At 56.1% G+C, this 57,671-nt stretch carries 44 protein-coding genes; 18 read left to right on the forward strand and 26 right to left on the reverse strand.

Annotated features, from left to right (window positions below; translation table 11 throughout):
• The 7 genes from OSO_RS0137570 to OSO_RS0137630 form a co-directional block, all read left to right on the forward strand.
• On the forward strand, positions 1–346 hold a 346-nt coding region (locus OSO_RS0137570; protein WP_010586330.1), incomplete at its 5' end, for an integrase core domain-containing protein.
• Positions 347–455: 109 nt separating this feature from the next.
• A complete protein-coding gene (locus tag OSO_RS0137575) occupies positions 456–947 on the forward strand; it encodes a hypothetical protein (RefSeq protein WP_010587895.1) in 492 nt (163 codons plus the stop codon).
• Complete coding sequence (locus OSO_RS0137580; RefSeq protein ID WP_010587896.1) at positions 944–1,411, forward strand: hypothetical protein; 468 nt, start codon at positions 944–946, stop codon at positions 1,409–1,411. The genes OSO_RS0137575 and OSO_RS0137580 overlap by 4 nt, the downstream gene beginning before the upstream one ends.
• Before the next feature lie 1,296 nt (positions 1,412–2,707).
• Positions 2,708–3,865, forward strand: a complete 1,158-nt coding sequence (locus OSO_RS0137590) for a DUF1559 domain-containing protein (protein WP_010587898.1) — start codon at positions 2,708–2,710, stop codon at positions 3,863–3,865.
• Positions 3,866–4,701: 836 nt separating this feature from the next.
• Positions 4,702–4,992 carry a hypothetical protein gene (locus OSO_RS51215; RefSeq protein ID WP_010587900.1) on the forward strand — a complete coding sequence of 97 codons (291 nt, stop codon included), beginning with the start codon at positions 4,702–4,704 and terminating at the stop codon, positions 4,990–4,992.
• An 831-nt stretch (positions 4,993–5,823) separates the two neighbouring features.
• Positions 5,824–6,435 carry a hypothetical protein gene (locus OSO_RS0137620; protein WP_010587902.1) on the forward strand — a complete coding sequence of 204 codons (612 nt, stop codon included), beginning with the start codon at positions 5,824–5,826 and terminating at the stop codon, positions 6,433–6,435.
• A 530-nt stretch (positions 6,436–6,965) separates the two neighbouring features.
• Positions 6,966–7,469 carry a hypothetical protein gene (locus OSO_RS0137630; protein ID WP_010587904.1) on the forward strand — a complete coding sequence of 168 codons (504 nt, stop codon included), beginning with the start codon at positions 6,966–6,968 and terminating at the stop codon, positions 7,467–7,469.
• A 163-nt stretch (positions 7,470–7,632) separates the two neighbouring features.
• On the opposite strand, the gene OSO_RS0137635 is transcribed toward OSO_RS0137630, so the two are convergent.
• From OSO_RS0137635 to OSO_RS0137730, 11 genes are all read right to left on the reverse strand, one after another.
• Positions 7,633–7,902: a hypothetical protein gene (locus tag OSO_RS0137635; protein ID WP_010587905.1), complete on the reverse strand. Its 270-nt coding sequence runs from the start codon at positions 7,900–7,902 to the stop codon at positions 7,633–7,635.
• 434 nt (positions 7,903–8,336) lie between these two features.
• Complete coding sequence (locus tag OSO_RS46705) at positions 8,337–9,731, reverse strand: hypothetical protein (RefSeq protein ID WP_010587907.1); 1,395 nt, start codon at positions 9,729–9,731, stop codon at positions 8,337–8,339.
• A gap of 417 nt (positions 9,732–10,148) precedes the next feature.
• Positions 10,149–10,274, reverse strand: a complete 126-nt coding sequence (locus OSO_RS52355; RefSeq protein ID WP_261340402.1) for a hypothetical protein — start codon at positions 10,272–10,274, stop codon at positions 10,149–10,151.
• A gap of 8 nt (positions 10,275–10,282) precedes the next feature.
• A complete protein-coding gene (locus OSO_RS0137660) occupies positions 10,283–10,582 on the reverse strand; it encodes a hypothetical protein (protein ID WP_010587908.1) in 300 nt (99 codons plus the stop codon).
• A gap of 734 nt (positions 10,583–11,316) precedes the next feature.
• Positions 11,317–13,395 carry an EF-hand domain-containing protein gene (locus OSO_RS46710; protein WP_010587911.1) on the reverse strand — a complete coding sequence of 693 codons (2,079 nt, stop codon included), beginning with the start codon at positions 13,393–13,395 and terminating at the stop codon, positions 11,317–11,319.
• A gap of 525 nt (positions 13,396–13,920) precedes the next feature.
• Entirely contained in the window at positions 13,921–14,130 is a 210-nt protein-coding gene (locus OSO_RS51220) for a hypothetical protein (RefSeq protein WP_010587913.1), read from the reverse strand.
• 300 nt (positions 14,131–14,430) lie between these two features.
• A complete protein-coding gene (locus OSO_RS0137700) occupies positions 14,431–15,420 on the reverse strand; it encodes an alpha/beta hydrolase (RefSeq protein WP_086013411.1) in 990 nt (329 codons plus the stop codon).
• Positions 15,421–15,548: 128 nt separating this feature from the next.
• Positions 15,549–16,889, reverse strand: a complete 1,341-nt coding sequence (locus OSO_RS0137705; protein ID WP_029247882.1) for a DUF1501 domain-containing protein — start codon at positions 16,887–16,889, stop codon at positions 15,549–15,551.
• Between the two features lie 329 nt (positions 16,890–17,218).
• Entirely contained in the window at positions 17,219–19,360 is a 2,142-nt protein-coding gene (locus tag OSO_RS0137710; RefSeq protein ID WP_010587917.1) for a flagellar hook-basal body complex protein, read from the reverse strand.
• A gap of 209 nt (positions 19,361–19,569) precedes the next feature.
• The gene (locus tag OSO_RS0137715; RefSeq protein WP_010587918.1) at positions 19,570–19,938 is read right to left on the reverse strand and encodes a flagellar hook assembly protein FlgD; all 369 of its coding nucleotides are present in this window, start codon (positions 19,936–19,938) and stop codon (positions 19,570–19,572) included.
• 402 nt (positions 19,939–20,340) lie between these two features.
• Positions 20,341–21,735: a flagellar hook-length control protein FliK gene (locus OSO_RS0137730; RefSeq protein WP_010587920.1), complete on the reverse strand. Its 1,395-nt coding sequence runs from the start codon at positions 21,733–21,735 to the stop codon at positions 20,341–20,343.
• Positions 21,736–21,993: 258 nt separating this feature from the next.
• Here OSO_RS0137730 and OSO_RS50275 point away from each other — a divergent pair, with 258 nt between their 5' ends.
• From OSO_RS50275 to OSO_RS0137765, 5 genes are all read left to right on the forward strand, one after another.
• Positions 21,994–22,698, forward strand: a complete 705-nt coding sequence (locus OSO_RS50275; RefSeq protein WP_010587921.1) for a FliH/SctL family protein — start codon at positions 21,994–21,996, stop codon at positions 22,696–22,698.
• Positions 22,679–23,995, forward strand: a complete 1,317-nt coding sequence (locus OSO_RS0137750; RefSeq protein WP_029247885.1) for a FliI/YscN family ATPase — start codon at positions 22,679–22,681, stop codon at positions 23,993–23,995. The genes OSO_RS50275 and OSO_RS0137750 overlap by 20 nt, the downstream gene beginning before the upstream one ends.
• Before the next feature lie 85 nt (positions 23,996–24,080).
• Positions 24,081–24,545, forward strand: coding sequence for a flagellar export protein FliJ (locus OSO_RS0137755; protein WP_157606039.1), 465 nt, complete (start codon positions 24,081–24,083; stop codon positions 24,543–24,545).
• Positions 24,545–25,570, forward strand: coding sequence for a hypothetical protein (locus tag OSO_RS0137760; protein WP_010587924.1), 1,026 nt, complete (start codon positions 24,545–24,547; stop codon positions 25,568–25,570). Before OSO_RS0137755 ends, OSO_RS0137760 begins: the two co-directional genes overlap by 1 nt.
• Positions 25,571–25,733: 163 nt before the next feature.
• The gene (locus OSO_RS0137765; protein ID WP_157606042.1) at positions 25,734–26,420 is read left to right on the forward strand and encodes a PilZ domain-containing protein; all 687 of its coding nucleotides are present in this window, start codon (positions 25,734–25,736) and stop codon (positions 26,418–26,420) included.
• 29 nt (positions 26,421–26,449) lie between these two features.
• On the opposite strand, the gene OSO_RS0137770 is transcribed toward OSO_RS0137765, so the two are convergent.
• The 9 genes from OSO_RS0137770 to OSO_RS0137825 all read right to left on the reverse strand — a co-directional run bounded on the left by OSO_RS0137770 (position 26,450) and on the right by OSO_RS0137825 (position 38,068).
• The gene (locus OSO_RS0137770; protein WP_029247886.1) at positions 26,450–26,923 is read right to left on the reverse strand and encodes an Mpo1 family 2-hydroxy fatty acid dioxygenase; all 474 of its coding nucleotides are present in this window, start codon (positions 26,921–26,923) and stop codon (positions 26,450–26,452) included.
• Positions 26,924–26,969: 46 nt separating this feature from the next.
• On the reverse strand, positions 26,970–29,267 hold the full coding sequence (locus OSO_RS0137775) for a parallel beta-helix domain-containing protein (RefSeq protein ID WP_010587927.1): 2,298 nt from the start codon (positions 29,265–29,267) through the stop codon (positions 26,970–26,972).
• Between the two features lie 445 nt (positions 29,268–29,712).
• Positions 29,713–31,380, reverse strand: a complete 1,668-nt coding sequence (locus tag OSO_RS46715) for an aldehyde dehydrogenase family protein (protein ID WP_010587928.1) — start codon at positions 31,378–31,380, stop codon at positions 29,713–29,715.
• A gap of 379 nt (positions 31,381–31,759) precedes the next feature.
• A complete protein-coding gene (locus OSO_RS0137795; protein WP_010587929.1) occupies positions 31,760–32,845 on the reverse strand; it encodes a DUF1559 family PulG-like putative transporter in 1,086 nt (361 codons plus the stop codon).
• Positions 32,846–33,349: 504 nt separating this feature from the next.
• Complete coding sequence (locus OSO_RS0137800; RefSeq protein ID WP_010587930.1) at positions 33,350–34,084, reverse strand: 23S rRNA (guanosine(2251)-2'-O)-methyltransferase RlmB; 735 nt, start codon at positions 34,082–34,084, stop codon at positions 33,350–33,352.
• Positions 34,085–34,281: 197 nt separating this feature from the next.
• Positions 34,282–35,817 (reverse strand): Asp-tRNA(Asn)/Glu-tRNA(Gln) amidotransferase subunit GatB, encoded by a 1,536-nt coding sequence (gene gatB / locus OSO_RS0137810; RefSeq protein ID WP_010587932.1) that lies wholly within the window; start codon positions 35,815–35,817, stop codon positions 34,282–34,284.
• A 134-nt stretch (positions 35,818–35,951) separates the two neighbouring features.
• The gene (locus OSO_RS0137815) at positions 35,952–36,839 is read right to left on the reverse strand and encodes an EboA domain-containing protein (RefSeq protein ID WP_010587933.1); all 888 of its coding nucleotides are present in this window, start codon (positions 36,837–36,839) and stop codon (positions 35,952–35,954) included.
• 27 nt (positions 36,840–36,866) lie between these two features.
• Positions 36,867–37,115 (reverse strand): hypothetical protein, encoded by a 249-nt coding sequence (locus tag OSO_RS0137820; protein WP_010587934.1) that lies wholly within the window; start codon positions 37,113–37,115, stop codon positions 36,867–36,869.
• 35 nt (positions 37,116–37,150) lie between these two features.
• A complete protein-coding gene (locus OSO_RS0137825; RefSeq protein ID WP_010587935.1) occupies positions 37,151–38,068 on the reverse strand; it encodes a sugar phosphate isomerase/epimerase family protein in 918 nt (305 codons plus the stop codon).
• 600 nt (positions 38,069–38,668) lie between these two features.
• Here OSO_RS0137825 and OSO_RS0137835 point away from each other — a divergent pair.
• The 3 genes from OSO_RS0137835 (at position 38,669) to OSO_RS46720 (ending at position 41,196) form a co-directional block, all read left to right on the forward strand.
• A complete protein-coding gene (locus OSO_RS0137835) occupies positions 38,669–38,887 on the forward strand; it encodes a hypothetical protein (RefSeq protein WP_050986300.1) in 219 nt (72 codons plus the stop codon).
• A gap of 272 nt (positions 38,888–39,159) precedes the next feature.
• A complete protein-coding gene (locus OSO_RS0137840; RefSeq protein ID WP_010587938.1) occupies positions 39,160–39,849 on the forward strand; it encodes a TIGR00266 family protein in 690 nt (229 codons plus the stop codon).
• 15 nt (positions 39,850–39,864) lie between these two features.
• Positions 39,865–41,196 (forward strand): M48 family metalloprotease, encoded by a 1,332-nt coding sequence (locus OSO_RS46720; RefSeq protein WP_010587939.1) that lies wholly within the window; start codon positions 39,865–39,867, stop codon positions 41,194–41,196.
• Here the strand turns inward: OSO_RS46720 and OSO_RS0137850 are convergent.
• Complete coding sequence (locus OSO_RS0137850; RefSeq protein ID WP_010587940.1) at positions 41,185–42,294, reverse strand: Gfo/Idh/MocA family protein; 1,110 nt, start codon at positions 42,292–42,294, stop codon at positions 41,185–41,187. The genes OSO_RS46720 and OSO_RS0137850 overlap by 12 nt on opposite strands.
• Before the next feature lie 62 nt (positions 42,295–42,356).
• Positions 42,357–43,850: an anthranilate synthase component I gene (gene trpE, locus OSO_RS0137855; protein WP_010587941.1), complete on the reverse strand. Its 1,494-nt coding sequence runs from the start codon at positions 43,848–43,850 to the stop codon at positions 42,357–42,359.
• Between the two features lie 631 nt (positions 43,851–44,481).
• Here trpE and OSO_RS0137870 point away from each other — a divergent pair.
• Complete coding sequence (locus OSO_RS0137870) at positions 44,482–47,001, forward strand: fused MFS/spermidine synthase (RefSeq protein WP_010587944.1); 2,520 nt, start codon at positions 44,482–44,484, stop codon at positions 46,999–47,001.
• An 18-nt stretch (positions 47,002–47,019) separates the two neighbouring features.
• Here OSO_RS0137870 and OSO_RS0137875 read toward each other — a convergent pair whose 3' ends face one another.
• Positions 47,020–48,327: a Gfo/Idh/MocA family protein gene (locus OSO_RS0137875; RefSeq protein ID WP_040593608.1), complete on the reverse strand. Its 1,308-nt coding sequence runs from the start codon at positions 48,325–48,327 to the stop codon at positions 47,020–47,022.
• Positions 48,328–48,665: 338 nt separating this feature from the next.
• Between OSO_RS0137875 and OSO_RS0137880 the strand changes: the two genes are divergently transcribed.
• Positions 48,666–49,106 carry a YkgJ family cysteine cluster protein gene (locus OSO_RS0137880; protein ID WP_029247888.1) on the forward strand — a complete coding sequence of 147 codons (441 nt, stop codon included), beginning with the start codon at positions 48,666–48,668 and terminating at the stop codon, positions 49,104–49,106.
• Between the two features lie 176 nt (positions 49,107–49,282).
• The gene (gene hisS / locus OSO_RS0137890) at positions 49,283–50,590 is read left to right on the forward strand and encodes a histidine--tRNA ligase (protein ID WP_029247889.1); all 1,308 of its coding nucleotides are present in this window, start codon (positions 49,283–49,285) and stop codon (positions 50,588–50,590) included.
• A 140-nt stretch (positions 50,591–50,730) separates the two neighbouring features.
• On the opposite strand, the gene OSO_RS0137895 is transcribed toward hisS, so the two are convergent.
• The 3 genes from OSO_RS0137895 to pilM form a co-directional block, all read right to left on the reverse strand.
• The gene (locus tag OSO_RS0137895) at positions 50,731–52,950 is read right to left on the reverse strand and encodes a hypothetical protein (RefSeq protein WP_010587949.1); all 2,220 of its coding nucleotides are present in this window, start codon (positions 52,948–52,950) and stop codon (positions 50,731–50,733) included.
• Positions 52,951–53,133: 183 nt separating this feature from the next.
• Positions 53,134–54,915 (reverse strand): hypothetical protein, encoded by a 1,782-nt coding sequence (locus tag OSO_RS0137900; protein WP_010587950.1) that lies wholly within the window; start codon positions 54,913–54,915, stop codon positions 53,134–53,136.
• A gap of 137 nt (positions 54,916–55,052) precedes the next feature.
• Complete coding sequence (gene pilM / locus OSO_RS0137905) at positions 55,053–57,290, reverse strand: type IV pilus assembly protein PilM (protein ID WP_040593880.1); 2,238 nt, start codon at positions 57,288–57,290, stop codon at positions 55,053–55,055.
• Positions 57,291–57,671 lie beyond the last annotated feature (381 nt).

Genomic DNA, 57,671 nt, shown 5'->3' on the forward strand with positions numbered 1-57,671 from the left:
TATGGAAGCTCTCGACGAAGCGTTGAAGTATGGTCGTCCCGAGATCTTCAACACGGACCAAGGATCGCAATTTACGAGTCACGAATTTACCAAGCGACTCGAACAGGAGTCGATCGCCATCAGCATGGATGGGAAAGGGCGAGCGATTGACAACGTGATGATCGAACGACTTTGGCGAACCGTGAAATACGAGAACATCTACCTCAAGGAATACGTGACAGGAGCCGATTGTCATGAAGGATTGAAGGCGTACTTCCAGTACTATCGCCACGAGCGACCTCACCAGGGTTTGGCCAACCGCACTCCCTGGCAAGCCTATCAAATCCCTCGCTCCAGACCCCGGTGAAGACCATCTAAGAATTGGCTCCCGGTGGTCCGAAAAACGGGGTCCACTTCATGCTTCTCTGGAATCCAGGCACGCGGCAGCCGACGCAAGCCACGGAAGGTCCGCTTCAATGAGCTACTTCAAGCCCTGGCGCAGGAAGCTTGGCGTCGTCACGCTGCTAATGGCTTGCATGGTCATGGCGGGATGGATCACCAGCCTCAACGTCAATGGCGAGTATTGTTTTGGCACCGGCGAAGCGAGACTTTACCATTCTGTCGGACTTCGCCGAGGCGGGTTGATCTGGCAGCGGTACTCTTGTAGTGACAATCAAACGTTGGGTTACATTCCTGGGTGGTCAAGAAGCGAGCTGATTTCGCTCGATGTCAGTCCTTGGTCGGACTTTATTATCCCAATCGTTGTCGCTTGGGAGTGGAAAGGTTTAGGTTTCGATATCGGAGAGTGGCATGAACAATCAAACGATGACTCCCGATGCGTGTTTTGGATGATGCCGTTCTGGTCCCTCGTCCTCCCGCTAACAGGACTGTCCGCATGGCTGATCATCTCAAAACCGATTTCGACAATGCCGTCACAGACGACAACTGCAGAAGCTGACCAAAAATGACCTACTTCACGCCGCTGAGACGAAAGATTGGCGTGGTGACAACGCTGATGGCGTGTGTGTTTACAGCCGGCTGGGTCAGAAGCCTGTTGATATACGATCTCGCGCTACTTGCTTTGGGTGACGTCACATTTTGCATTGAAACGGGGTGGGGTGAAATTGATTTTGGTCGAGTGACAACGCCAGGAAATAAGTCGCACTCCTATTGGAAGTCAGCTTTGCTTGATGCAAAGAACTGGCGGTACCAGGATGAGCACGGCAATCCACGACTCTGCGATCACTTGTCTGAGGACGTGGATGAAGTTGAATGGCGTTGGGATTGGGCTGGGTTTCATTTCGGAGCCGGGCGAGATGCCAATAGCCAGACCGAAGACTATATCCTTCCTTTTTGGTCCATCGTTGCGCCGCTATCCGTGCTCTCAGCGTGGTTGTTGTTCAGTGAGCCGCGGCATTCGGTGAGTGCGTAACCGTTCACAGGCCGGGGACTGGCTCATTTTCCCGCGACAAAAGGATGGGTTTCTCTGGTCTTTGCACTGCGGATTCCAATGAGCCGGGAAATTGTGCCTGTCCCCCTCTCTTCGGACTGTGAACGGTTCACGGTGAGTGCCACCGCCGACGGAATCGAGTACTGCCGGGGACTGAGAGAGTTGAAACCATCGAACCACAGGTGAATCGAATCAATTTCGGGCCTGACCAGACGATTCGATCTGTGCGAGCATCTCCAATTCAATCGTCCGTATTTGAGCCGAGCTCAACGCCTCTGCTTTGGAAAGGGCGATTCGAAAATTCCCAAGGAGAGCGGAATTCGCCAAATCCTCACAGGCGCAAACCAGTGTGCAGGCGACAGCGGCCTCAATCGACATCTCGTTGTCCCGTTGAGCGATGTCGAGATATGCAGAGTGCGCCGCGTTGAACGCATCATGTCGCATTTGATGATCGACTGGCGGTCCCAGCGATTGTTCGAAGCGTTTCAGTGCTTTTATCAGACGCTTGTCATGTATGAGGTGCGCCAGGCGGCGGCAACACGAGACTCCCATCTGCCAAAATTGTCGAGAGGGAAACGAATCTATGTTTTCGAGGCTTAACTTCATCGGTGTCTCGCGACGTTCAGAGGTCTCATCCGAGTCGAATAGGGCGATCAAATCGCTGATGGTCCTGTCGTTCCTTGAAACGGCTCCAGCAACCGTCCACAGGCAGGGAACTGGCTCATTTTCCCGCGATAAAGGGAAGGCTTACCTTAGCAGACTGTTGAAGTAAGGGGGACAGGCACCTTGGCCGTCACGATCTCATGGCGCTTTTTCATCTGGTCGGAGCCAGTCCCCCTTACTTCAACAGGCTGTTAGTCGATGCACTGTGGATTCCATTTGAATCGGGAAAATGTGCCTGTTCCCCTCTCTTCGGGCTGTGAACGGTTGATATGGCTGCGTGAGAGGCCGTCGATCTGACGAATGCCTTCGAGTTTCGGCAATGTAGGAGCAACTGTTTCAGCGTGCGGCCGAATCGATCAATCGAGTGGTCAGGTCAATCCGAACAATCTTACAAGCCGCATGCGAAGCGATCTTGCTTAGTCGAGCATTGCCGATCCCTTCCGAAAGCGATTTCGAATCGTATCGAACAGCAAGACGGTCGGCATGTCAACTTCACGAAATGCCGACTGTATTTGCCAGTTTTCCTGTCATTGAATCGCATAGGTGTTACACTGCGACGGCATCCCATTCCATGCATATTCGCACGAAATTGAGTGACCTCTCGGGGGCGTCGTGATGACCTTGAAGAAGGGTTTTTCGCTCATTGAGTTGCTCGTCGTGATGGCGATCATCGCGGTTTTGATTGCCCTTTTGTTGCCCGCCATTCAACAGGCGCGTGAGGCCGCGCGTCGCACGCAGTGTAAGAATAATCTGAAGCAGATTGGCTTGGCGGTCTTCAACTACGAATCGAACTTCAATCAGTTTCCGCCCGCGGTCATTTACACGTATCAGGTCGGGGATGGATGGGACTACAACAGTCTTCTCGGTGGTGTTCGGCAGCCCTATGGTGTTGGACAGCAGAGCCTCGCAGCGGCACCTTTTACCGCGAGGCTTCTCCCCTATCTCGATCAGACGAATGTCTACAATGCCTTGAATTTCTCGGTGCCGATGGGTTTTAGCACGGAAACGGGAGGGTCAATCGACGCGAGCGGGCTCAATCCTGGCGGCGGCCGCGGATTCCCGAACTACAGCGAATCACAGAGTTATTCCGTATTGTCGACGACGATCATCAGCGCGTTCATGTGCCCTTCGTCTCCGCGCCCAAACGGAACGATGTGTACCGAGCGAGACGTCTTTAATTGGGGAGCTCACGGTATACGGTATTATTCCGTTGGCAGTGCCTGTGACTATCTTTCTTCAGGTGGACTCGCTGGCGGAAATGGGGGATTGAACGACCTCTACGTCAAAGCACATCCCTCGGTGAGTGCCGACCAAACCCGAGGAGTTTTAAATCGTTACGACCCCAGCCCGAAACTACAGAAAATCACCGACGGTGCGTCGAACACATTGATGATTGTGGAAGTTGCCGGTCAGCCGGATATTTGGGCGAAAGGGAGACTCTGGAAAGCGGGGGCGTCGGGCCAAGTTTTGAGCCCGTTTTTCAGCGGCGAAATGGTCTCGGCGGCTCCCGTCGGTGGAGCTTGGTCCGATTGGAATGTGGGACGAAATGAATTCTGCGGTTCTGATTTGATCGGCACGCCAAATTTCAGTGCAGGTCCGTGCGCGATCAACTGCTCGAACTTCAACGAATCGGGGCTGTATGCGTTCCACTCTGGTGGTGCTCACGCATTGACGGCTGATGGAGCGGTTCGATTCTTGTCGGAAAATATGTCAAATATCACGTTCGGTGAATTGGTGACGCAAAACACCGGATTTCCAGTAAGTGATTTTTAAGCTGATGCCTCGAATGCTCCCAATCACTGAACGATCCCGGCGTGTCGCGTTTGAAGTTGCGTTTTTGCATTCATCCGCATGAAAAATTCGCCACCACAGTTGCGAGTTTCGATCGGTTGAGCGTGAGCTCGTTCTTCCGCCCCAGAGCGGGCGGAAGGGAAGAAGCCCAGGGCTGTGATCGTTTCGATCGCTGCCCTGGGGCAATGAACTCCACAAGATTTGCCGCCCTGTCAGGGCGGCAGGACACGATCGATTGCCGAATTTGCACTCCCCCTTTGCCCTGACTGGGCAACGCCGTGAAGGATTTTTGCGTGTTCACAATTGGCGAGCAAGAATCGTTCACGATGTTGCCTGACAGGACAAAACTTTGCGATGTCCATTTCCAGGGGAAGGATCGAAACGATTGCACCCCTGGGGTTGGTCACTCCACCACGTTGTGGTGGTCAGAGGCACGGAGATCGCGCGTACAACCTCTTCCCATGTGAGGAGTTTTTCGAAGGGATCAACTTCAAAACTTGTCGCCGAGGGGCAGGGGGGCAAGTGTTGCCGCTGGCGGAGGCGACTCATGTGCCGGAAATGTCGGTCGTTGGACACGGAAATGTGGAAACACCCCGCCCGTCGAACCCGTGTGGCCTTGGCTTCTCATTGATGGGACAAATCATCGAACTCTCGGCTCAAACGCTCGAATTCCCGTCAAATTGCTCACAGGCGTAAAAGTCCCGCTCTGGTTCCAGACGAATGGAAGGTTTGGATGAGATTCCGTCCTGAGAATGGCCGCAAGGGCCGAATTTGAACAATGGGACAATCAAGATTCTCTCAGGCAAAGGAATGCTTCGATGTTTCGAGAACTCCCTACGAAACTCATCTTGGCGGTTGCCCTCACATTTTCCGGTGTTTCGAGTGCCACGGCAGGTGTGTGGCCCTTCGACGTGAACAGCCGATACATTTCGGGTTGTCGGTCTGGCAACTGCGGCGGTGGAGACTACTACGTCGGTGGATGGTTCCACGGCTGTTGCCATCGAAAGTGTCAGACGGGCCATAGGGCTTACGTGACTCCATCACCGTCCATGCCCGCTTCGGTCAATCTTCCCGCACCTGCTCCGGCGTCGATGCCAACACCGCGATAACCATTCCAACGGAATCGGATTTACGCAGCCCTTTTGGAAGGACGTTTCAGCGCGAAGTCGTCCCGTCCCTCGAAGCGATTCACGCCGCTTGCGTTGAGGGGATCGGAATTCGATCCTGAGAGGCGGTCCATCAGCAACCGGCTACCACAAGCCCAGCAGGCAACGTTCGATGCGTGTGCGTGCGGATGGATGATGTTGGGCGCTCTGAATGGCCCTCACGGAATCTCGGCATGGCTGGGGGACATCGGGTCAGGAACGAATCAGGCGGGGTCTCGGTGATTGGGTCGCTGGTCCAGTCTGGAGTCTTCTCAATGTCCCGACTGTAAGCCAACGGCTGGTCCCACTCGAAAGCCTGGCTTCCAGTCGACGCTTGCCCCTCACGGCTCTTATCGCCAAACTACAGACGTTACGTCACAAGTCGCGGATAAGCCAGGTCATCCGAGAGTTCTACAGGGGTTGGAAACACAAGTTGGGCGTCGCCACGCTGGTGATGGCCTGCTTCGTCGCGCCCGCCTGGCTCCGAGGGCTCAGTACTTTCGATCGAGTCTGCTTTGGTGGCCGAAATTCGTATATCACTTTTCGTTTCAGCAATCCAAGATTCGGGGACGAACTTGGTGTTTTGATGACGCACCGCCACCTTAGTGGTGCCAAATCTTGGACCGGATGGACTTCAAACACTAGGCAAGATGCACCAAGCACTAGGCCAAATGAACTGGGAACGAACGGGGATGCGACTGAAGCCGACGTACCAAAAACTCATGCCGAAAGGCGAGCACACGATTTCTGGCGGCTACAGTGGCATGGATTCCTGATCGGAGGAACCGATTACTGTTGGCAAGTCGCAGCTTCCTACAAGTCGATCGTCCTCCCGCCAACGGCGCTGTCCGCATGGCGAATGCTCAGCAAGCCAAGGCGGTCAGCCAAGGTGCCAGAATGAGCTACTTCAATCCGTGGCGAAGAAAATTTGGGATCGTCACGCTGCTGCTGGCGTGCGCGTTTACGGCGGGGTGGGTCAGAAGCCTCGCGACGATTGATTCATATTATCATGTAAATCGTGGAAACGGATACAGACTAGAGTCCGTTGATGGAAGAATCGAACTGCGGATTTCTGACCTTGCGAAGGTTGGAAACGCCCGCGGAGTCGAGTCGAGACCGATCGGAAAACGTCGCGAGACAGATGATTTCATCGCAACAAGGATTAAATTAATCAAAACGCGATTAAAGGTATTGCAGCACGCTCAAGAGAGCCTTACACAAAGCGAATTCGAAGAGTTGCAAAACGCGGCTGAGAAGGAACTGCGTGAGTTGCAAGCGACTCTTCCATGGTGCGCAGTCCCCTACTGGTCGCTCGTCCTCCCGCTAACGGCCCTATCCGCTTGGCTGCTGCTCTCGAAACCGCTGCCGGCAACGACAACCGAATCATCGGTCACAATCGCGAACTGAGGCCAGGCGCATGGGCGAGTTCTTCAAGCCGAGGCGACGAAAGATCGGAGTGGTGGCGCTGGCGATGTCCTGTGTGTTTGCAACGGGGTGGATTAGAAGTTATCGCGTGCAAGACACGTTCGTCATTGGATTCGGTACCGGCGCTTCCGTGGAGCTTCTGTCGGCCTGCAAGAGCTTGATCTTTGTGAGTGCAGTTCACCAGACTCCAAGCAACCCCCCGAAGGCAAGCTTTCTTTGGATGACGCACGAGCCGGCTCCCGACGAATGGTACTTTCCGATTGACGCGAATTTGGTGACCTCTTCAAAGTCTGCCGAATTCAAGTTGCATCAAGCCATTCTTCCTGTCCTTGGGACTGTCCATTACTTCAGGGCCTTTCAACTTCCATACTGGTCCATCGTCCTGCCTCTGATTTTGCTCTCAGCCCACCTTCTGCTCAGCAAGGCGCGGGCGGGAGCAGCAAGGCGTCCAAGTCTCGCTAATTCGGACAAGCACAAAGCGCACCCTGTACCTACTTTGAAGGGCGTGTCCCATGACCTATCAATTCAATGATCATTCGCCGCTTTGGAAACATCTTCAATCGTCCAAATTATTCCGCAAAACAGGGCTGCCATTGGAAAATTCAAAGTTCCATGTTGTCGTTAGCTGGGAGCAGGCCTTTGAAATGGTTGAGCACGAGGTACAGCTTTGGTGTTCCGTTGAAGCTCGCAACATGCTTTATGCCCCGTTGTCAGAAGAGCACGTCGAACGGTTTAATCTGTGGAACGAGGTCGCACGTTCGTATGTTGAACCGGTTTCGCGGTTCGTCGCTCATTCGATGAAGACCCCGGGGATTCCACCATTTCCGAGTCCAGCAAAAGACTGGATGAATGGGATCTTGATTGGCGCTTTCATGGAAGAAGAATACGAAGATTGCATTAACGTCACTCTATATCGCGACTTGGTCGATGTTCTCATCGACGGCCATTTTCCCTGTGGTTGGTATTGCCGAGCAGCTGCAGATTTTCCGCTTGCATCGCCGATAATTGTTTATTAATCACCCGTGCGATTCAGCAGGCCAAACGTGACTTGGTTTAGCGCATTCGCAAATTGCGGCTCATTGAGTTACGAATGATGGCGTAACTTTTTCTTGCGTTCGGATCTTCCACGGAATCCGATGCCTTCGCCAATGCTGCGGCCTGGCCCGCAGCATCAATGACTCAAACGACGATCAGCAGATCGGCCAGGATCGAAGCAATCTTCTCGGCATCGTCATCCGACTCGCTTTCGATTCTTGCAAGCGGGACGTCGCCGCTGAGAATTGTGATCGCATGATCCGCGCCTTTCGAAATTCGCGGAGTTGGGGCTTCGGATACGGTGAGAAATGCCTTCCCGTTCAGAAGAAGCATGATCACACCGTCGTCGCCAATCGCTTCCAGGTTCCCTCCTCGGATCGCTGCTAAGATCTTGTCTGCTGAAATGATCTGCATCTGTTCCAGCCCCCGGGATAGCTGCGATTCGATACTCCTCAAGGACACATTCGTCGAAACAGATCCGCCCGGCAAGCAAGTCTGTGTCCAAATGTGCGTTCGAATTAATCTGAAATGGTCTCCTCACGAATTGAGGAAACTCTTTGATCTGATTCGTAGGTTCGACGACATCGACTGGACGCCCCGGAATAACGTCGCCCGGCGAACTCAACTGATTTGCGTTCGCGAGTCGCCTGAGGGTGATCTTTTCTCACGCCCTCGACCGGCGATCAGACTCGACCTGCATTTATCGCGCGAAGATCGACTGGGATCGTGCTTGGGATCACAAGTTCGTTGATGGCGTTCGGCTGGGGCTGGAAATACGAACGAGGCCCTGCCTGTTGTGGCTGGGCCTCGTTGAAATTCCGAACGACAATGTCCGTGCAGGAAATGCGTTACCGTGGCTTAATTTGATTGGATTCGATCGGTTCGGACCGGAGAATTTCGAACTCTTCGGTCACGTCATCGCCGACGGGATTCAATTGTTCGTTCCGGTACCGGCCGGCGATGGTCCGATGCGCCTCATCCTTCCAGTGATAGAAGTTTTGCAGGCTGATCGCAAGTTGCAGGCTGAAATCCATTGATGAGGTTGGCTTGTCCGCGTCGAACCGTTCTGCGCAGTTGATGTTTTGAAACCATCGCATCCATGCTTTCGACCCGACAGGTGGAACTTGAGTGGCTGCCTGAAACAGTGGGCTGCTTGGTGACTTCGTCGGCGATTGAGCAGTCTGATGGCAGCTCATGCAAGAACTCAAGTAGTTATCGGCCGGGCCATTCAGACGGCCATTCCAACCCAGATGGGTGGGAGGCAATTCATTGTCATCGGGATTGATGATCGTTTGTTTCAGATGAGGGTTTCGTCGCGTGATCACCGGGATCGGATTTGTGTAATCGCCCCAGGTTCCATCGTTGACGTCCGGGTCATTTCCCCACTGAATTCCGACGGGTATCAAATTCTTCCACTTGTTCTTGTTGTTCATCTTGCCGTTGTATTGATAGTTGCCGAAGACCCAACCGTGGGGAGCCCGTTCGTCTCGTACCATCAAATCCATCTGGATCAATGACACCTCTTTGAAAACGCGGTTCGTCGCGAGATAGTTCTCGGTGACATACGCGTTCCATTTCAGTGGATTCGACAGCGAAGGAACCTCTTCCGAAGGCACGTCGGTGAACAGGACCTTCATGACCACTGTCCCAACGGGAAATCGCACATTCTTCGCATTGGGAACGTTCTTGTCGGCCCAGACCTTGCCGATCTGATAGCCGCCGAAGGAGTTGTAGATCGCGACGGCGTACATCTGACCGCCCTGGTAGGTTTGGCTGAGTGCCAGTTGCTGCGGTTGGACAGGGGCCTCTTTGGTCAGTCCATGCACGCCTTCGCGGCCACTCGGCCCATAGTGCTGCCAGGGGACATGAAACCACTTTGGTTGATCAAGCAATGCGGCATCGAAATCATCCGCCACATCACCACCAAGCACATTGTCGCGGAAGCAGTAGTCTTGAGCCGCCAGCAAGTATTCACGCCAATTTTTCTGAAAATCAATCTTCAGAAACTCGGGCCGCTCAGACACGTCCGGTTCGGCTTTCGGATACTTCTGGCTCAGCGTAAACAGCCGACCTTTGTACTGTGATGGCGAAGGCAGGAAGCCAAAATCGGGGTAATGCTGGTCGACGTACGCTTTCTCAGGATCTGCCGCTTGCGAAGCTCCACAACGTATCAGCGTCACTGCCGAAAGCATGATGGCCAGCAGAGCGAAGGTGTGAATGCAACGATTTCGACAATCGATCATCGGATGGGTTCCATAACGCGGAGAGAAATTCACTTCGAAGGGACTCTGTGTTTCCATGTTTTTGGGGGCTGCAACAAGGCGGATTGCGGCACCGATTCGTCCTGAACTTTGGGGCTGGACATGGGGGCTCGCAAGGCCGCGATTGTAGCGTCATCCTTGGTTGGTCGCCCGTTGTTGAATGATCTCCCGGTGACTTTTTGGTCTTCACGGCTGGCGACACGTGACCAGAAGTTCAGTCGTAGAGGCGCAGCGAGAGCCATGAATTGCGACGTCGCCTATTGCCTTCAAGAAATGGCGATCCGTGCAAGCGATTTGTGAGTCGCGTGAGCTCGCGAAAGAGGGCAGGGAACGGACAAGTCGCCGTTGCTCATGAGAGTTGGGAGGGACCCATGTTTCTGGTCGTCCCTCCGCACGAATTCACTTCGATTTCTGGCGCATCCTGGTGGCACAGGCATTCAGGGCTGGCAGGTGTACGCGTAGTGCCCGCAGATTCGTCGGCTTGATGGCTGCGAGTTCTTCGATGGCTTTTTTGAACGGCGGCATTTGAGAATTCAGTGTGCGAGCGTCTCGCGTTCGGCGCTGATCGACGCGTCGGACGTGCGATCCGTTGTACTCACGCCCATGCTGCTATCGCTGGCGGGGTCGACGCGACGAAATTCTGCAGGCACCTCAAACTCGGTGGACCGTCGAAGTCCCCCGTGTTGCGGCGGGTCAAGCCGGACCCAGAATGGAACGCGAAACAGAGCCCAGCAATCGCTGCATCGTGCCAACTTGGTAATAAACCACAGGGGCAGATACCCCCATCGTCGGCTCTGGCGCAGGTGTGGTGAAAAACATTTCTTGCAGTGCATGAGAGGGCCCCCCGAGAATCAATAATTCCGCGCTGTCGGATTCCGATTTTCACGTGGAGCGCACCAATATTTTGGCCGCCATACGCGCAAACTGACAAGCGGAGATGCAAACTTAGTCAGAAGAACTTCGGTGATCCACTGACAGATTTCAGAATTCACAATTGAGATGAGCAGTATGTGAATTTGTTCTTTTACGAATCCGAAAACCGAAGCGTCGGCAGCGTTCTGAGGGACGTCGTACAAGACGGGATCAGACTCAGTTTCCAGCTGAGTCTGAATTGAGATGGACCGCTGCGGATCTGGCGTGTGCCGAAAGTCTTCGCAGGTCCCCCAATCGTCCAACGCGACGTGCTGTCGGCCCTTTGACAATCGCGATTCGTCTACGAATTCTATCAGAACGCACAGCCTGATCGCGAATGGTCCCGAATTTTCTCGCTGAAAAAATGTTCAGAATTCTCTTTGCGACGGAAGTCAGGCGGTGTCAGGACAAAACGCAGGCAAGCTCGATTGGCGTTGGTTTGGTCCACCGTGTTGCTGGCCCGCGTCTCGAAGAGAATCACGGTTTTTGGCACTGTATTTCTTGTACGATGCCTTCGGAGTTGACCATCTTGGTCGATTTTGATGACCGCCATCGCTGCTGGAGCCGCATGAAATGACGAGGATCATGCGGCGCAGATTTCATCGAGCTTTGCGGGTCATCCTCTCGAACTTGCCAGCGCAGGTTCGTGTTGCCACTAATTCTTCTTTTTGCGGAACAGTTCGCGCATTTGGCGGAATTCTTCCAGCGACAATTCGCCGTCGTGATCTTTGTCGAGTGACACAAAAATCGCACTGACCATGAACGGATTGGTCTGCTTGAGTCGCGGATTCTGGCTGACCTTCAGAAATTCTTCGCGAGACAGTTTGTCGTCGTCGTTAAGATCCAGCGCGCTGAACAATGCGTCTTCACGTCCCTCGATCATGCCAAACTGGACTGTTTCGGTTGCGGACGCGGATTCACCCGGTTTGGGAACGGGAACATAATATTCGATGTACCCCAGCAGCATTTCGTCGTAAGTCTGATCGCCCCAGCGGACGGTGGATTTGGGATCGGGATTCGCAGGATTCTTGTCACTGTTGTCGAATGACGCGAAGAACTTCAGCGTTGTTCCCTTGGTGAAGGTTCTTGGTTCGGCATAGCGGTAGAGAAGCTGCCAGTTAAAATCATATCGCGGGATGTCCAGCAACGTTTCTCGGGTGCCGTCTGGCATGATCGCTTCATAGCGGCATGCTTTGCCCCGCAGGTGCATGTGTGGCAAATAGCCAAGCACTGTCACATCCGAACTGGTTTTGAATTTCGCGGAATCCTCGTGGTTGTCGGCCCCCGGTGGGATCTCGAACCAGGCATTGATCAGGCTGGCTGTTTTCACTTCATTCTCGGGTGGTTTATCTGCAAACATCAGGCCGATTTGAGTGACATCGTCCGTGGCCTTGCCATTCGGCGTATAGTGTATCTGGAATCGAATCTGGGTTCCCTTGGGCAGCTTCCGTGCGAATCCTGCCGGGTAGACCTGCTTGTTGTTGCCGGGGACATAGATGGCCCAGTAGTTGATTTCGTCTTGAGGGGAATTCTTCTGTTGATTGGCCGCACCGCGTGGGGGGCGGGCGAAGACTAGGATGTGGTGGACAACTTCCGGGGCACCGGGGCGAATTTCAATCCCTTGAATCCATTTGTCTTCTTTCAGCCCTGTCTCGACGACGACGTTCTGATAGCGCATGAAGCCGCTCTCTTGAACGTGAACCGGTTCTGGAAACTTGAGGACCAGATCCGGCATGCCGATCGTCCAGCCGCTGGCATATTGAACCGGCTGCGAAGCGTCTTTCACATCCCCCTCGGCTCGGTCGCTCTTAAGCCAGGCTAACAGATCCGTTTTGTCGGAAGGGCTGAGAGAACAGTCATTGATCCAGGGACTCACCTTTTGTCCCTCGACGGGGCTGGCGAACCAGGGCGGCATGGTCCCTTGAGTCACCACTGTTTCGATCATCTTGGCATGATCGATCAGATCGGCACGCGTTGCGAGCGAAAACGGGGCGACGCCACCGTCGCGGTGGCATTCGCCGCAATTCATCTGAATCAGGCGCGAGATTCGGTTATGATACGTCACGTCGGGATTGAGTTTCGGTTGGACATCGTTATCAAGCAGGCAGCCGGGGGCTTCAGTCGCCGCAATCTGCACGGGCTGTCCTCGCAAATACTCGTCAATGGCCGACATGAGGTAGCTTTTGCGGGGCGCCGCAGCGGAGTACCCCAATCCATATTGGTCGTCGATTGCGCCGTGATAGCGAACCGTTCGAGCAGGATCGAGCAACAAGACGTCGGTCGTGCTGGTCAGTTGCAGGGCCGCGCTAAGAGTGCCTTGTTGATCGTGAACGTACAGGCCGTTTTGACCAAGTTCCTTTGCGTCATGTTGAATCGCGACTGGCTTGTCCGTGGCCATCGGATTGACCAGGACGAATGTCAGCCCTTGCTGACTGTACTGGCGGGCGAGACGAACTAAGGTGGGAAAGTATTTCTTGCTGAGCGGACAACTGGTGCTCGTCACGGCGATCACAACGCCTTTGCGATTGGCGAAATCGCTGAGTCGGTGATGCTTTCCGGCGACGCCCTGAAATTCAACGTCGGCGATCAACTGCCCGATGTTTCGTTCTTTCGCGTTCAGAATCCGCGGTGCCTGCCGGACCGATGCTGGCGTTTTCGAGACAAGATCACCGGCGGCGATCACTCCCGCCATGCCAAAGATTGTCGCCAAAATACACAACCACTTGCCGGTCATGACGTTCCTCGCAACTCGAAAACTCGCTTGATCTCGTGCGGATCAACGGCGGCAGAGACGAACAGATGCATCCCTAACTGTAGAACCCAGTTCGAAAGCCTGTCCGTTTCAAGTAATCGACGATTTCAGGAAGTTTCGGCAAAAACGCAACAAAACAGCCGATTCGAATGGAATTCACCGGGGCAGAGAGAGGGAGGGCAAAACCACTCCGTTCTGACTGGTTCGCGTATTTCCCGCAGGCGTGTTGGCCTGCTCGTGGCGAGTTCCGTACCGCATCAACTCGGGTTCGATACGCTACTCGTTCCCGAAGGGAAGTGTGAGATGGCCCCAAATCCCTTGGTGCGTGTCGACTTGCGGCCGGCGGTCGACGCGCGGCGCAATTGACCAAGTCGCGCATCAAAGCTGCGAAGCAGTCCCACCGAAAGCTGCACCTCAAGACGGGGCACGCTCGTGTTGAGCTCAATGGACTTGCGAGTTCGATGCACTACGGAATCAACTTACCGTGCGCTCTTAACGCAGATCGAGTTAGCCAGCCTTGCGATTTGCGAACCACGATTCCGAGATCGATTTTCGCTCTGCGCGAGCCTCGACGGCGATATCGCTCATCGAACGCCCAGCTCCAAAACTCCCCAGTCGGAGGGCCTGTCGCAATTTTCGGCCCAAGTCAAATTGAACCAGATGGCGGTCGTCTGCGTATTCATCAATGGGCCGGCGGCCGTATTCGGATTGATCCATCACGTTGATCCTTGAGCAAGGGACCCGTTCCATCTGGTCGACACCAACGTTCGTCAGTAATCGACCGGCGTCACAGAATGATCCAAGATGGATTTGCTGTCGAGTCGAGTTCCGGGACATTTGTCCTGTATCTCACTGAACTTCGGCAGAAACGGCCGTTTCGCGACGAGTGTTCTCGTCCTTGCTGCGGTTCAAAGGCGAAATGGAAAGCGGTCGTACAAGTCGAGGTCGATCCGGACTCGCCCTCACGTTGTTCTCGAATGCCGTTGTGAATTCCGTCAACGTGTCCACGATCTGAAATCACAAGTGGCGCTGAATCCAAGCAATTGCCAGCGGTACGTACTCGACAGGCAACTTGTGATCGGCATCGATCTCGATCAGTTTCTTCTCACTTGAATTGATCATTGCGTAGAGCTGACGGGCCTGCTCGATGTGACACAATGGATCGGACGTGCCCATGATCATCAACATCGGCCGGTTCGCAATTCCCTCTGCGAAATTCTGTGGAGCCACGGGTGACCACTTTGAGATCTCGGCGGGCGGACAGCACGACACCGCGACTTTGATTCGCGGTTCGACGCCGGTAACCAGAAACGTCTGTGCCCCGCCCATGCTGTAGCCCAACATTCCGATCCGAGTCGCGTTCACGTCGGATCGCGACTCCAGGTAGTCGATCGCTCGACGATAGTCCCTCGTCGTTTGAATGTAAATTTCCTGTTGAGTGAAGTAGCCGCGACGCTGGGGGGTGTCCAATGTGGGGTCGTTAAAGTGGTTCACGGGGGCGAAATCATTTTGCGCAATGCGATCCCCATGGCACTGCGCATCCAAGGCAAAGATCGCGTATCCGGCCGCAAGCAGTCCTCGTCGAACGTTACCGCCTTTAATGTAGTTCCCATCGGTCCACCAGTGATCCTTGGAACCCGACCAGCCATGCAGCAGCAGAACACAAGGAAGTGGGCCCGAGCGATCCGTCGGGTACTGAAAATAACCGGGAACCAGAAACCCCTGTGCGCCGCGAAAGACGATCTTCTCCCGGGTGAATCCCTCTTTCTCAATCTTTTCGACGACGCGGGCTTCCAGTGGGATCGTACGATCGATTTCGTAGAATTGGTGCTGCGCTCGAGCCCCCTCCTCACCAAGCCGTTCGATCGGCGCGGGGGCTACCGTTTCGGGGACAGGTTGTCTTGCCTCGTCGGCAGCGATCGAAGTGCCAATGATCCGCAGCAGGACCAGCGCGGCAGGCAGCGCGGTCTGAGCGAGTGCGAACCGCACCATAGACGTTTTTTCCATCAACTGTGTTCCCTGCCACGGGACGAGACTTCGGCACGAATGTTATTTCGGCACGGATATTCTGTGGTTCAATCGTAGGCGTGCGGCGACGGCGCCAAGCGACCGTGCGACTCGGACCCGGCTGTAGTTCAAATCAGTTCTTCGATCGGCACTCCGCCGGGCAGGATCGGTGTCGGTCGACCGGCGAAGTTGCGGAATGATAGGTCGAGTGGCACACCCATCGCGTGATAGAAGGTGGCTTGCAGGTCGTTGGGCGTGAAGGGCCGCACGGTCGGTTCATCTCCTTTAATACTCGTTGCGCCAACGGCCTGGCCCATTCGCAATCCTCCGCCTGCCAGCAGAACCGACATCGTCTGTCCCCAATGTTCTCGACCGGGTTGACCATTGAAATTGCTCAGCCGCGGTGTGTGGGACATCTCGCCCATCACGACGAGCAACACGTCGTTTTGCAGTTGGCGTTCGTAAAGGTCCTGGATCATCGCCGAGACGACCTGATCAAGGACGGGAAGTCGGACCTTCATCTGTTCGAAGATATTCCAGACGCTCGCGTGGTCGTCCCAACTGAACGCCTTTTGTCCTTTCACGGTCGAGAAATCGATGGTGACCAATCGAACGCCCGCTTCAACCAGCCGTCGTGCCAGCAGGCAGCGTTGTCCGACGTCGTGACGACCATACCGATCGCGGACTTCCGCGGGCTCGGAATGAATGTCAAACGCCTGTCGCGCGGCATCGCCTGTCAAGATCGAGGCCGCTTCATGTTGAAAGCGGTCCATCGACGTCATCGCGCCGCTGGCATCGATGTCGCGACGGTAGCGGTCAAACTGTGACAGCAACGCGACACGGTCACTGAAGCGTGGCCTTAACGATGCTTCGACGGCGAAACCCGGCACGGAAAAGTTTGCGGCATTGGGATCGTCGGCGATCAGCAACGGATCGAGATGGTTTCCCAAATAGGCGCTGCCATAGTACTTCGTGTAGGGCATCGCGACATGGGTTGGCAACTGCGAAGAACGCGGCCCTTTCGCTCGACCGATCACCGCTCGCATGTCGGGATACTTCGGAAGAAAGGGAGGATTCTCGATCGCGTCCCCTTCGTATCCCGTCAGCATTGTATGAGTCGAATTGACGTGACCCGGGCTGTCGTGATGCAGCGACCGGATCAAGGCGAACCGATCGGCCTGACGCGCCAATAGCGGAAGATGTTCACTGATCTCGATTCCGGGAACGTTCGTCGCGATCGGCTGAAACTCGCCGCGGTATTCGGTTGGTGCGGACGGCTTGAGATCAAACGTCTCCATATGGCTGGGACCGCCCCACAGCCAGAGGACGATCATGGATTTGCCGCGCAGGCTGCCCGCAGCAGCCTGTGATTCCGAACGCAGCAGATCAGCCATCCCGAACGAGGACAGTGCCAGGCTACCGGTTCTCAGGAAGTCGCGTCGTCGTTGCGTTCCCAGGCAATCTCTCACGCCAGGCTCCAATCTGATTCATCCTGCGGTTCATCCGTCCGCCGATTTAGGGTACTTGGGCCGGCCACGGATCGCTACCGTTTCGCTATGCCCTTTTTGGCTTCCGGAATCAAAAGGCAGAAGAAATTCGGTCTCCGTTTGGATTGAAGTGGCCCAGGGGATTTCGTGGCAGGGGCACTTGAGGACATGACGCGCGACACGATGAGCCTGACGCTGGCTCTCGGTGTGGTTTTCGTCGGAAGGCGGTCAACCGGGACCAGAAACGCGAGTCCCGCCATGATTGGAGGAACTCGCGCGCTTCGGGTAACTACGTGGTCAAGAGGTCACGATTAGCGGATCAGGTCGACGGCATCTTGCATCAACTGGTTCGCGACGCTGAATGCCTTCGCATTGACCTGATAACCTCGCTGTGCGGCGATCAGATTCGTGAATTCCGAACCAACGTCGACATTGGAACCTTCCAAGCCACCACTCTGAATCGAGCCGGCTGAACCAGACAGGGGGGCAGAGATCGTCGGTAGACCGGACGCTGTCGAATACAACAGGTAGTTACTTCCCGCGCTAATCAACCCCCCAGGGTTTGTGAAATTCGCGAGCGCTATCTGCGCGATCGACTCGGACTTGCCGTTCGAGAACTTGCCCGTGATGACTCCATCCAGATTGACGCTATAGGTTTCAAGCGTTCCCTGGGCGAAACCATCCTGGTTTGATGCGGTGATGGTTGGGTTCGAGCCGGTTTGATAGATTCCATCCATCTTGTCCGGGGTTCCCAGATTGAGACTGATCTGTTGTGGTGACCCGAAGCCGGCCAGATTGTTGATCTGGAACTTGATGTTGCCGTCACCGTTTGTCCCGCGAACGGCTTCGGTAAAGCCACTGAAATTCGTGGTCGAACCTCCCGTATTGCCCAACGAATCGGCAATCTTGAGCGATAGGGATGTTTGCCCTTGCGAGCTCGCCGAGAAGACAATGTTTCCAGACGAATCCAACGTGGCGACGGCATTGCCGAATGCTGAGTTGATTGCGGTGAGTAGGTCACCGACTGTCGCCGGATTGCCTGTCACCGGATCGAACGCAGGGACAGAGACCGGCGCGATCGTATTGCCTGTGAAGCCGACTCCAGAGATTTGAATCGTATCGGATGGACCGTAGGGTGTCCCGGCGGGAAGATGTTGATCGAGCGATTCAAGCGTAGTCGCTGCCGTGGCAGCGACTCCACCCGTCGTCATCGGATTTTTCGAAACAAGCACTTCGGAGGTGCTGTTGCCCGCGATGCTTTGCAGCGTTCCATCAGAATTGAATGTCACCCCGGCGACGGTGTTATCGAGTCCGAAGCCCGAGATTGTTCCTTCGGACGGATCCATCGATGCGGTAATGTTCCAGCGGTTGTCCGAGATCTTCTGAAATGCGAAGGTCACGTTATGTGGTGTTCCCTGGGAATCATAGACCGGAATCACCGTCGTTGACGTATCGCCCGCTTTGCCCGTTGTCGATTGCACGAAGTTCGAGAATTGGGTCGCCGTGCCAGACGGAGTCGGAATCACGTTTCCCAGCGAAAGGGTGGTCGAGGCGGGGCCCGGTTGATTGGCGGTCAAGACGATGCGACCGGTCGAATCGAGGGTCGCGGTCGAACCTGTGGTTGTGGTTCCCGACAAGAACGCCTTGTTAATCGCCGACAGCAATCCCCCCACGGTGTCCTGGGTGGGGTCGCCCGTCAACGTGTATGTTGCGTTGACTTGTGTGCCATCAACGCGAGTCCCTGAGATCGAGATTTGATCGCCGACGGCATATCCAGTGGGAGTGGTGCTGGAAATGGTTGTCTTGTCGAGCGCATTCAGTGCGGTATTCAACGTTGCGGCGACCCCTCCCGAGACTAACGCTTGGCCGGATGTCAAAACTTGTGCCAGGGGGCCGACTGCGTTTGCGTTCAGATTACCGGTGAATGTCACTTGGGTCGTTGCTGAACCAGGGATCGTTAGTCCTTTCGGAATCTTGATATCGGTGTCGCCCGGTATCTGGAACGCAGGTGTCGTGGCCGTCGCTTCGCCGATGGTCCCAATGCGTTGTAGCTTGGCTCCTGTGGTGGGATCGACCATCGTTCCATTGGCGTCGGCGTTGAACGAACCGAAGCGGGTGTAAACAGTCTGGCCGCCATTGTTGAGAATGAAATAGCCGCCATCCTGAATTGCCAGGTCGAGCGGATTTCCCGTTGGCTGGAATGTGCCTTGTGTCTGATTGGTCGTCGTTCCGGCGACCTGCACACCCATCCCGACTTGCAGAGGGTTCTTACCGCCGGTGACTCCCGTCGGTTGACTACCTCCGCTGAGCAATTGCGAGAATTGGTTCGAGAACAGCAGTGTTTGCGACTTGTAGCCCGCTGTGTTTGAGTTCGCCAGGTTATTACCGACGACACCGAGCATCAATTGATTCGCACCGAGCGCTGAAGAACTGGTAAAAAGAGCCGGAATCATGGAGTAGGACCTTCGCTACGATAAGTGTAATCCTCGTGACGCGATATGCATCACAAAACCAACACTCGTAAGCGGCGTCCTTGCCGATTCCGAATCTATTTATTGAAGTACTTCAATCACCTCGAATTACGAATAAGTTTCTTGATCAAGGCCGAATCGGTCGTTCCGTGACCCATTCCACGCCTTTGCAATTTCAATGTCAGTTGTCGCTAGGCGCCCGTGAAGCCCGTAATCTGACTCAACGAAACGCTGTCTTTACCCACTGTTAACGAAACACTGCCGTTCGACATGTTGACCGCAGAAACGGTGCCCGATGCCGAGGCTCCAGACGTATTCGTGTACGAGATCTGCTTCCCAACCAGGTTGGAACCCTGTGAAATCTCTTGCAGTGTCAACATCTCGCTGAAACTGGTGTTCAACTTTTCCATACCGCTGAGCGTTGAGAACTGAGCCAACTGCGCAAGCATTTGTCCGCTGTCCGTCGGATTTAAGGGGTCTTGCGATTGGAGTTGTTTCACCATCAACTGCAGGAATTGATTCTGATCGACTTGAGAAGTGGCACTGGTTGACGAGGCCATGGAGATTGAGTCCTTTCCAAAAACGCCGAGTCGATTCCTTCACCATTTCCACGTCACTGTCCTTTCATCGAATAAATCGCCTTCGTTTCAACACAAAATTCTGTCGCGCTGACATCCGAACTGAAGTCATCGGCAAGAATTGCCGAAGCGGGGCCTATCGACGCCACGATTCAGGGCACTCGATGCGATCGTGATCACTGCCGCGTGGGCAGACGTGCACGTGATCGGAAGCCGCGCTGACGACGCGTTTCTGCTGAGCATGCCGTGCAGAGAGCTTGAAGCGAAACGTTTGATCAAAGCGGATCGCGCGATTGGCGAACGCTTGTTGAGTTGGCCGTCAGCATGGACCGGCTTGAGCCGCGATCATGTCTCGTTCGGTGAATCGAGATCTGCGCGAGAACCTCAAGCGACGTAATTCAGCAGCCCGCTGTTCGCTCGCGATGTCGTCGTGGCTGCAAGCGGTTGACGCCAAAAACGGGACGGTGGTGTGATTCGAATCGATCCCGTGTGAGATGATCCCTGATCACAAGACGACTGCTGCCCGCCGGACTCATTCGAAGCCTGCATGTCACCGAAGTTCACACCACGCTGCGTCAGAGACTGTCGCAGTTCATCCATCTGGCCGTTGATCAACTGTTGTGTGAGCTGGTCGGCGGCCGCGATACGAATCGAGACGACTCCCTCGTGAACCGACAGATGCACGTCGATTGTCCCTAATTCCTTCTGCTCCAGCCGAATCCGCACCGTTGTCGGACCTTCGCCGGTCGCTTCGTTCAGCTTGTCCGCGATGGCCGTCGAAAGCTGACTGGAAATTGATGACGATGAGTCCGGGCTTGAGAAACGAACATCGGTCACCCCCCCCAGAGTGGGGAAGAACGTCGTCGTACTGATGTGCGGGGCGTCATTTTTCGCAGGAGTTTGCTTTGAGTCGTCACTCGAATCGCGGTCGGCATTCGAGTCAGATTGATTCTGTTCCAGCTGCGAAGAACGCCCACCTGGATTCAGCGTCGACAGCGAAATCATTGATTCAGACAGAAGTCTGGTCCCGTCCACCGATTGGATTTCGCCGGAAGCATTAGACGGACGAACGGAAGCGGATTGGACGGGCTGCGTCACGGGCAGTTCCGATTGTCGAGCGATCACGGAAAGTGTCTCGGCTGCAGCCAGCTGCGGCACTTTCGAATCCGACGGCCGATCGGGGACACTGGCGCTTGGATCGTGCTTTGCCGCTTCGACAGTTGACGGTGATGTTTCCGCTGTCGTCGTTTCGAGAGAGGATTCGGATCCGTTCGACGTGATTGCCGTATTCGTTGTCGGCTTGTTCTTGGCTGAGCCGGCGGGCTCTTCGGACGTCATTCCTACGCCTGGTTGTTTCGAAGTCAGGCCTTTTCCATCGTCGAATGCAACACTGTCGAATGCAACACTGTCGAATGCAACAGGGTGTAGATCGGCCGTTTCTGCCGGAGGTGTGTCGCCCAGCAGGGTGGTCGGCACAAAAAAGTAATTGACGGCCGTCGTATTCAGGTCCTCTTTTGGCTTTTGCACGGGCCACTGATCGTCGTTTGATGACGGCGTTTTCGATGTCTCGCTCACTCCCGTTTCTGCGGGCGCGTCGTAGGCGGATTGGGGCGGCAGAGAAATTCCAATCTGCTGTAACAGTAAGACTTCAAAGGACGAAGTCGCTCCCAAGTTCGAGGTGGAACTGACGGAGTTCGCGCCAAACGACGACGACGCGGATGCGCTTTGATCGACAGGACTGCGATCGGCGATCCGGACTGCGGTGACGGCGGCGACCATGGTCGGGCGAATCCCATCTTGGGCGCCGACTCGTGAGTGGAAATGAATAGCCTGAAGCGAAGGTAGCGATTGTGACGATTACACAGGCGCACCTTCAGCGCAGACCAGTCGTTGCCTTTTGAGCCGAGACGCGATCGAAGCAGAATGAGGTTGGTATATGCAGAGCCACTCGAGTGATCGTGCATTCACTGGCGTGGTCTCAACCGAGAATCGGCAATTTCTGCCGATTTCATGCGCTCGGTATTGGAGCGAACACGAATGATCGAATTCCTCATTCCGCTGAAATTGCCGGTTCGCGCGGCTGAGCTAACGGGCGTGACCGAATCACCGTCGGCGCGAATTCTTCAAGAAAGAGCCAGCTGGGGCACTCGACCTCGGCAGAATCTGCCGAAGGCCGGTGAGAAAACATCGCACCAATCGGCGGAAATTGCCGCTCAGGCCGAACGACTCGAGCAGGAACGACGGAGTCTGCAAGCGGCGGCTGAACAGGAATTACGCGTCCTGCAGGAACAAAGAACGCTTTTCCAGAACGCGGCGCAAGAGTTGAATCGCGTTTCAAAAACCGTCGAACAACAAATGAGCAGCCTGATTCGCGAAGTCCAAGAAGCAACGATCGAATTGGCCCACGCCATCGCTTCCAAATTGGTTTTCGAAGAAATCGACGAAGATCGCTTTCCCATTGCGAACCTGGTGCATGAAGTCGTCAGCCGACTCGAATCCAGTCAGGCTCCCGTCGTTCGGCTTCATCCCGCCGATCTGGCACTGGTCCAAGACCTCTCCACGATTGGAGACTCCAATGGCGACAAATCCATGCAGTTCGTCGCCGACGCCACGCTGGTTCGCGGTGATTGCAAGGCAAAAGCGGGCGAGATCACCGTCGTCTACGAACTTCGTCGTCAGGTCGAGGAAATCCGCCGCGAACTTCTTTCAACGGTAAGTGGACATGCTGAACCTCGAAATTGAACGCCTGGTCCGCGAAATCCGCACATGTGACGGATTTCAGGTGCAGAGCCGCTTGCAGGTCGTTGAAGACGGGCTGGCGTGCGCATTACCGGCGGCATTGGGTGATCAATGCCTGATCATCGAAAAAGGAGGACGCCAGATTCCTGCCGAGGTCATTGGTTTCAAACGCGGGTTGTCTCAACTGGCGCCGTATGAATGCGCTGATGAACTGCGTTCGGGACAACTCGTCCTGCGCTTGCCAGAGCGTCGTTCCGTTCCTGTCGGAAACGGAATTCTCGGTCGGATCTTCGATGGACTCGGCCGACCCATCGACGGCAAAGGGCCCGTACGACCTTCCGAACGTCGCGTCGTCCGCAACACGCCCCCATCGCCATTGCAGCGCGAACGGATCAGCAAGCCGTTCATCACAGGACAGAAGGCCATCGACGGCCTGCTGCTTTGCGGACGCGGACAGCGGTTGGGGATCTTTGCTGGCAGCGGCGTGGGCAAGAGCACGCTGATGGGCGAAATTGCCAAGTCCGCGGAAGCCGACATGAATGTCATCTGCCTTGTGGGCGAACGCGGATGTGAACTTCGCCCATTCGTCGAGGACTGCCTAGGGCAGGAAGGGATCGCCAAGTCCGCGGTCGTCATTTCCAGCAGCGATCAATTGCCCATGATGCGCATTCGCGCCGTCGAGACCGCCATTGCGATGGCCGATTCGTTTCGATCACGCGGAGCCAACGTGCTGTTCTTCCTCGACAGTCTGACACGACTGGCCATGGCGCAACGAGAATTGGGCCTGAGTCTGGGCGAGCCGCCCAGTGCCCGCGGGTATACGCCCTCGGTGTTTCAGATCCTGGCAAACACGGTCGAACAACTGGGCAATTCCGCGACAGGAAGTATCACCGGCTTCCTGACCGTGCTGGTCGAAGGGGATGACCTTTCCGAACCCGTGGCAGATTCTGCGCGTTCGCTGTTGGATGGCCACATTGTGCTCGATCGCAAAATCGCGGAATCCGGTCGTTTTCCGGCCATCAACATTTCCAATAGCGTCAGTCGCGCGTTTCTGAATGTTTCCGATCCGGCGCAGCAAGCGGCAGCACGAAAGATTCGCAACATCATGGCAACCTATGCCGACGTCCAAGACTTGATCCGGATCGGGGCCTATACCAAGGGGACAAGTCCACAGATCGACAAGGTGGTCGAGTTAATGCCTGCTGTGAATACCTTTCTTCAACAGGGGTTACGCGAACGTCGCACACTTCAAGAGACCTGCGCCGCCATGCAACGCCTCGCGATGGCATGGCCCTACTAAAACGACCGTTTCGCCTGTCTCGGCAAGATGACAATCTTCGTTGCATCGCAATCGCAACCTGCTCTTCGCAAACAAGTTTGAGCCGATGAAAAAATTCCAGTTTCGTCTCGAACGCGTCTTTCACTATCACAAGCAGCGGCTGAAGCAGGCAGAACTGCGATTGGCACAGGCAGTGATGGAACGTGATGCCGCTCAGGCCGCCGTCACCGATTGCTTGCGCAGAATTGATGAATCCTGCCAGCTTAACGAATCGGTCGGACAACTGATCAATCCCGCAAGTCGGGCAAATTTTACCGCGCATGTAGAACAACTCGGGGTAATTCTGGCGACCGCACGCGAACGGCTGAAAGTTTCCGAACTGCGATTTCGAGAATCAGAGCGTGTCTGTGCGGAAATCACGCGAGATGTCGAGGGGTTTACACATCTACGGGATGTGCGACGCCAAGAACATCAGGACGAGGTCAACCGCCAGCTACAGATTGAGCTCGATGAAGTCGTCATGCGGCAATGGTCGCGCAACGACGAAGGGCCTTGGGCGGGAACCTCGTAATGAAACTGCTGATCCAGATCGTGCTGGTCGCCCTGGTCATTGGCGGGCTGTCGGCCGGCGGATCGTTCTATTGGCAGCAGAAGATGGCCAAGTCGGCGGTCGTGGCACCAAAGTCCACGGACGACGAGGCGGATTCCGACGCGGACGAAGGCACAGACACGTCCCACGAAGCCGATCGAGCGGCCGAACCGCCCGCGGCGGCTGCGGCTCCTGTTGTCGTGGAATCGCCGCCAGAACCCCCGAAACCCGTCGACGTTCTGCAAACGTTCGGGCCACCCGCGGCCATTCGACCTCCTTATGATCCGAACGCGGATGAGGCCGGCGATTTGATTTCGCGACTACGTGCCCGCGCGGTTTCCACCTCGAAACAAGAACGTCGGGTGATGGAACGCGAAGAGTCGATGAAGTTGATTATCGAAGATTTGCGCATGGTCCAATCTGATGCCTCCCGGTTGCGAAAACGGATGCTTGAAGAGGCCGATATGTCGCTGACCGCAGCCGAAAACCTGCGGCATCTTGTGGAAGCGGAACGCGCGGACAATCAGCGAGCGACCGAAGAAGAACGGGCCCGCATTCAGCAGGATCTTGAAGACGAACGCAAAGTTGCCGACGATCAGATCGAAGAACTGCGCCGTGAGAAAGAAGACGCTGTCGCCGCTGCCGAGGAGGCGCTACGGGTCGCTCGCGAAGAGCAGGAAGAGCTAAAAAAACAACTGGATGCGATTCGGAATCCTCCGCCCGTGATCGATCGCAGTGGATCTCCCGAAGAGACTGCAAATCTCAAAAAGTTGTCGAATGTGATGAATTCGATGCCGGCCGACAGTACGTCGAAAGTGCTGGTGGAACTCGTTGAGAAAGGTCGCACGGAAGCGGTGGTCGCCTTGCTGAACGCAATGAAGCCACGTCAGTCAGCCGAAGTGATCTCGACCATCTCCGAATTGAAACCGCAACTGGCCGCCGATCTGGTGGAACGTCTTAAAAAACTGAAGAAAGAGAATTCGCTGCCGCCTGCTCCTGCGAAATAATCTGCAGGGCAACTCGCGGCCTGTTTTTGATTCGCCGGTGAAGGCAACGGCAGTCGGTTTGATTGTCGTGTCAAAAATGTCTCGTCGGGGAACAATTTAAGGACGCGGACTTCACGGCCGCGTCAGAGTGAGCGTTATGGGGCTACTCACGGCGAAACGTGTCGTGGATTCGATCGACTCGGCGAATTCCCTGGAGTCCGCCAAGGTGCTGCACGAGTGTTGCGAACGCGGCACCTCGTGTCGGTTCAAACTGATTCACAATGGCTATGTGGCGCCTGCCAGGTTTCTCACTCTGAACGGCAGCAATGTTCGATTGCAGTTGTCAGTCGAACACGATGACGAGCCGCTACCCGAGCAAGCAATTGCCTGCATTTCGTTCTCGTATCAATCCAAGTTTTGCGCCATTCTTGGCTGCGTGATCGAAGTTGGCCCCCTCGTCGCCGAATATCAAAGTGTCACGATCTCGATCCCCAAACAGGTGCTGACGACAAATCTGCGGCAATCCTTTCGAGTGCCTGTCGTTCCTGACGCGGGATTGGAAACGCGGATTCTGCTCCCCAACCAGCAATGGCTACCCGTTCAGGCGCGCGATCTCGCCGATTCTGGCATCGAAGTCGAACTCACCGCCGCCGATTGGCCAGAACTGACCGTCGGCACGGCGGTGGCCATCGAACTGCGGTTTCGCGGCGAGACACTCGAGAAGCCCGGAGAAGTGCGTCGCATCAATGCTTCAGGTTTTGGAATTGCATTTGATGACGTGGGGAGCGAATGCGAAGCGCCCCGCGATGCACAATTGGCTCGCATGACGCTCGTCCTTCAACAACTGTGGCTGAAGAATCGGACGAAGTAGCGACCTTCACAAACCAGGCGACAACTCCCTCAATAGGGAATTCCCAGTCGTCGATAAACCGACGACAAGAGCCAGATCGGGCCAATCAACAAGAAGGTCAGATCGGTGAAGAAAGAGGGCTTTTTTCCCTCGATGGAATGCCCAATCGCCTGACCAACCCAAGCGGCCGCGAACAGGACCAGCGCGAACTGCCAGACCGGCATCACGTTGAGCCGCTGAAAGGCGATAATCATTGCGATCACCGCGATTGAGAATGCGAGCATCCCAATCGCCAGTGTCATGGACAGTCTGAAGTAATAGATTAGCGACACGCTGACGACGACCGTCGACCAGTTCAAGTACGGCACCTGATGCATGAACGCGGGTGTTGGAATGTCCCACAACAGCGCGAGAAGGCTAGCGGCAATCATTGGGACGCAGATCCAATGGATCTTTTTGTTCGTCCTGTTTTGATGGCACTCGCCATATTCCGCAAACCATTGATCCGGAGTTTTCTTTCCCATCGCTTCCACTTCTGAATGAACAGACTCGGGCCGTAACAACACGTCGCTATCGATCGTTCGCGACCTGGACCGGCATCGCGCGAATCCATTCCCGAATCAATTCGTTGGCCTGTTGATGTGCCATGTTGCGGGCAAGACTCGGCATGCGTGCCCCCGCTTCTTCCGTTTCCAGTCGGAACATCAGGATCGATTCGTCGGGCCGGCCGGGAATGATGTCGTATCGCCGTCCCCCAGACCCTTTGCCGGCGGCCACCGGCGATTTGAACACACCATACTTCGCGGGATCGAGTTGCGCCGTCCGCAGGTCGAGCCCCGATGTTCGGGCGGAACCGACGGGATTGTGACAATGAGCGCAATTCACATCCAACCACGCTCGGGCACGGTCATCCACCGACCCTGTCGTGGGGTTATCATACTGCGCCATTTTGGCAGACCTGTCTGATGGTGCGTCGTGCAGCAACCCCTTCTTGATCCATTCCGTTATTTGATCGGAATGGTCACCGGGATGGTACGTGCGATTCAGATTCTTGGCGGTGGGCCCCAGCGGCACGAACTTGCCATCCTGGCCGTGGCACACAATGCATTGATTGGCATTTGGAATCTGGTAGTGGTTGGTTTTCAGCGTGCCATCCGCATCCTTCCACGACACGTCGACGCTGCCGCCGCCCAGTCGCAAGTCCGCGTCGGTTTGGGCGTCATTCCAGACGTACGAGTACCCATACCAGCCAGAGGCCTCTCGCAATTCGATACGCGTTTCCACATAACGTTCGCCCGCCGTCTTGTCCGGCTTGGTGTCGGGATAGGCAAACGTTTTGGCGATGACCGTTCCCACGGGAAATTCGAATGCGGCGTCGGCAGTCCACGTCATCCGACTGCCTTCGGGCAGACGGATCGTGCGATGCTTCGCGGTATAGTCCGAAAACAGCGGCGTGTTCAGTTCATAAGGAATCAACGACGGTTCGGCGACGAACGCGCCGTTGACTTCGCGGAACAGTTTCCACTCCGACAGCTTCTTGGGAGCAGCCCGATAAACGGCCACGGCCGGATTGCCGGCACCTGTTGGCGCAGCGTGCGGCTGCAAAGCGACGGGTTTGAGGTGCGCAACTTCCACATTATAAGGCGCAAGACTGCGATCGACACGGTATTTACCTGCAAGCACATTGGCGGGAGTAAAATCGTCAACATGAACATTGGCAAATGTCGCATCTCCGTTATTGCGAATGGCCGATCGCAGCGAATCGGGTTGCTTGCCATCCACCAACTTTCGTTTGTCGGTGATCCCGTCATAGAAGATATCGGGAAAGGGAACCCCGATAAGGGGCGTCAGCAGCGCACTCAGTTGGCCGGATGGCTTCTTTCCGCCGCCCGACATTCGGTTGTCGTGAATGGAGAACGCTTCAGGGTAGGGGTCGTATTTCGCGTCATTCAACTTCCGTTCGGTGATCAGAAAGCTCACAATCATGACATTGCTTGTCTGGTTGCCCTTGATATCGTTATCGAAAATTTCGACTTGATCGGTCGCCATCAACATGACACCCGTCCCGGCAGGAACATCGGCGACCATCGTTCCCAGCGGTGCGAAGTTCTCATGGTTGTTGTCGACGATCTGATTGTGAAACACGCGCACCCCGCCGCCGTTGACCAGATTCAGGCCCGGCAAATCAAAGATCAGTACACCGCCTGTGTTGTCCGTGGCAAGGTTGTCGAAGACATCGGCGTTCACCGTGTTTTCAATCTCGATCCCGGTCACATTGGTACGAGCGGTACACCCCTTGACCACCACATCGCGGCATTGACCACAATAGATTCCTGCATCCGAGGCACCGATCGAGACCGAGTTCTCGATCAGGACATTCCGGCATTCGACGGGGTAAATGCCATAGGCCCCATTGGTCGGCTTGGGGCCGGCGGTCCATTCCACACGCACACGCCGGAATGTGACGTCTCGCGCTCCTAACACCTTGATTCCGTTTCCAACGGTGTCTTGCACCGCCAGGTCCTCAATCACAAACGCGTTGCCCGTTGCCGTCAGGCCGCCACTGCCCGAGTTCTGGTTCTTGAACGACAGGATGGTCTGATCCTGCCCCGCGCCGCGAATCGTGAAGTTGTCGCACACGACATTCAGTTCGGTGTCGAACTCGTATGTCCCCGCGGCCAATTCGATCACGTCGCCCGGAACGGAGTTGATCAACGCAGACTGCAATTCATATTGCGCATCCGCACTGGGTGAAATTCGCGTGATCGATGTCTTGCTTTCAGTACGTTGATCCGCGGCACGTGTGGAAGGTGCCAGTATTGCGAGGCAGCCGAAAGCAACGAAACGTGTCAGAAGTGCTTTGTGCATCTTGTGAATCGCTTTGTAAGTGTGAAACTCGATCCATGAAATACGAATGCCGACTTTGATCGGTCAGACGAATTGTTTCGACGTGCTGCGTTCCAGCATGATCTTTTACCTCGACTTTGTGAAGCGGTGTGCTTCGGCCACAGCGTAACCGTTCACAGCCTGAAGAGAGGGGGGCAAGCACATTTCCCCGGACCATTGGAATCCACAGTGCTTCGACCATCGCAGCTCGGTCCTTAGTCGCGGGAAAATGAGCCAGTCCCCGGCCTGTGAACGGTCACGTTCACAGCCAACTGAAGTCACAACAGTCTGACGGCATTTGCGAGCCTTCTTGTGTACGACAATCGATTCGTCCCTTGAAATCAGGACGGCAGGCACGTGGGTTTTCACGTTGTCAATCGCCCTGTTGAATCTTCACAAAACCTGTCTTCGTTATGTTTATGGTCTGTCAGCCCATGAGTGCTGCGGCAAACAGAGATGGCAGTCGAGCGATCGACGTGTGGTCATAAAGTCCAAAAAGGTGTTTCGCGACACTGAGCGCCGTCTTATGCCCGGCGAACCAGACCGGTTTCGGGAAGTTGATCAGCGGACCTTCGAGGACCGTTTTTTCATACTGATCGAGCAGATACATATTATGGACATTGCCAATTCCACTATCGACATTGTTCAGCGTTGCACCGGGATAGGCACCCCACGGCGGACTGACCAGGCCATAGGCCAGACCCGACCATTGATTCACGCAAACGGTCCCATAGCGAAGTCGTAACAGACATCGCTCGACATCGGCAGAGTGCTCATGTCGGAAGGCGCGGGGAAATGTGACCGATGCGCACAGCGAACCGAAGACAACGTCGTTCAGAAAGTCGGTCGCCGTTGCGAGGAAGTCCGAAGGCGAAGCACCCCCAAGCGACGTTTCGGCACAGACGCACGTGAACGATTCGACTTGAAAGAGTTCCGGACGCTCGTGGGCCGATTGATCCGGTAACAGCGTCCACGGCAGACAATTGTCCTTGTCCGGTTGAATCGCATTTGCGGCAAACCGTTCGTAACGTTCTGCGGCGCCGGGATACCACGCCGGGCGACGAGGGGTCTCTGAGAGATAGACGTTCAGAAGTTCGAGAAACTGCGACCGCTGTTCCCACTGCTTCCATGTGACGATGACGCGTGTTGTCAGGCAGTTGAATGACGCGTTGTTGGTGATCGACGCGACGAGATGCCGGGCTTGTGAGTGCAGTTCTCGCGACGAGTATCGGCCTGGGACGATGATCCAAGGACTGACGTTCCCTAATTCGCTTGTGACCGGCTTGGTGAACAGTGGGTCGTTGGCGTGTTTGCGTTGTTGCTGTTCGTCGTGAGTACGACCCCAGACGATGGAGTCATGTGTCGCGACCGATCCGGTCAGGTGGACGTCGTCGATGGCCGCGTCGTGAATCAACTGCGCTCCGACGGCCGCACCTCCTGTGACAATGCGTAACAGGCCCGCCCGTACGAGCGGCGAGAAGGCCCGTTCGATCACACTCGCCAGGCTCTGGTTGACGGGATTCATCTTCAAGACGACCTGACGCCCCTCGAACATGATTCGATTCAAGCAGTCGGTGACCGGGATCGATGACACGTTTCCCGCGCCTAAAACGGCCGTGATCCCGGACAAGACGCCGTCTCGCGCCGTGTTGACGCGATTTCCATGGATCGTCTCGACATCGATCCCAGGTTGCATTCGCACACGCGCGGTAAGGCCCGAGAAGGTCAGACTGTCAAACAGACCCGCTGCCGGAAAGACGGGCACGGCAAGCTGCCCATTCTTCAATCGCTGAATGGACCCCGGAAGCCTGGGGGCGGGAGCCGACTTGATTGCTTCCAGCGTCTGCATCGTCAGGCGGAGTTGGCGGGCGATGACGGCCGGGCCGCTCAGCAGTTCTTCCGCGAGCACGGATGTGTCACCTGGGCACTGCTTGAGCCGTGCACCGGTCTGTATCCATTCGTCGACGATATCGACCATCCCACTCAGGGACTCACGACAAAGACGAACACGATCATCGATCGAGACGCGTTGAATCGAGCGGGATCGCGATTGCAATTCACTGACGGCGGCGGCAACAGAATCCGAGACGATCACGATGGGCTCGGTCCTAAAATTGAGGAAATGGAAGGGATGAATTGTCTCAACAAAGATCGTCGCTGCAACAGGTTAGCGAGTCCACAGGTGAGCCTGTCCTCGAACCAGTGGGCTAAGTCCTACGATTTGTGTGCCACCGGCTCTGGCAGTGCCCGATCCGCTTTGATCCTCAACAGCAGAATGAAGGGCGTCGAGAGACCATTTGACAAGGGTTTCTCTCTCAAGAAGGATTGCCGTTCGATTCCCAACCAACGGTGCTCCTCATTTCTGAATCCACTGTCACTGGCACAGCCAGTGACACACAACGGAGATTGATCTTCGACTGCGTAGAAACCTCCGATGTCACAGAAACATCCGAATTTTCATTCGTCACGCTCCACTAGTATTCGCCGACCACTTCTCCCCCGGCACGGGTTGCCAAGGCATTGTAGATGGTCGGCGAAATGCTGGATGAAATCAGTTTGACTGTGCCATCCCCGAGCAAGAATTGGCCACCGCCAACATGATCACTGCGAAACGTCGTGGTGAAGTGCAGTGGGTCGGCACAATTGTAAAGACCTGCCGCCGGGCTTTGGACGTTCGCATCGTTATAGATCGATTCCATCACGGGATTAAGATTCAGGCTGCTCGCGTTGGCATTCGCGACGTTGGCTGTCGTTCCGAAATTTCCCCCCGTCGTCGCTTGCGCATACGGCGAACCAAGTCCGACCAGGCCGGCCGCGTTTGGTTGAGGATTGATCCAGCCAGCCCCCACGAGTGGTGTGATCGAGCCACCGGTGACGGGGGTGGTTGGCGCGGCCCCTTGCGCGATCTTCCAATTGGGACTGGACGATCCTTCCCCGACACACAACGTGTTGCTTGATCCGTCCGCCAAATTGGCGAATGTCGTCTTGAGGTTCCAGCCGAACATTCCAACCTGCTGATCCGCGGCGGGATTGAAGCACCAGCCTTTCATCGCACCTTTGCACAGCAAGTAGTTGTTGCCCCCCAGATTCTGTCCGACGGAATATCCTGCCAGCAGGGAGTTGGTGACCACGTTCGGACCGGCACTTGATGGGCACAAGTAAACCGGGATCACAGTCGATGCAACCTTTGCCGTCTGACTCTCCCAGGGAGTTGTGTCGACATACAGATTCTTCAAGTTCGCCTGATCCAGGTAGGGAAGGATCGAGGCAAATGCCCCGCAGAAAACGTCGATACCGAGTCCTGGGTAACCGGGACTGTTCGGCTGAACCGAGGCCCCCAGCGGAAACATTTGATTGACGTCGTAATAGTTGTGCATCGCCAACCCGATTTGCTTCAGGTTGTTCTTGCACTGGGTGCGACGAGCCGCTTCGCGTGCCTGTTGAACGGCCGGAAGCAGGAGTGCGATCAGGACGGCGATGATCGCGATGACCACCAGCAACTCGATGAGGGTGAATGCTTTTCTCTGCCGAAATGAACCGCGAAAATCTGGTGAAACCATGAATCGCTCCTAAGGCAAAAGCAACGCGAAATATCGACTCCCACAGCGGATGCAAACGGATAGGTACGAAAAGAAACGAGATGTCCATTCAGAACAAGCACCAGCAAGGATGCTTTGTGGTTCGTGAGGGAAATCAGAGTTGCTGCGCAGCACGAACAATGTCAGGTCCGCCAAGAGGCGTCGCCGACAATGCACATTGAAACCTGGAACAGGATTGATTGGTGTTAGTATTTTACGCTAAGGCATTCGTGTACGAATTGCCAGAGACAAAATGGTTTTCTTCTTCGCAAGAAACGTGGAGGCAACTCGATTGGGGGGCTGGATGGGGGCGCGGGCATCAAGGATCGGGACAGTGCATTCGGGATCGGTGAGGCGACGTTGGGAATACATTCTGTCGAGAAGTGTTATGGCCCGTGTCGCATGTTGAAGTCGTCAGATGCGTGCAGGCGGATTCTTTGATCCTGATGGATTTGCCGTCTCTGGCACCGGCGGGGAAACCGGGCGTTAGAGCGGGGCGGTCAGTTGGGACATCAGGACGCCGGCCGCGACCGACACGTTCAATGACGGAACGGTCCCGCGTGGTGTCAGCTTGCAGATCTGGTCGCATTTCTCAAATGACAGGCGTCTTAATCCCGACTCTTCATTCCCAAGGATCAGCAGCCAAGGCCGATCGCGCGGGATGTCGCGTACGTCCTGTTCGGCATGTTCCGATGAACCCAAGAGCCACACACCCGCCGTTTTGGCGATGTTCATCGCCCGGGCCAGGTTGGTGGGTTCACCGAAGGGAACATATTCCAGACCTCCTGCCGCGACGTCGTAGACCGTGGCCGTCAACGGGGCCGAGCGATCTTTCGTCATGATGATCCCTTTGACGCCGAAGAACGACGCCGTACGAAAGATCGCTCCGACGTTGTGCGGGTCTTGCAGGCAATCGAGCGCCAACCAAAGGCCGGGCCCGGTGCCGACGTCGGCAAACAACTCTTCAATCAACACGCCTTGCCGCTCGCGCACGGTGGCCTGAGCCAATCCGGTGCGTTCCGATTTGTGATCGCCTTTGCCGTGTCGAGGTTCTTCCGCAAGATTAGTACGGATTGGGATCTCCAGTTCGCGGGCTGTCGCGATCACATCAGCCCACGCTGGCGAGGGTTTTCCCGCTGGCACCCGAACGTCGATGACATCGGCGGGACGAGTTTTCAGGGCAGCCAAAACGCTATGAGGGTTCTTCAATACCAACGACATGCAAAATCCTTGAAGAAGTCCCGCTGCTGATTTGCCGCGGGATTCTCGTCTATGTTGGGGAGGATGGCTTGCATCGAGCCATCACCCGAAATTCCGATCTTCGATGATTCCGGAGCATCCTTAAGGACGGTGCGCCTCGGCCATCGTTCCATTTGTTTGTTCTTGTCGCTGTTGCACGTCATCGTCGCGACAACGCGTTATTCGCAGATTTTCGCCAGCAGTTTCTCGCGAACGGTCTGCGGATCGGCCCCCTTGACGGCTTTCATGACTTGTCCGATCAGTGCGCCGACGGCTTTCTCGTTCCCTGATTTGTAGTCGGCAATCGCTTTGGCACTGCGTGACAGCACTTCGACAATGGCCGTGTCGATGGCACCAGTGTCCTGAACGATGGCCAGTCCCCGTGCGGCGATAATCTCGTCGATGCGTGAGATCGAGGGGACCGCTTCCGCATCGCCTGCGTCTGTCAACAGCGTTGAAAAGACCTCGCGTGCAGACTTGATCGTGATCTGCTTTTTGTTAATCCGTTCCAGAATCGCGGCCAGAACCGGCGGACGAATCGGAAACTCAGCGATCGTGACGCTGCGTTCTTTCAACTCGCGCTGGATGTCCTGGGTCAACCAGTTGGCCGCTTGCTTACCGTCTCCGCACGACTTGGCGACATCTTCAAAGTAATCGGCGACGGGACGTCCCTGATCAATGATGACGGCTGCGTCGTACGCAGTCAGTTGATAGTCCGCCAGAAATCGCTCACGCCGGACCGCGGGCCGCTCGACCATGTCACTTCGGATCGCCGCCAGAAGCGGATCGTCTGGGATCACCGGAACCAGGTCCGGGTCCGGGAAGTACCGATAGTCGGCGGCTTCCTCTTTTTCCCGCAGCGGATAGGTCACGCCACGATTCGGATCGAAGCCGACGGTGCGCTTGTGCCCGCCTTTCGCGCCCATTCGAATTCCAGTCGCTTGAAATGACTCCCACTGCCGGGCGACTTCGTATTCAATAGCCTGTTCTGTAAAGCGAAAGCTGTTCAGGTTCTTGATTTCGACGATCGGAGTCGGGATCTTGGTTCCGTCGGGCTGAATGACATGCAGGTTGACGTTGGCATCACAACGCAAACTGCCTTCTTGCATGTTGCAGTCCGAGACTTCCAGATACGTCAACAGCAGTTTTAATTCTTCGAGGAATCGACGCGCTTCGTCGGCCGAACGCAGATCAGGCTCTGTGACAATTTCGACCAAGGGTGTGCCGGCACGATTCAAATCGACACGGCTCTCACGGCCGCGTCCCGATTCATCGTGCATGTTCTTGCCCGCGTCTTCTTCCAGGTGCGCCCGCAGAATCCGGACGCGCCGTACGCCATCCGTCGCGGTTCCCGCTTCGTCGCTCAGCGTCACGTCGACGTGACCATCATGGCTGAAGGGCAGGTCGTATTGACTGATCTGATAGCCCTTGGGGAGATCGGGATAGAAATACTGTTTGCGATCCCATTTGGTGAACGGGGCAATCTGACAGTTCAATCCCAACGCCGTCTTGATGCCCAAGTGATAGGCCCGCTCGTTCAGGACCGGCAACGCGCCGGGCAGTCCCAGGCAGACGGGGCAGGTTTGCACGTTGGGATGGTCAGGATTGAACGCCGTCGAGCAACCACAGAAGATCTTCGTCTTCGTCTGCAGTTGAACGTGAATTTCCAGGCCAATAATGATTTCGTACGACATCATGTTCTCGACAGTGATCATGTTCTCGATCGTGGGCTCGGTCCAGATCGCCTGCTCGCATCGCGAGAGGCCGGCCGAAGCGAGTTTGAGATGGATGCAAACACCGCGTCCATACCATTTCTGATCCGCATCGCGCTCGGATCACTTCACAAGGGCTACGACGAACTCTCGCTCAGTTCGCTGACCGAATCCCAACAGATCTTCGCCGAAGCGACCGCTTTGGCCAAGTCGGGCGATTCGTCCAGGATCTCTTTCGCCGCCGTGGTGGGATTTTCACTCAGCGCAAGCGCCGCCGCCTGTTGCTCAACCGTCGATCCGCTGGTCAGCAATTGCTTCAGGTCTGCCAGGGCCTCGACGTCCGCAAAACGCCCCACACAACGCCACATATCCGGCGGTATCGCTCGTTTGGCGGCTCGACGCTCCTGGATGAAATCGCGGACCATGGATGCCAGAGGTGCATTGGCGCGCTGGTCCAGCCCCATGATCGGTGCCATGGGGACGCCGATGAACTGGCACTTCAGGACCATTTGATTCCATTGATCGTCCGAAAACTGCTCGGACGGGTATGGATTGCGATGAGCCACCGCGCAAAAGACGGCCTTGATATTGGTTCGAATCCCTTCTGCCGCGCGCAAGACATGTGCGGTCGGATGCGGCAACAAGGGCAGGGCTTGGTAGAGCGCGACGAGCTCGCCGACATCACCGGTTCCAAAGAGCCCATCCAGAATCGAGACCAGTCCTTCGGGGGAGTGTGCGGGAACCGACAGCACCAGCAACGTACGAACTACCTGGTCGACGCTCCACCCTCGCGGATCCCAACCGGGCCGAATGGCACTCGCCGCGGACAATTCCACCTCGGTCAGCGCCAGGTCCGCTTTGCCAACCTTGCGTGGCGTCAGGCCAAACGCGAGCTGCAGGGATTTCTTGTCGCCCGTTTGCACGGCCGTCAGTCGTTCCCGAAGCCAAGTGGCCGCCGGCGCCTCAAGCCGAGACGCCAGCCAGTTCTGCAGAAGTTCAGCAATTCTCGCGCAATCCGGAATCACAAGATTCCCTCTCTACAAATTCATGCATCAGTGGCCACCGCAACTGGTCGGGTTCCCACAACATCCCGCCATCGGCAATTGGGGAATCGCGGTGGGAATCGGCAGGGCAATTCCACCCGAAATCACGCGTTCGATCGGTGTGTCGAGCGGTGTCTTTCCGGGGTCTTGTTGCGTTCGCTGGCAAAGTTCACCCCAGGTGGACAGCGATTCTTTCATGCTGTGCTGCACGCTCAGCGTTTGCTGATTGTTGGCGCAGTGGTAGTCGTAAGTTGGCATGTTTTCTTTCTCCTGACGTGCGAGGTTCGGTCTGATCAACCCGATCGCTGGCGCGCTTCGGCCAGCATCTTGTCGAACAGTTTCTTTTGTGTGATCAATTGCTCGGCAGCGTCCGCCGGGGACGCACCTTCTTCCAACATCATCCAGCCTGAATAATCGGCTTTCACGAACAGATCGAGCAGTTTGGCCCACGGATATTTTTCGAAGTCAAAACAGCGGACGTGAGTCGTGCGGCCCAGACGATGCTTCACCAGATTGAAATTGTACTCGAGACCGGGGGCTTCCAAGTCCTGTGGATTCGAATTCCAGCAGATCGCCACGTTCGGATTGTCGGCCACATCCAGAATCGACTTGATCGTCGGCAACTGGGCACACTTGCCGTGAACTTCGAGTCGAATCTGCTGCCCAAATCCCAGGGCGTATTCGGCGACTTGATTGAGCGACTTTCCGATCTGTTCGATCGTTTTTTCACGCGAAACGTTCTCGTGAAACGAATCTGGTTTCACTTTGACGCCCGAACCCCCGCAGTCGTGGCTCAACCGGATAAAATCCTTGGTTGCTTCGATGGCCTTATTCAACACGGCGGGGTCGGGGTTGTCGAATTTTTCGTTGCTGCCGATGCCGACAAACTGAACCGGACTGGCCTCGAACTGCTTTCGGACCTCACTTCGCTGCGCGTCAGTCAGACTCGGTTCGACCCCGTGCTTATGCGTTGTGCGCAATTCCACGGCATGCACCTGGGCCGCTTCGCAGTTCTTGATAATTGTCGGCAGGTCCCAGTCCTTGGCCCAATTGTAGGTCACCAGGCCATATCGGATGTCCCCCCCTTTTTTCTCGCCGGCGGCTGACGTTTCGTCGGCAAGCAGCGCCTGGGATGCGCCAAAGGCTCCGAACGCCGCCGTCCCCGTCAGGCTGGCCACAGCCAGAAATTCGCGTCGAGAAAGGTATGACATCACCGAAGTCCTTTGATTTGAGGAATGGGTGTCGTGCAACAACTTGCACGCATCGAGCATGCTGGCCAGTCTGTTCGACGCCTGCCGCAGTTCGGTACGACCGAACAACCGCGAAAACGCCCTGATTTTCAGCATTCTTCAGGAAAGAGACTATCACGCCCGCCTTTGGGGCGGCAAGTCACACCTCACCCGCCTGACGAACACGATCCTCGTGATGACGGAACGGCGTGGACGTCGATCAATCGCACGCTCAGGCCGTTCAAAAGCGGACGCTTGGGAACACTCGGATGGCATGTGCAGGCAATGAAACCTGGGCGACGAGGAATCAAGCCGAATGTCACGAGGGGTATTATTTTCGCTATCTAACAGCCTGTTGAAGTAACGGGCACTGGCTCCGTCCTGATGAAAAAACACCAAGATATATTGGCGGACAAGGTACCTGTTCCCCTTACTTCAATAGGATGCTAACTGTCTCTGTGCGTAATTTTTGAGCTATTAAATCACAGCACTTGTAAATTCGCTTGACACAGGAAATTCGAGAGGAGTATACAGCTGTCTCAATTTGTGTTTGATGTGCAATATTTAACCGGAATGTTCATCATGGGCTATGGGGTTTTGGCGGCCAAAGGGGGCGGTTTTTCCTCACTCGTGAGCTGGTTGATCCGTGTTGTGATCTACGACATTTGTATCACCACGATCGCGGAAGTCTTTCAGGTTCCTCGTATTGTCGCGCTCTTTATTTTTCTGGGGATTCTCGCCGCCATCGCGTTCGGTGGGTATCTTCTGAAATCGAAGTATGCTGGCAGCGTTGACGACTGATTCTGCGTAACCGTTCACAGGCCGGGGACTGGCTTATTTTCCCGTGGTAAAGGGAAGGATAGCCCGAGTCGATGCACTCTCGATTCCGATTGAACCGGGAAACTTGGCCTGTCACCCTCTCTTCGCGCTGTGAACGGTGACTGATTCCGCTTGCACCAGCCCATCCAGCATGCGGCCTGTCTGGGGGCGCGGAATTGCGTCATCTGGTTGCGGGCGTCTGAACGGGACGCGGTCCCGTTCTTGTCCTATTTCAACGTCGAAACACGCAATTTATGGAATTCCAGATTCGTCATGCACCCGTCTTCACGGTGGTGGAATTCCAACTGAACGAATCGGAAGAGGTTGTCGCTCAGCCCAACAGCATGATTTCGTTTACGCCTGGGATCCATATCTCTGCCGCAATTGGGCAGACCCAGGGTGAAGGTAGCTGGTTTGCGGGTTTCAAAAGTCTACTGGGGGGGGAATCATTTTTCCGCGCCGTGTTTCGCGCGAAACGTGATGCTCAAACATTGTTGTTGGCCCCTGATAATAATGGCGACATCTTGCCGATCGAATTAAACGCGTCGGAAACCTGGTACTTGAGCCGAGGGTCCTATCTCGCACATATCGGTGACTGCCGGTTGGACGCGAGGTATGGCGGGGTGAAGGGCGTGCTTTCAAAGACCGGATTATTCCTGTTACACGTTTCGGGCGTCGGCACGCTGTTCTGTCAGACGTACGGCGCGATCATGGAACGAGAGCTGGGCGAAGGTGAGCAATTTCTGATCGACAATCGATACGTCGTCGCGTTTTCCGGCACGGTCGAGTACGAACTGGTGAAAGCCAGTCGTTCCCTGCGGCATTCGTTCATGTCGGGCGAAGGAATGGTGAATCGATACACGGGACCAGGGCGCGTTTACTATCAGACACGTGCCAAACCGTCGCTCGGTTTCTTCGGGCTCCTCTTAAATGCCATGACGTGAGGATTGACGGATATCATGCTTGTTGACGACACGATCCCGGTACAGTCCGAGCTGATCGAGCGTGTTCGGCGGGCCAATCGTCTCGCGATACCCTGGGTGCTGATTCAGTTTGTGCTGGCGATTGCGCTGGCAACCTTCGTGAACTGGCCGCAGATTCTGGAGGAACCGCTGATTGCGGTGGTGGCCGTGCTCGTGATTGTCGGTCCGTTCCTGATGAGCATTCTGCGGCGTTACGCGCTGAACAAGCGAGAAATTGGCGATCTGAAAGAACACACAACGTTTGGTGAGTTCGACAAGTATCGTCTGCGGTTCCTGGTGAACGACACACTCAATCGCCTCAATTTGCCTTTGCCCGGCCCGCCGGTTTACATCACCTCTGACAAATCTCTGAATGCCAGTTCCGTTCACTTGGGTGTCGGAGGAGCGTTTCGTTCGTTGAACGGCGTCTACCTGAATCGTCAACTGCTTCATCATCTGACGTCGGCCGAGGTGCAGGACATCATTGGCCACGAACTGGGGCATTTCTATCGTTACTACCTCTTGAGCGAGAGATTTCACGGAATCACGCTGGCCTTGGGAGCATTGAGCGGACTGGTCGTCACGCAGGTGCTCGGAATGTCGAGCTTGATCAGCATGTTCGCACTCTCTGTGTGTGGTTCGGTCTACTGGATGGTTTCCGGCTATTTGATCGCCCGAAATGCCATGGCGATTGAATACTTGTGTGATGGTTTCGGTGCGCAGGTTCATGGGATTGCTGTTTCGATCAACGGGCTATTGAAGCTGGGCGTGGAAGACGAGATGCAGTTGGCCATTCAATACCAGCAACTTGCCACTCGTGGAAAAAAGAATTTGAATGCGCTCGATGTGATCGAGGCCATCGATGCGGCGATCCCCTACGGTCACAGGTCACGCGAAGAAATCGAGCGATCCGTCACGGAAGCGATCAAGCAGCGATCCCAGCATCGCAACAAACCATCTCTCGCCGGTTTTTTTGAGTATGCCTGGAAGAGCGATGACGACGAAGACGAAGTCGAAGACCTGTTGAAAAAGATCCAACGGGCCCAGAATGTTCCACGGTTGGACTGGGAACGACTGCTCAAACGGCCAGATCGAATTGACCTAAGCGAACAGGAGATTCCGCCGTTGGTCGAAATGATCGTGACCCATCCGGATGAAGTCTTATTCCGCACACCCGGAGAACTTGGCGACACGGACGGCGTCCATCCGCCAATTGCCGCGAGAATCCTGTATCTGTGGAAAAACCGCGCCGAGATCGAAGCCGCTCGCAAAGGGATCGCTACCGAGAGCACACGGCGATCAAGAGTTGATCGCGGACTAACGCGTTAACAACGTCAGCGGGTTCTCTCGTTGAGTCAGCGGAAAGGTGACCGGTCGGTTCAGGCGATGCGATTCGAATACAGCCGAGATCATCTCCACCGTCCAGCGGGCGTCGTACATGTTGCTGCGTGGCTGGCGTTGTTCGTGAATCGATTGCACCAGGTCGTTCACGATCGCGACGTTACCGGCTTCAACGCCGCTTCGCTCGATTGTTTCCGGTTCGTTGATTCCGTTTGAAGTCACGGGCAGCCATGTTCCCTGGCCGCGACCGGGGCACCAACTTGGATCTCGCAGCAGAAAGCATGTTGCGGGGTAGCCAAACTCGATGTCGGCGATACCTCGACTGCCGAACACCTGGACACCGAATCGAGACGGTTCGATGCCCTGATCGCGGCGTGATGCAAAGAACCCGGTGACTCCATTGGCAAACCGATAGGTGGCCTGCAGATGATCGCCGGCGAGCGGTCCAATCCCTTCATTGCCTTCGGCGACATCGGCCTTGGTGACACGCTGGCCCTTGGCGTAGACCGCTCCATAGCATTCAACGGGATCGCCAGCGATGACGCGCATCAGATCCATCACGTGTGAACCAAGCACCCACAGGTCTTCGCCGCCGCCGCGATGATCTTCTTTCCCGCGACCGCGCACTTCCAGAACATCGCCGATTTCACCCGCTTGAATCAGCCCTTTCAGAACCTGGAGCGATGGCGAGTAGCGAGTTTGAAAGGCGATCGCCAGTTTGAGATGCCGCATCTCGCAGGCCCGCACGATGTCATCCGCCTCGGCGGGCGTGCGGCAAAACGGCTTGTCCGCAAACACGTGACATCCATGCTCGGCGGCCGCGACCATCATGTCGCGATGCTGGTCGATCCAGCGCGGGGCCACCGCAACCAGATCCAGTTTTTCTTTCGCCAGCATCGTGCGATAGTCGGCGTAGCTTGTCGCCGCGCCCGTGATTTTTTGCACATAGGCGCGGCCTGCCTCGACTTCATCCGCAATCGCGACCACTTCGGTTTCAGGAATTTGATTCCAGACCGAGTCTAGCCAGTGGCCGTAGTCACCTTTGCCAGTCCGTCCAATGATTCCAACTCGCAGTTTTCGACTCATCGGAAGGTCTTATCCAACTGAAGAGATTCTCGACGACGGGGTCAAGGACGAGACGCGGCCTCTCAGTCTGTCAGTTGTCGCTCGGCAATTTCGATCGCCTTGAGAAGGCCTCGCGCTTTGCTGAGTGTTTCTTCGTATTCCGAAGCCGGAACGCTGTCGGCAACAATGCCGGCACCGGCCTGGACATAGGCCTTTTGTCCGACCATCACGATAGTTCTCAGCGCGATGCAGGTGTCCATGTGCCCGGTGAAATCCAGGTATCCGACCGCGCCCCCATAGGGGCCACGACGATGTGGTTCTTGTTCGTCGATGATTTCCATCGCGCGAACTTTGGGTGCGCCTGACAGCGTGCCTGCGGGCAAGCCTGCACGCAACGCGTCCAGGGCGGTTTTGCCGGGGGCCAGCTTGCCGGTCACCGTCGAACTGATATGCATCACATGGCTATATCGCTCGACATGCATGATGTCGCTCAGCTCGACCGAACCATATTCGGCCACGCGTCCGACGTCGTTGCGGGCCAGGTCAACCAGCATCACATGTTCGGCACGTTCTTTTTCATCGGCGAGTAGTTCTCGTTCGAGCGCCAGGTCTTCGGCCTGAGTTTTACCTCGGCGACGGGTTCCAGCCAGCGGTCGAATGGTCGTCCGGCCATCTTCGACGCGGACCATGATTTCGGGCGAACTGCCGATCAGTGTCACGACCGGCGTGCGGACCAGAAACATGAACGGACTGGGGTTCACCACGCGCAGTGCCCGGTAGATATCGAGCGGACTGGCCGTCGTTTCCAGTTCCAGACGTTGGCTGAGCACCACCTGGAAGATATCACCCGCGCGGATGTATTCCTTGCAGTTTTCCACCGCCTGCTCGTAACCACTTCGGGTGAAGTTGGACTGAAAGGCAATCTGTGGGTCACCCGTCAATGTGATGTCGGTCAGGTGGATCGTTTCGGTGGGGGTGTCCAGTTGCTGGCACAAGGCGTCCACGCGTCTGCAGGCGGCGTCGTAGGCCGCTTGCAGGTCGGTTTCGTGAACGTCGGCATGTACGACCACCTGAATCGTTTTCTGAATTTGATCGAAGACGACCATGCGGTCATACAGGGCGAACGACATATCAGGCAGATGGCGGTCATCTTCTGGGGGATTGAGCAGCCGTTCGGTGTACCGGACGGTGTCATATCCGGCGTATCCCACCGCACCGCCGCAGAAACGGGGCAACTCGGGCAGGTGCGGGGCCTGATAGTTGGCCAGCATCGAATGCAGGTGCTCAAGCGGATCTTCGACTGTGTAGCGTTTCACCGAATCGTGATCGGTAATTACGATTTCGCGGTCAAATGCATCGATCTGCAGGAAAGGTCCGGCGCCGACGAAGCTGTACCGCCCGACGCGTTCGCCCCCAATGACACTTTCGAACAGAAACGAGTTCTGGTCGTCTTGCAGCCGACAGTAGGCGCTCACGGGAGTCAGAGTATCGCTGACCAGCCGACGGAACACCGGTACATAACGGGCGCCTGCGGCCAGTTGCCGAAAGGTCGCGAAATCGGGCGTATAGGCAGCCATGTCGTCCAGTCACTCTCCGGCGAAAACCAACGAGGAATGCGAAAAACTAACTCTGAATCCGATGACGAAATGATCGATCTGCACGGGATTGGACGCGTCCTTCATTTGTCCGCGTTCCGCCAAACACCACGATTTGCCAGCCCGAATCGATCGTGACAGGCATCGTAACCGCTGCACCGACTGACAGCAAAGTCGCTCCGGATGTTCGCGGGTTTCCGCTGCACATTTCGGCAGGAAATCGTCCGTCAAGGCATCAGGTCCAGTAAAGGGTGTCACCGGAGTTTGCAAACATGGATCGACGGATTTCGATGAGTACTGGGCCGTTTCTGCCAGAGAATCAACATGAATTCTGTCTGGATTGCGAAGGACGCTCTTGCGATTTTGACAGGTAAGCATTCAGAATGATCGTCTCAAAAGATTGCGACTTCGAATCGATGACCGGGACGATCGCTTTGCGTCTCGTGACGGACGGGCCTGATCGATTCGGGCGATCTTTTGTGTTCGAATTCCATTCCACTCGTCGCCATTCCGGCACTGATTTCGTCGTTCGACTGCGACCGTTTGTTTGATCTGACGTTCCTCAATCCGACGTTTCGCCCGTCCTCGGTTTTGCGTGAACACTATGGTGACCATGCCTGCTGTTCGAGAAACACCGCGCGCCGCAGCGCTGCTGTTCCTGTTTCTGGTGAGCGGTTGTGCGGCGCTGATCTACGAGATCGTCTGGTTTCAGCAATTGTGTCTGGTGCTGGGCGCGACCTCGGTGTCGCTCGCCATTCTGTTGGCCTGCTTTATGGGCGGGATGGGTCTTGGCAGTTTTGCGTATCCTCGATGCATTTCGCCAACTGTTCATCCGCTTCGGGCTTATGCCACGATCGAAGCCTTGGTGGCGGGGTGCGGGCTGGCGATTCTCTGGATCATGCCGATTGTCAGTGCGACATATTGTCGTGGATCGTATTCCGGATCAAACGATCTGCTGGCTCGTTCGCTGGTTGCGATTGTCACGATGTTAGTGCCAACCGCTTTAATGGGCGCGACGCTTCCCGCGCTGGGCCGGTTCGTTCGCTCTGATCCGAGCGGTGCGGCCTGGCTGGGGTGGTACTATGCGGCGAATCTGGTCGGCGGAATGATTGGCTGCCTGCTCAGCGGTCTTTACCTGTTGCGGCAGTATGACGTGTACGTGGCGACTTCAGTGGCCGTTGTCATGAATGTCGCGGTCGCCGTGATCGGCATGGCCCTGTCGTGGAGATGGCCTCGAACGAGCGTCGTAGGGGTTTCGGCTCAGCACCCGCAATCGCTTCGCGAGCCGCAAGAAAACGCGTTGCAGGCCAAAGAGGCATCTGCTCTGGCACGATCCACGGGGATCATTCGACGGACTGCGTGCTCGCCCACCGACCTGATCGCGACGCATTTTGTTGTGGCGGTCTCGGGTCTGACGGCGCTCGGGGGCGAAGTTATTTGGACGCGACATCTCGGGTTGTTGCTGGGGCCGACGGTCTATACGTTCTCGATCATCCTGGCCGTGTTTCTGTTCGGATTAGGGTTGGGCGGGGCGTGTGGAGCTTGGCTGGGGCGACGCGTTCGATCGCCAACGTGGGCGCTGGCAATGACTCAGCTTGGCCTGCTTCTGGCGATTCCCTACGCGGCCTTCATGATTGTGAACGTTGTTCCCTATTGGCTCGTTCTTCGCGGGACCGATGAATTCTTCACCGTCCGCGTGACACGAGACATTCTGCGAACGCTGGTCGCGATCGTTCCTGCGACCTGTCTTTGGGGGGCCAGTTTTCCGCTGGCGGTAGCCGTGGTCGTCGGACGCAATCGCGAGACCGGCCGTTTGATTGGCGGACTTTCGGCAACCCACACGTTCGGGGCGATCACCGGCGCCCTGCTTGTCGGGTTGTACGGCGTTTCCTGGGGAGCTCAATCCGTTCAGCAGGGACTCACTCTTGCCAGCGGTTGTTCAGGAGTCCTCATGCTCACGCTGATCGTTTGGCGAAATGGACGTGAAGCGTGGCTGCAGACGGCATCGAATCATGTTGCGTTTTGGCGGGATACGGCGGCGGGCCTGGCGTCGTTGACGGCGGTGTTCGCGGTGGGCTCGTATGCTGTCCAACACGTTGCACCAACGCCAAATTCGTTATTGGCGGACGGGCGATGGATGTCTCGGTTCAACGACCGTGCGGCCTTCCGCTTTGTGGCGGAAGGCCTTGATTCGCCGATTGTCGTTTCGGACCTGGTTGATGGAACGCGTTGTTTTCATGTCGCAGGTAAGATCGAAGCCAGTACGCGCGAACGCGATGTGCGAACTCAACGGCTGTTGGGGCATCTTCCCGCATTGGCGCATCCGGAGCCAAAGAAAGTTCTGGTGATTGGCTGTGGTTCAGGCATGACCGCCGGAACGTTTCTGTTTCATCCCTCGGTGGAAGAGATCGTGATCTGCGAGATGGAAACACGCGTGATCGAAGCCGCACGAGATCATTTTGCTGAATACAACCACGATGTGGTGCGCCATTCCAAAACGCGGATCGTTCACGACGATGCGCGGCATTTCCTCGCAACGACATCTGAATCGTTTGACATTATCACGGCCGATCCGATTCACCCGTGGGTGCGTGGTTCCGCGACACTGTATACGTCCGAGTTCTTTCAGCTCTGCAAATCGCGTCTGAGCCTTCACGGCGTCGTCACGCTCTGGGTTCCGCTCTACGAATCGAACGAAGCGACGGCGAAGTGCGAACTGGCGACGTTCCTTCAGCAGTTTCCCACGGCCACGATCTGGAGCGGTCAAAACCTGTTTGTCGGCTATGACCTGATTGTGCTTGGCACGGTCGATGGGCGAAGGGCTGACTGCGAAGAACTGACCCGCAAACTGGAAGACAGTCTACCGCTACGCCTGGGGCTGACCCTCGTCGGAATCGGCACAGCGAACTCGTTACAGCAGCGATTCGTGGCGAATCTCGAAGATTTGGGCGCCTGGTTAACCGGCGCCCAAATCAATCGTGATTGCAACTTGCGACTGCAGTACCTCGCCGGCACAAACCCGGATCAGGCCAGCGAACATGATATCTTCCAGGCCATGTTGCGGGTGTGCCGAAGGGCCGAAGTTGAACCTCTTTCCTCGGAGGACGAATTTCCTCTCGAGGATTGGGAGTAACCTGCATCGCGGATTCGATCACACGAACGGTGTGACCCCGGGGCGAGCCAATGGTGGGACTTCAACCTTCGTATCCCAGCTCGTGATTTCGGGGACCAGAACTTGTTTCGAGTTCATGGCCATATCCCACGTCACCATTTTGCCGGTATAGCCAGCCATGCGGCCCATGATTCCGGTCAGGGTGCTGGTCACCATACGGTCACCATCATTGATCGGTTTGTTGGTGCGAATCGAGTCGAAGAATTCGTCATGTTCGACCTGGTACATATTGGGGTTTGCACCGTCATAGACCCACGGATTCGCGCCGGTAATGGCGACGCCATCCTTGCCGGGACGAATGAATCCGGTGCCTTTCGTACCCATGACGACCAGATTGTTTTCGTTGTGACATCCGGTGATCTGGCGTTGTGACATGAAGCCACGGGCGCCATTTTCCCACTCGTAGTTCACTTCGATATGATCGTAGATATTGCCGCCATTGGCGGGGACCTGTCGCCCACCGACGGCCGTGCAGCGGGCGGGTGGGACGTCTTTCATCGCCCATTGCAGCCAGTCAACCGTATGGATGGCCTGCTCGACTAGGCCGTCTCCAGACAGGAAGGTGAAATTGTACCAGTTCTGAACCATCCACTCGAGGTCGGTGATCCCTGCGGGGCGAGTGCTTTCTGGCGGCATTGGTTTGACGGGATTCGTCAGATATGTGCCATAGATCGCCACAACATCACCGATTTGTCCTTCGTGAATTCGCTTGAACAGTTCACGGCGGGCATAGTCGTAACGCCAGCAGAATCCGGCCACAACAGCCAGCTTCTTTTCCTTGGCAATGCGGACCGATTCCATGACCGAACGCACGCCGGGGGCATCGGTCGCCATCGGCTTTTCCGTGAAGATGTGCTTGCCCGCTTCAACAGCCGCACGCAAATGAGGCGGACGGAATCCGGGTGGCGACGCGAGCAGGACCACGTCGCAGGTGTCGATCACCTTCTTGTATGCGTCGAGTCCAACAAATTTGAACGCGGGTTCGACCGCAACCTGTGGCGCAATCCGTTCGGTGGCTTTCAGGTTGGACAGGCTGCTTTCGATCGCGTTCGCACTGACGTCGGCCACTGCGACCAGCTTCGACTGCGAATCGGCATGCAGCGCCTGGCTCGCGGCTCCCGTGCCCCGGCCACCGCAACCGACCAGACCCACCTTCAACTGATCGCTGCCAGCCGCGAACAGGCTGGAATGGAAACCTAGCGGAAGTCCTGCAGTTCCTGCGATTGCCATCGTTGACTTGAAGAAGTCCCGCCGTGAAGAGGAACTGGCCGACGTTTGATCACTCATCGATTTCACTTTCGAAAATGAAGCTCATTCCTCGTTCGCGACAGTGTTTCCAGTCGCCGATCAACATCGCGTCTTTTTTTTCGCGGAACGGGAGCCCGACAGAATCATGCTACAAATCGACGTGGTTCGATGCGAGTTATCGCCGGCAGTTTTTTGGTTCGGATCGCCGTCAGGCTCGACACTTGTTCACAATCTCGACACAACCGAATGATGCGAGCGGCGATCGGCATCATTCCGACGGCATGACCGATCCGAACGAGTCATCCGCACGATACCGAAGGCTTCGCCCAACCGTTACACTGGACGTGATCCACGATTCGAGAGGCGGAGATTCCGAGATGCCAAAAGTAAAAGTTCGTCGCGAAGACCTGAAGCCCGGCGAAGTGCTGTGTACCTATTGCACGGCGCGCTGTTGCCGTTACTTCGCACTTCCGATTGAAACACCGACAACATGGCAAGACTTCGATCACATGCGCTGGTACATCATGCATGGACGATCGGCCGTCTTTGTCGACGACAATACGTGGTATCTGCTGGTCTTCGGTGACTGCGAGAATCTGCTCGAAGACCATCGCTGCGGTATTTATCATACGCGTCCGCAGATCTGCCGAACCTATTCGACGGACAACTGTGAATACGACAACAACAGTTGTTACGACAAATATTTCGAGACTCAAGAGCAGGTCTGGGAATACGCCGAAGCGGTGTTGCCTCCAAAACCGCAACCAAGAAAAAAAGCCGGAACGCCGAACCTGCCCGCCTTGCCGATGCTCAATTGACGGCAAACTTTTGAAGCGCATCCTTCCCACGACGGCGGATTGCGAACAGAACCTCGCAACGGATCGAAGCGATGTACTGACGTCGCCAACGCGAGCCAGTTGCCGGCTTGGCCTGTGCGACGTTCGCGTCCGGTTTGTTGCACCACTTTAGATTTACGGAATTCATTGTGTCGTCATTGATCGAACCACGGACATTACGCGGCTTTCGCGATTTTTTGCCGGACGTCATGCTCGTGCGCGAGCGACTGATGGAAACCGCTCGTCGCGTCTTTCGCAGTTATGGGTTCAGTCCCATTGATACGCCGGCCCTTGAGTATGCCGAAATTCTGACGGGCAAGGGCGGGGACGAATCTGACAAGCAATTGTTTCGGTTCAAGGATGCGGGCGATCGTGATGTGGCGATGCGGTTCGATCTGACGGTTCCACTCGCCCGATTCGCCGCTCAACATTCCTCCACGCTGGGGGTTCCCTTCAAACGATATCACATCGCTCCAGTCTGGCGCGGAGAGAACACGCAGCGTGGCCGCTATCGTGAGTTCGTGCAGTGTGACTTCGATACGATCGGGACAGAATCGAATGCGGCGGACATCGAGACGCTGCTTGTCATTCATGATCTGCTGGTGGGACTCGGGTTTGAGCGATTCACGATTCGCGTCAACAATCGTTTGATCCTCAATGGGGTGCTCGAGCAGTTGGGACTGTCGGATCGTACGGTCGGCGTATTGCGGACCATCGACAAGCTGGCCAAAATTGGTCCCGACGCCGTCGTCGAAGAGATGATCGAACGAGTCGGGACGACGCGCGAACAGGCGACTCAAGTGCTCGCCACAATGGGGGCGTCGACAACACTGGATGATCTGGCGACGACGTTCTCGTCCAACGAACTCGTCATGCGTGGCGTGGATCGATTGCGACAACTGTTCGCCGCAGCGCAGACTGCAGGGATTCCCCGCGAGCGAATTCAACTGGACGTCTCGATTGCACGGGGGCTCGACTACTACACGGGAACGATCTACGAGACCTTCCTGAACGATCTGCCAACCATTGGCAGCATTTGTTCGGGGGGCCGCTACGACAATCTGGCAGGGCTGTTCACGAAAGAAAAATTGCCCGGGGTTGGTGCCAGCCTGGGGCTCGATCGATTGCTGGCTGCGATGGAAGAGCTGAAACTGCTGGGCACGGAAGCAACGCCCGCCGCTGTCCTAATGACGCAGTTTGACGCCGAACGCCTGGGCGATTATTTGCGGGTGGGGCGAGTGCTGCGTGCGGCGGGTCTCAACACGGAAGTCTTTCCCGACGCCAAGAAGTTGGGGAAGCAGCTTCAATATGCCGATCGGAAAGGGTTTCGCATCGCGTTGATCGCGGGCTCGGACGAATTCGCTCGCGGTGTCTGGCAGGTCAAGGACTTGAAGCAGGGGACGACAGTAACTGTTCCTGAGGCTGAGTTAGTCGTCACGATTCAGTCGATCCTCGCGACGACATAATCGTTCTCCAACGATCGCATTGATTGCCAACGCGAGTTTTATCGATCGCCTTGTCACCTCAATCAACAAGGCCCCGGTTGACTCAAATCGTCAACCGGGGCCTTTGCGATTTCAACGATCTACTCGGCGAGATCAGATGGCTATCGGTCACTGCGGTCACCACCGCGGCCCATTCGGCTTTTCCGCCGCTGCTGGATTCGCTGCTGTGCTTCGTCGCCGCCGACGCCGTTTGGACCACGCCGACCTGCGGCCGCGCCTGCTGCCGATCCGCGAGGCTGTTCGTCGTCAAACAGTCCTCCGTTTCGCTTTGTGTTGGCCGCGGCTTCGCTTGTGACTTTGAAGTCTCGCCGTTCATCGGCGACGCGCTTCTTCCACTTCTCTTCTTCCGTCAGCTCGCTGTACGGATCGAGCAGTTTCAGCTCGCCAAGTTCCGTCATGACGAGTGCTTCTTCCACGATTCCAACGCGTGCGACGCTTTTGGATTTCTCGGCCCGGAGTTTGAGATCCGGGTGCTGGTCGGGGACGAGATCGATGTCCTGTTCGACATCAACCAGAACGTCCAAGGTCGTAAACTGGTGCTTCTTCTTCTGAAGAGTCGATTCAACCAGATCCAGTACGAGCGTTTCTTTCTTCAGCTCACTGATGAACTGCCCGATCGCATAGGTATTCAGCACATCACTGATCATGGTTCCCAGTTGTGTGTCCCAGTCGAACATCGCCAGCTGTGCCACTGGTTTGGCGTTGTTGGGGCGAACTTTGTCGTCGCGATAAGGGTCGCGATCCACATCTTTCAGGAAGTAGTTGATCGATGTGGGAACGACTTCCGCATTCGAGATCGCGCTCCAGGGGGTTTCTCGTTCTTCACCGTTCGCGATGGCGGGATCAGCACCCGCACGTTCTTCCGGGGTGCTGTCGTAGTTGGGATTTCGCAGAGACAATCGCACGCGGTAACGATAGGCATAACCCGACTGGACATCGAAATCGAAATAGCGGAACAGCAGATAGTTTGATCCGGCGATTAGCCGCTCGTAATCATCACCACCCTGAGCCGTCCCTTGAGTCATGTTGCCGCCACGTCGTGCGCCACCACGTCCGCCCATCCCGCGGGGGCCATCATCATCATCGGCCATCGGGCCCCGTCGGATCCCTCCGGGCTGAGCGCGAGCGATGCCGACCATGCTTCTGACGTCGTTTTGCACGCTGGAAAGACCACGCTTTTTGGCTCGTTTCGGGTCATTCATGGTCGTATCGCCGACGGATTCTTCCAGGGAGTCGAGCAGTTCGGCCTGCTTGGCAATTTCGTCGGCTTTCAATTCTTCACTCTTGATCTTGGGATGCGTGGCACTATCCAGCCAGCTCCCGTTCATTCTCATGGGCAAATCCATCGTGATGGCGGAGTCTTTCATGGAAAGCGGTACGGGATCCATGATTTCGATGCCCGAGGATTCCTTCAATGTCTCCAGTGCCTTCTCGATCTTGACCGTCTTCCACTCGCTATCCTTCCAGGGGTCTGGACCGGCCTGTGCGACTTGTCGCTCGAGTATGAAGTCCATGATTTCCACGAGACCGGCGGCTTCGGGTTCCGAAATATGAAGCGCCTTGCGGTAGTTCTCGATCTGTCGTTTGAGCGGGAATACGCCGCGAACGGCAATGACACGAACGCCGCGCGAGGCGACATTCTGAGTGCTGCCGATTGAGCGGCCGGGGCCGACCCCGCCCATGGACGGTTCGTCGTCTTCGTCACCGTGGCGACCTTTGCCACGCATGTTTCCACCTAACGCGGGGACGGTGGGGCGATTGGGGCCGCGAGGTCTTTCAGGCTCATCTCCCCCGACGCCGAATGCCTGGCCGGGGCGGAGGGGGCCCGTTGAGGTGCGTGTCGTGCGTGAGCCGAATTCAGATTCCGCCTCCATCGCCGCGCTTTCGGTCGAATTGGGATCGGTTGGACTCATCGTGGAATCCAGTTCCTTCATCATGCTGAGCGATGTCAGTGATGCTTTAGCCAGCAATTCGAACACGGGTTCATAAATCGGCTCACGGCGTGCTTCGACTTTTGGGGCGAGCGGGTGAAACAGCGGCGTCGAAAAGCCATACCGCGTGGACGGGATCGGGGCAAAGATCTGACGTGCTTTGTCGCTATAGTCCACGACCACATAGGTGGATTGATCGGCCCAGACATTCGTCTTCGCTGTGATTCCATCGCGTACGCGCTTGATGTCCTCAAGCAGTTTTTCCGGGCGCTGCGAATGGCGTGACCAAGAGGTCTTCATCAAAGCGATGGCGACGACCAAGACACACAGCCCCAGTCCCAGCTTTTCAGCGTGATTGACGAAGAGCGATTTGATGTTGAGCTTTTTCATGTGAGACGTTCCCTGCGTTTCAGGCGTCGTAGGGTCTTCAGGAACTTGGGGTGATCAACGTTCCGTTGAAATGCGATCCGCTGAAATCCGTTTGGGTATCTTGAGTTTTGAGGCCATCGACATCGTTCGTTTCGGTGTGGATGGCACCCGCGATCGTATCCGTTTGCCGCCTGTGCGGGGCGGCTATTTGTCTTCTTCCACTTTGACATCCTCAGGCTTCGTTGCGGCGGTGTCGGGATTTTCATTTCCCGGCTCCATGGGGGCGTCAGATTCAGCCGTCTCGCCTTCGGCGGTTGCAGATTCCGATGCGGTCTCGGTGGGTTGGCCTTCTGTTTCCGTCGCAGGCTGTTCGGTTGTTGCAGGATTCGATTCGTCCGTGGCGGCTTCTGGGGTCGTCTCGGCCGGGGTCACACCTGGGGCAACCTCTTCCGGCGGTTCAGGCATCTTTTGATAAAGCGTGAAGATGCCGCAGATCGTGACCTGGGCCATCACGGGGTCGGCGAGCGATTTTTGAAGGCTGGCTTCGGCCGTAGCGTACGCGGGATCAAAATCCCGCGCGGCACCACCGGGTGGGAACCCGCCCGCGCCCCCTGGGAACCCACCGGCTCCACCTGGGAATCCGCCCATGGCCGGTCGGCCTCCGCCAAATGGGGCCACGGCACCGCCACGATTCATGCCTCGTGGACGTTCATCATCATCCCCGTTGTTGTTATTGAATCGACCCATGCCAGGCCGCACTCCAGGGGCCGCGCGATTCACGTTCGCTTGTTGCGAGATTTCGTCTTCATGTCGACGAGCCATCTGGACTCGAATGACTTCGACCGGCAGGTCCGAGCCTTCGCTCGACGTCAGTTCTGCGATCAGGTCGGGGATCTTCGTGTGATCCATCGTGACCGACAGATAAAACCCGCGGGTCTTAAACGGTTTGCCTTCTTCTTTTGAGATGTAGCGCGTGAGTGGCTTGCTGGCCATTCCGCCACCAATACCGCCTAATGCCACCTCGTCCGAATCGCGTGTCCCCGCCATAAACTCTCTGCGGCCGCCGCCGAGTCCTCCGCCCCCGCCCATGGGGTTTCCGGCCTGAGTCCCACCGATTTGCGAGCCACCGCTGCCGTCCTCGCCGAATTCTTCACTGGGGTCGAATTCCGCAGAGATGGGCGGAAGAGGTCCCGCGGCCGCACCGGGGGCTCCCGGCATTCCAGCACGACCACCGCCCGCCATGCGACCTTTCGAAATAAAATCTTCTTCGTCTCCGCCAAGCTTTCCAGCACCGAAACCGCCGCCTATTGGTGCTCCAGCTTCGCCGCCCGCCGCCTTGGGGCCACCGCCGCGGAGCTGTAAGTCGGTGATGACGTGGATGGCGGCGTCGTTTCGTGAGACATCCGGTCCGCCGTTCACGTTATCGATCGATTGGAACAATCGTTCCATCAGCCACAGGTCTTCCTTCACTTCCCACATCATCTCGGATGTGACTTCGTTGATGCGGTTCCAGGGTTGACGCCTGAGGATCAAGTACATGTTTTCCAGAGGAAAAGAGACGATTCCTTTTCCGGTATAGTCCAGTGGATTGAGTTTTCTCCAGACCTTCTGAACTTCGTCTTCGTACGAGAGGCGGATCGATTCCATGCTCTGGGGCGTAAACAGACCCCAGTAGCCGCCATTCAGACCGACGCCGTCGGGCCAGGTCATCATCGTCGCCAACTGGCGCTTCCACAGGCCCGACTGGGTGCGAGCAATCGCTCGTTCCTGTTCGGAGTTGATGTCACTCAGTTTTTTCGTCCAGTCCTCATTCGGAATGGTGCCCTGGGGAACTTTCTTGAACGCCTTATCAATATCCGACTTGCGGGTGGCGATCTTGGCAGCCAGGGCGGCCGTCGACATCCACCAGCCAACCAGCGTCATGACGATGGCGACGCCCAAGAGAATCCAGAATTTCTGTTTCAGGATTGGTTCGAGGCGTTCCATGATTTCACCTTCAATACAAACGGCTGGCAGAACAATTGACAGATTGTGCGAAACAGGTCTTCAAGGCTTTGAGACTGATCGTCTCTGCAGGATGATTCGTGAGCAGTGAGTGACTCGCGAACATCGACAAGCAACGTTTACTGGTTCGAGGCCGTGGCATCTGGATTCGCAGGAGCCACGGGCGGCCAAGCCTTGCGGTCGGCCGGAAGTGTTGGTTTCCAGGCAAAGGCAATTTTGAAGGTGGTTCGATGCAGCGTCAGTTCCCGCTCCATCGAGTCGGCTTTGCCCTGATTCGGGCGATTCGCCGGCTGACGCAATGGTTGCTGGCCAATGATATTGGGCTGGCGAGGATTCGGATTGAAGTTCCCACCCGCTAATGGGTTCCCCCCGGGAACCGCCGGCGTGAACAGCACCTTTTCAGATGGTGTGGCGTCGATAATCGTGGCGTGTGAGATACCAATCAGCCGGACCGGAACAAACGATGCCTGTCCACCCGATTTGGTTTCCGGAATGACCACCCAATCCTGCAGGTTCTTGAGGAACTTATTGGCAACGTATTGTGCCCCCTGTTCGTCAAGGTGCTGAGCTCCCTCGATATGATGGTAGTGCACACCCTCTAGCGTAAAGACGTAGCCAGGTCCGCTTGGAGCGACCGTCTTGTCTTTGACTTCGTAGCCAGGAACTTTAATCACTTTGGCAGGCGGGGCTGATGTCTTGAACTCGGAGACAGGAGGTGCCCCCGGTTCGGGTGGGGCCACTGGCGCCGCGGGTGCTGCTTCGGCGGGAGTCGAGCCGTCGGAATCTTCCCGCAGGTAGCCCTTGGCCGACTCCGTAAAGATCGTTGCGTCGCTAAACCAGGTTCCCAGTTCGTCATATTTTTTCGATTTGATCCCACGGATCGAGATACGTTCCATCTTCGGAATGGCAAGCTCGTCGCGATTGTTGTCGAGATCCCGAGGCAATGACTCGTCGATTGCCTTGTAGATCTCGAGCCAGTCTTCTCGCGTATCCAGTGTCGTGATCAGAGCTTTGCCCGAAGTCTCCAGATCTTTGTTCTTCGCCTTCGCTGCATCGTATTTCCCTTGCAGCGTATTCTTTTCGCTTTCAATCTTCGTGGCTTCGGACTCGGCTTCACCGAACTGAGCGACACTGACCGAGCTCAAGACATTTCCGAAACCGGCGGCTGACGTTGCCAGACCCAGCATCAGCGTCGCCGCGGTGGCAACGGCCCAAGGCTTCTTCCGGCGGATCTTCCGTTCCGTGACGATCTCGGGCGGCAGCAAATTCGTGTGGATGTCGGTCAGCTTCAGGCACTGCAGCGCCAATCCGTAGGGCACGCAGAACGTCAGCAGGTTTTCTTGGAAGAGCGGGGCGTTCAGCACATGGTCGCCGACCAGCGACTTGAACGTGTCGACACGTTCGACCTCGTACTGCAGGTTCTGCTGCAGGAACTTTTGCAAACCGGCCAGGCGGAAGCCGTTTCCAACGCCGATCAGCCGCGAGATCTTCGCACTGCGATTTACGCTCGAAAAGAAGCCGATCGACCGCTGGATTTCGGCCACATAATCATTGAACACCGGACGTAAGGCCTGGAAGACGGCCCGGGGGTCAGGTGATTTCGTGGCGTTGCATTTCAGGTGTTCGGCCTTGGCGAACGTCAGCTTCATTTCCTTGGTGAGCGCGCGGGTGAAGTGATTTCCCCCGACGGGCATATTTCTGATCCAAATTTTCTTGCCGTTCGTCACGATCAGGGTCGTGGCATCGGAGCCCATGTCGACGACGACCGAGTATTCGTCGTTCGATTCACGGGGTTGGTCGTTGCGATAACCCAGCCGGTCGTAGCACAGGAAGTTGTACAGCGACAGCGGCGCAATCTGGATCAGCTCGACTTCGACTTTCTTTTCCAGAAACGGCTGCAGATGGTGCTGAACCTGTTCGCGCTTCATGGCAAACAAACCGACTTCACCGTCGAGCAGATAGCCGCTTTCTTCGATCCCGCCGCCGAGAGCCTGGAAGTCCCAGATCACTTCCTCCAAGGGGAAGGGGATCTGCTGGCGGGCTTCATACTTCACAATCTCTGCAACTTTGCTTTGCTCAACCGGCGGGAGCTGGATGAACTTCGCCAACGCGTTCTGGCCGGGAAGGCTGATCGCCACCAAGTCCGATCCGATCGGATTGCGCGATAAGAACGTTTCTAACGCCTGTCGAATCAGGTCGTCGGGAACGGCGTCAGGCTGATTCAAGAGCTTCGGATGCGCCACATAGTCGTAAGCGACCGCCACGACCTGCTCGGCGTTTTCCGCATAGCGAAGCTTGATCGCTTTCAGGCCTGCTTGACCGATCTCGATCCCCCAGGCCGATTTGTTTTCCGCCATGACCAAATCTTTCACACAGAAGAGATGACGAAGGCTTCCTGGCCCAGCGATTCAGAAGCCCAGCGATTCAGATGATTCCGACGTCCAGATGGAAACCCGTTGTGATCGGCGGCTTCCGTCGATCAAAGTCTAACAAGCACAACAGATTACTGATGATATGAGCGGCAAGACACCCGCAAACCTTCGGAAAAATCTAAACTCAAGAAATACTTGCGGTTTGCGACAAAGTCAACCAGAAGAAACCGAACGGCGGCATGAAAACAGACGATCGCGGACAGGATCGCAGAATGAAGCGGATCACACCGAATTCGACAGGTCTCCGCAACGTCTTTGACGAACGATTTGATCCGAAAGTTCCGAAGAAATTCCGCGAATCTTCTG

Source organism: Schlesneria paludicola DSM 18645, from assembly GCF_000255655.1.
GTDB classification, from domain to species: domain Bacteria; phylum Planctomycetota; class Planctomycetia; order Planctomycetales; family Planctomycetaceae; genus Schlesneria; species Schlesneria paludicola.

Bases quoted from the DNA above. Each gene is read 5' to 3' on its own strand.
- OSO_RS0137850 (WP_010587940.1), bottom strand. From the start codon at position 42,294: ATGAGTCGAAAACTGCGAGTTGGAATCATTGGACGGACTGGCAAAGGT.
- trpE (WP_010587941.1), bottom strand. From the start codon at position 43,850: ATGGCTGCCTATACGCCCGATTTCGCGACCTTTCGGCAACTGGCCGCA.
- OSO_RS0137840 (WP_010587938.1), top strand. From the start codon at position 39,160: ATGGAATTCCAGATTCGTCATGCACCCGTCTTCACGGTGGTGGAATTC.
- pilM (WP_040593880.1), bottom strand. From the start codon at position 57,290: ATGGCGGAAAACAAATCGGCCTGGGGGATCGAGATCGGTCAAGCAGGC.
- OSO_RS0137750 (WP_029247885.1), top strand. From the start codon at position 22,679: ATGCTGAACCTCGAAATTGAACGCCTGGTCCGCGAAATCCGCACATGT.
- OSO_RS50275 (WP_010587921.1), top strand. From the start codon at position 21,994: ATGATCGAATTCCTCATTCCGCTGAAATTGCCGGTTCGCGCGGCTGAG.
- OSO_RS46710 (WP_010587911.1), bottom strand. From the start codon at position 13,395: ATGACCGGCAAGTGGTTGTGTATTTTGGCGACAATCTTTGGCATGGCG.
- OSO_RS0137880 (WP_029247888.1), top strand. From the start codon at position 48,666: ATGCCAAAAGTAAAAGTTCGTCGCGAAGACCTGAAGCCCGGCGAAGTG.
- OSO_RS51220 (WP_010587913.1), bottom strand. From the start codon at position 14,130: ATGGATCAATCCGAATACGGCCGCCGGCCCATTGATGAATACGCAGAC.
- OSO_RS0137820 (WP_010587934.1), bottom strand. From the start codon at position 37,115: ATGCCAACTTACGACTACCACTGCGCCAACAATCAGCAAACGCTGAGC.
- OSO_RS0137715 (WP_010587918.1), bottom strand. From the start codon at position 19,938: ATGGCCTCGTCAACCAGTGCCACTTCTCAAGTCGATCAGAATCAATTC.
- OSO_RS0137870 (WP_010587944.1), top strand. From the start codon at position 44,482: ATGCCTGCTGTTCGAGAAACACCGCGCGCCGCAGCGCTGCTGTTCCTG.
- OSO_RS0137760 (WP_010587924.1), top strand. From the start codon at position 24,545: ATGAAACTGCTGATCCAGATCGTGCTGGTCGCCCTGGTCATTGGCGGG.
- OSO_RS0137800 (WP_010587930.1), bottom strand. From the start codon at position 34,084: ATGTCGTTGGTATTGAAGAACCCTCATAGCGTTTTGGCTGCCCTGAAA.
- OSO_RS0137835 (WP_050986300.1), top strand. From the start codon at position 38,669: ATGGGCTATGGGGTTTTGGCGGCCAAAGGGGGCGGTTTTTCCTCACTC.
- OSO_RS0137795 (WP_010587929.1), bottom strand. From the start codon at position 32,845: ATGGTTTCACCAGATTTTCGCGGTTCATTTCGGCAGAGAAAAGCATTC.
- OSO_RS0137710 (WP_010587917.1), bottom strand. From the start codon at position 19,360: ATGATTCCGGCTCTTTTTACCAGTTCTTCAGCGCTCGGTGCGAATCAA.
- OSO_RS0137700 (WP_086013411.1), bottom strand. From the start codon at position 15,420: ATGGAAAAAACGTCTATGGTGCGGTTCGCACTCGCTCAGACCGCGCTG.
- OSO_RS0137825 (WP_010587935.1), bottom strand. From the start codon at position 38,068: ATGTCATACCTTTCTCGACGCGAATTTCTGGCTGTGGCCAGCCTGACG.
- OSO_RS0137580 (WP_010587896.1), top strand. From the start codon at position 944: ATGACCTACTTCACGCCGCTGAGACGAAAGATTGGCGTGGTGACAACG.
- OSO_RS0137575 (WP_010587895.1), top strand. From the start codon at position 456: ATGAGCTACTTCAAGCCCTGGCGCAGGAAGCTTGGCGTCGTCACGCTG.
- OSO_RS0137635 (WP_010587905.1), bottom strand. From the start codon at position 7,902: ATGCAGATCATTTCAGCAGACAAGATCTTAGCAGCGATCCGAGGAGGG.
- OSO_RS0137755 (WP_157606039.1), top strand. From the start codon at position 24,081: ATGAAAAAATTCCAGTTTCGTCTCGAACGCGTCTTTCACTATCACAAG.
- OSO_RS0137895 (WP_010587949.1), bottom strand. From the start codon at position 52,950: ATGAAAAAGCTCAACATCAAATCGCTCTTCGTCAATCACGCTGAAAAG.
- OSO_RS52355 (WP_261340402.1), bottom strand. From the start codon at position 10,274: ATGCCGCCGTTCAAAAAAGCCATCGAAGAACTCGCAGCCATCAAGCCG.
- OSO_RS0137775 (WP_010587927.1), bottom strand. From the start codon at position 29,267: ATGCACAAAGCACTTCTGACACGTTTCGTTGCTTTCGGCTGCCTCGCA.
- OSO_RS46705 (WP_010587907.1), bottom strand. From the start codon at position 9,731: ATGATCGATTGTCGAAATCGTTGCATTCACACCTTCGCTCTGCTGGCC.
- gatB (WP_010587932.1), bottom strand. From the start codon at position 35,817: ATGATCACTGTCGAGAACATGATGTCGTACGAAATCATTATTGGCCTG.
- OSO_RS0137730 (WP_010587920.1), bottom strand. From the start codon at position 21,735: ATGGTCGCCGCCGTCACCGCAGTCCGGATCGCCGATCGCAGTCCTGTC.
- OSO_RS0137590 (WP_010587898.1), top strand. From the start codon at position 2,708: ATGACCTTGAAGAAGGGTTTTTCGCTCATTGAGTTGCTCGTCGTGATG.
- OSO_RS0137900 (WP_010587950.1), bottom strand. From the start codon at position 54,915: ATGGAACGCCTCGAACCAATCCTGAAACAGAAATTCTGGATTCTCTTG.
- OSO_RS46720 (WP_010587939.1), top strand. From the start codon at position 39,865: ATGCTTGTTGACGACACGATCCCGGTACAGTCCGAGCTGATCGAGCGT.
- OSO_RS51215 (WP_010587900.1), top strand. From the start codon at position 4,702: ATGTTTCGAGAACTCCCTACGAAACTCATCTTGGCGGTTGCCCTCACA.
- OSO_RS0137770 (WP_029247886.1), bottom strand. From the start codon at position 26,923: ATGGGAAAGAAAACTCCGGATCAATGGTTTGCGGAATATGGCGAGTGC.
- OSO_RS0137630 (WP_010587904.1), top strand. From the start codon at position 6,966: ATGACCTATCAATTCAATGATCATTCGCCGCTTTGGAAACATCTTCAA.
- OSO_RS0137875 (WP_040593608.1), bottom strand. From the start codon at position 48,327: ATGAGTGATCAAACGTCGGCCAGTTCCTCTTCACGGCGGGACTTCTTC.
- OSO_RS0137660 (WP_010587908.1), bottom strand. From the start codon at position 10,582: ATGCACTGCAAGAAATGTTTTTCACCACACCTGCGCCAGAGCCGACGA.